This window comes from Streptomyces macrolidinus (assembly GCF_023887685.1).
In the GTDB taxonomy this organism is placed as follows: domain Bacteria; phylum Actinomycetota; class Actinomycetes; order Streptomycetales; family Streptomycetaceae; genus Streptomyces; species Streptomyces macrolidinus.
Genome location: NZ_JAMWMR010000027.1, coordinates 1 through 57012 on the forward strand (window position 1 = coordinate 1; position 57012 = coordinate 57012).

The 57012-nt window shown below is 71.8% G+C and carries 51 protein-coding genes (1 of these 51 only partly in view); 23 read left to right on the forward strand and 28 right to left on the reverse strand.

Annotated features, from left to right (window positions below):
• Positions 1-6: 6 nt before the first annotated feature.
• Positions 7-423, forward strand: a complete 417-nt coding sequence (gene tnpA, locus NGF19_RS24550) for an IS200/IS605 family transposase (protein WP_252427579.1) — start codon at positions 7-9, stop codon at positions 421-423.
• Positions 424-452: 29 nt separating this feature from the next.
• On the opposite strand, the gene NGF19_RS31175 is transcribed toward tnpA, so the two are convergent.
• The 3 genes from NGF19_RS31175 to NGF19_RS24565 form a co-directional block, all read right to left on the reverse strand.
• Positions 453-716 carry an RNA-binding protein gene (locus NGF19_RS31175; RefSeq protein ID WP_372505790.1) on the reverse strand — a complete coding sequence of 88 codons (264 nt, stop codon included), beginning with the start codon at positions 714-716 and terminating at the stop codon, positions 453-455.
• A 198-nt stretch (positions 717-914) separates the two neighbouring features.
• Positions 915-1532, reverse strand: coding sequence for a TetR/AcrR family transcriptional regulator (locus tag NGF19_RS24560; RefSeq protein WP_252427482.1), 618 nt, complete (start codon positions 1530-1532; stop codon positions 915-917).
• On the reverse strand, positions 1532-2083 hold the full coding sequence (locus NGF19_RS24565) for a hypothetical protein (protein WP_252427484.1): 552 nt from the start codon (positions 2081-2083) through the stop codon (positions 1532-1534). The genes NGF19_RS24560 and NGF19_RS24565 overlap by 1 nt, the downstream gene beginning before the upstream one ends.
• A gap of 203 nt (positions 2084-2286) precedes the next feature.
• Here NGF19_RS24565 and hmgA point away from each other — a divergent pair, with 203 nt between their 5' ends.
• Genes hmgA through NGF19_RS24580 form a run of 3 tightly spaced genes read left to right on the forward strand, consistent with a single transcriptional unit; the run spans position 2287 to position 5557 of the window.
• A complete protein-coding gene (gene hmgA, locus NGF19_RS24570) occupies positions 2287-3603 on the forward strand; it encodes a homogentisate 1,2-dioxygenase (protein WP_252427486.1) in 1317 nt (438 codons plus the stop codon).
• A 27-nt stretch (positions 3604-3630) separates the two neighbouring features.
• Positions 3631-4380 (forward strand): GntR family transcriptional regulator, encoded by a 750-nt coding sequence (locus NGF19_RS24575; protein ID WP_252427487.1) that lies wholly within the window; start codon positions 3631-3633, stop codon positions 4378-4380.
• A gap of 7 nt (positions 4381-4387) precedes the next feature.
• Positions 4388-5557, forward strand: a complete 1170-nt coding sequence (locus tag NGF19_RS24580) for a type ISP restriction/modification enzyme (protein WP_252427489.1) — start codon at positions 4388-4390, stop codon at positions 5555-5557.
• A 228-nt stretch (positions 5558-5785) separates the two neighbouring features.
• On the opposite strand, the gene NGF19_RS24585 is transcribed toward NGF19_RS24580, so the two are convergent.
• Positions 5786-6055 carry a hypothetical protein gene (locus NGF19_RS24585; RefSeq protein WP_252427490.1) on the reverse strand — a complete coding sequence of 90 codons (270 nt, stop codon included), beginning with the start codon at positions 6053-6055 and terminating at the stop codon, positions 5786-5788.
• Between the two features lie 343 nt (positions 6056-6398).
• On the opposite strand from NGF19_RS24585, the gene NGF19_RS24590 reads away from it, so the two are divergent.
• The gene (locus NGF19_RS24590) at positions 6399-8018 is read left to right on the forward strand and encodes a serine/threonine-protein kinase (protein WP_252427492.1); all 1620 of its coding nucleotides are present in this window, start codon (positions 6399-6401) and stop codon (positions 8016-8018) included.
• Positions 8019-8055: 37 nt separating this feature from the next.
• Here NGF19_RS24590 and NGF19_RS24595 read toward each other — a convergent pair whose 3' ends face one another.
• Entirely contained in the window at positions 8056-8853 is a 798-nt protein-coding gene (locus NGF19_RS24595; RefSeq protein WP_252427493.1) for an SGNH/GDSL hydrolase family protein, read from the reverse strand.
• Positions 8854-9311: 458 nt separating this feature from the next.
• On the opposite strand from NGF19_RS24595, the gene NGF19_RS24600 reads away from it, so the two are divergent.
• The 6 genes from NGF19_RS24600 (at position 9312) to NGF19_RS24625 (ending at position 17324) form a co-directional block, all read left to right on the forward strand.
• Positions 9312-9647 carry a hypothetical protein gene (locus NGF19_RS24600; protein WP_308288530.1) on the forward strand — a complete coding sequence of 112 codons (336 nt, stop codon included), beginning with the start codon at positions 9312-9314 and terminating at the stop codon, positions 9645-9647.
• Positions 9648-9651: 4 nt separating this feature from the next.
• The gene (locus tag NGF19_RS24605) at positions 9652-10746 is read left to right on the forward strand and encodes a GNAT family N-acetyltransferase (protein WP_252427496.1); all 1095 of its coding nucleotides are present in this window, start codon (positions 9652-9654) and stop codon (positions 10744-10746) included.
• 366 nt (positions 10747-11112) lie between these two features.
• On the forward strand, positions 11113-11931 hold the full coding sequence (locus NGF19_RS24610) for a glycosyltransferase family 2 protein (RefSeq protein WP_252427498.1): 819 nt from the start codon (positions 11113-11115) through the stop codon (positions 11929-11931).
• The gene (locus NGF19_RS24615) at positions 11928-12926 is read left to right on the forward strand and encodes a glycosyltransferase family 2 protein (RefSeq protein WP_252427499.1); all 999 of its coding nucleotides are present in this window, start codon (positions 11928-11930) and stop codon (positions 12924-12926) included. Before NGF19_RS24610 ends, NGF19_RS24615 begins: the two co-directional genes overlap by 4 nt.
• A complete protein-coding gene (locus NGF19_RS24620) occupies positions 12923-13723 on the forward strand; it encodes a polysaccharide deacetylase family protein (RefSeq protein WP_252427501.1) in 801 nt (266 codons plus the stop codon). The genes NGF19_RS24615 and NGF19_RS24620 overlap by 4 nt, the downstream gene beginning before the upstream one ends.
• Positions 13716-17324, forward strand: a complete 3609-nt coding sequence (locus tag NGF19_RS24625) for a lipopolysaccharide biosynthesis protein (protein ID WP_252427503.1) — start codon at positions 13716-13718, stop codon at positions 17322-17324. The genes NGF19_RS24620 and NGF19_RS24625 overlap by 8 nt, the downstream gene beginning before the upstream one ends.
• A gap of 75 nt (positions 17325-17399) precedes the next feature.
• Here the strand turns inward: NGF19_RS24625 and NGF19_RS24630 are convergent, their stop codons facing one another.
• Entirely contained in the window at positions 17400-18827 is a 1428-nt protein-coding gene (locus tag NGF19_RS24630; RefSeq protein ID WP_252427504.1) for a GH39 family glycosyl hydrolase, read from the reverse strand.
• Between the two features lie 171 nt (positions 18828-18998).
• Between NGF19_RS24630 and NGF19_RS24635 the strand changes: the two genes are divergently transcribed.
• Both NGF19_RS24635 and NGF19_RS24640 read left to right on the forward strand, forming a co-directional pair.
• Positions 18999-20093, forward strand: coding sequence for a DUF5925 domain-containing protein (locus NGF19_RS24635; RefSeq protein ID WP_252427505.1), 1095 nt, complete (start codon positions 18999-19001; stop codon positions 20091-20093).
• A gap of 23 nt (positions 20094-20116) precedes the next feature.
• A complete protein-coding gene (locus NGF19_RS24640) occupies positions 20117-20902 on the forward strand; it encodes a DUF72 domain-containing protein (RefSeq protein WP_252427506.1) in 786 nt (261 codons plus the stop codon).
• A gap of 70 nt (positions 20903-20972) precedes the next feature.
• Here the strand turns inward: NGF19_RS24640 and NGF19_RS24645 are convergent, their stop codons facing one another.
• On the reverse strand, positions 20973-21341 hold the full coding sequence (locus NGF19_RS24645) for a GntR family transcriptional regulator (RefSeq protein WP_252427507.1): 369 nt from the start codon (positions 21339-21341) through the stop codon (positions 20973-20975).
• Between the two features lie 72 nt (positions 21342-21413).
• Here NGF19_RS24645 and NGF19_RS24650 point away from each other — a divergent pair, with 72 nt between their 5' ends.
• The 3 genes from NGF19_RS24650 (at position 21414) to NGF19_RS30805 (ending at position 23070) form a co-directional block, all read left to right on the forward strand.
• Complete coding sequence (locus NGF19_RS24650) at positions 21414-22343, forward strand: GNAT family N-acetyltransferase (RefSeq protein WP_252427509.1); 930 nt, start codon at positions 21414-21416, stop codon at positions 22341-22343.
• A complete protein-coding gene (locus tag NGF19_RS24655) occupies positions 22324-22824 on the forward strand; it encodes a ribonuclease FAU-1 family protein (RefSeq protein ID WP_252427511.1) in 501 nt (166 codons plus the stop codon). The genes NGF19_RS24650 and NGF19_RS24655 overlap by 20 nt, the downstream gene beginning before the upstream one ends.
• 111 nt (positions 22825-22935) lie before the next feature.
• Complete coding sequence (locus tag NGF19_RS30805; RefSeq protein WP_289737138.1) at positions 22936-23070, forward strand: hypothetical protein; 135 nt, start codon at positions 22936-22938, stop codon at positions 23068-23070.
• Between the two features lie 28 nt (positions 23071-23098).
• Here the strand turns inward: NGF19_RS30805 and NGF19_RS24660 are convergent, their stop codons facing one another.
• Positions 23099-23968, reverse strand: a complete 870-nt coding sequence (locus tag NGF19_RS24660; RefSeq protein WP_252427512.1) for an esterase/lipase family protein — start codon at positions 23966-23968, stop codon at positions 23099-23101.
• 237 nt (positions 23969-24205) lie between these two features.
• Here NGF19_RS24660 and NGF19_RS24665 point away from each other — a divergent pair, with 237 nt between their 5' ends.
• On the forward strand, positions 24206-27658 hold the full coding sequence (locus NGF19_RS24665; RefSeq protein WP_252427514.1) for a DNA polymerase III subunit alpha: 3453 nt from the start codon (positions 24206-24208) through the stop codon (positions 27656-27658).
• A gap of 4 nt (positions 27659-27662) precedes the next feature.
• Here NGF19_RS24665 and NGF19_RS24670 read toward each other — a convergent pair whose 3' ends face one another.
• Positions 27663-28475: a DUF4328 domain-containing protein gene (locus NGF19_RS24670; RefSeq protein WP_252427516.1), complete on the reverse strand. Its 813-nt coding sequence runs from the start codon at positions 28473-28475 to the stop codon at positions 27663-27665.
• A 230-nt stretch (positions 28476-28705) separates the two neighbouring features.
• On the opposite strand from NGF19_RS24670, the gene NGF19_RS24675 reads away from it, so the two are divergent.
• Complete coding sequence (locus NGF19_RS24675) at positions 28706-29716, forward strand: DNA polymerase Y family protein (RefSeq protein ID WP_252427518.1); 1011 nt, start codon at positions 28706-28708, stop codon at positions 29714-29716.
• A 71-nt stretch (positions 29717-29787) separates the two neighbouring features.
• Here the strand turns inward: NGF19_RS24675 and NGF19_RS24680 are convergent, their stop codons facing one another.
• The 3 genes from NGF19_RS24680 to NGF19_RS24690 all read right to left on the reverse strand — a co-directional run bounded on the left by NGF19_RS24680 (position 29788) and on the right by NGF19_RS24690 (position 33727).
• Positions 29788-30867 carry a S1 family peptidase gene (locus NGF19_RS24680; protein ID WP_252427520.1) on the reverse strand — a complete coding sequence of 360 codons (1080 nt, stop codon included), beginning with the start codon at positions 30865-30867 and terminating at the stop codon, positions 29788-29790.
• 464 nt (positions 30868-31331) lie between these two features.
• On the reverse strand, positions 31332-32231 hold the full coding sequence (locus tag NGF19_RS24685; protein WP_252427522.1) for a S1 family peptidase: 900 nt from the start codon (positions 32229-32231) through the stop codon (positions 31332-31334).
• Positions 32232-32461: 230 nt separating this feature from the next.
• Positions 32462-33727 (reverse strand): DUF5685 family protein, encoded by a 1266-nt coding sequence (locus tag NGF19_RS24690; RefSeq protein ID WP_252427523.1) that lies wholly within the window; start codon positions 33725-33727, stop codon positions 32462-32464.
• Positions 33728-34017: 290 nt separating this feature from the next.
• Here NGF19_RS24690 and NGF19_RS24695 point away from each other — a divergent pair, with 290 nt between their 5' ends.
• Positions 34018-34455 (forward strand): cell division protein SepF, encoded by a 438-nt coding sequence (locus tag NGF19_RS24695; RefSeq protein WP_252427524.1) that lies wholly within the window; start codon positions 34018-34020, stop codon positions 34453-34455.
• Between the two features lie 95 nt (positions 34456-34550).
• On the opposite strand, the gene NGF19_RS24700 is transcribed toward NGF19_RS24695, so the two are convergent.
• The gene (locus NGF19_RS24700; protein WP_252427526.1) at positions 34551-35741 is read right to left on the reverse strand and encodes an acyl-CoA dehydrogenase family protein; all 1191 of its coding nucleotides are present in this window, start codon (positions 35739-35741) and stop codon (positions 34551-34553) included.
• 109 nt (positions 35742-35850) lie between these two features.
• The gene (locus NGF19_RS24705; RefSeq protein ID WP_252427528.1) at positions 35851-37506 is read right to left on the reverse strand and encodes an MFS transporter; all 1656 of its coding nucleotides are present in this window, start codon (positions 37504-37506) and stop codon (positions 35851-35853) included.
• A 268-nt stretch (positions 37507-37774) separates the two neighbouring features.
• Here NGF19_RS24705 and NGF19_RS24710 point away from each other — a divergent pair, with 268 nt between their 5' ends.
• Together NGF19_RS24710 and NGF19_RS24715 are read left to right on the forward strand one after the other, a co-directional pair.
• Positions 37775-38938, forward strand: a complete 1164-nt coding sequence (locus NGF19_RS24710) for a glycosyltransferase family 39 protein (protein WP_252427529.1) — start codon at positions 37775-37777, stop codon at positions 38936-38938.
• 261 nt (positions 38939-39199) lie between these two features.
• Complete coding sequence (locus NGF19_RS24715; RefSeq protein ID WP_252427531.1) at positions 39200-40225, forward strand: phosphatase PAP2 family protein; 1026 nt, start codon at positions 39200-39202, stop codon at positions 40223-40225.
• A gap of 95 nt (positions 40226-40320) precedes the next feature.
• On the opposite strand, the gene NGF19_RS24720 is transcribed toward NGF19_RS24715, so the two are convergent.
• The gene (locus NGF19_RS24720) at positions 40321-40536 is read right to left on the reverse strand and encodes an I78 family peptidase inhibitor (protein ID WP_252427532.1); all 216 of its coding nucleotides are present in this window, start codon (positions 40534-40536) and stop codon (positions 40321-40323) included.
• Between the two features lie 781 nt (positions 40537-41317).
• Here NGF19_RS24720 and NGF19_RS24725 point away from each other — a divergent pair.
• Together NGF19_RS24725 and NGF19_RS24730 are read left to right on the forward strand one after the other, a co-directional pair.
• Positions 41318-42094 (forward strand): DUF8842 C-terminal domain-containing protein, encoded by a 777-nt coding sequence (locus NGF19_RS24725; RefSeq protein ID WP_252427533.1) that lies wholly within the window; start codon positions 41318-41320, stop codon positions 42092-42094.
• A 104-nt stretch (positions 42095-42198) separates the two neighbouring features.
• Complete coding sequence (locus NGF19_RS24730; RefSeq protein ID WP_252427535.1) at positions 42199-42582, forward strand: hypothetical protein; 384 nt, start codon at positions 42199-42201, stop codon at positions 42580-42582.
• Between the two features lie 115 nt (positions 42583-42697).
• Here NGF19_RS24730 and der read toward each other — a convergent pair whose 3' ends face one another.
• The 13 genes from der to pyrG all read right to left on the reverse strand — a co-directional run.
• Positions 42698-44176 carry a ribosome biogenesis GTPase Der gene (gene der / locus NGF19_RS24735; protein WP_252427537.1) on the reverse strand — a complete coding sequence of 493 codons (1479 nt, stop codon included), beginning with the start codon at positions 44174-44176 and terminating at the stop codon, positions 42698-42700.
• A 75-nt stretch (positions 44177-44251) separates the two neighbouring features.
• Positions 44252-44899 carry a lysophospholipid acyltransferase family protein gene (locus NGF19_RS24740; RefSeq protein ID WP_252427538.1) on the reverse strand — a complete coding sequence of 216 codons (648 nt, stop codon included), beginning with the start codon at positions 44897-44899 and terminating at the stop codon, positions 44252-44254.
• Positions 44896-45591 carry a (d)CMP kinase gene (cmk, locus tag NGF19_RS24745; RefSeq protein WP_252427539.1) on the reverse strand — a complete coding sequence of 232 codons (696 nt, stop codon included), beginning with the start codon at positions 45589-45591 and terminating at the stop codon, positions 44896-44898. Before cmk ends, NGF19_RS24740 begins: the two co-directional genes overlap by 4 nt.
• Positions 45592-45767: 176 nt before the next feature.
• Entirely contained in the window at positions 45768-46862 is a 1095-nt protein-coding gene (locus NGF19_RS24750; protein ID WP_252427541.1) for a prephenate dehydrogenase, read from the reverse strand.
• 214 nt (positions 46863-47076) lie between these two features.
• A complete protein-coding gene (locus NGF19_RS24755) occupies positions 47077-48141 on the reverse strand; it encodes a pseudouridine synthase (RefSeq protein ID WP_252427542.1) in 1065 nt (354 codons plus the stop codon).
• Positions 48141-48830 carry an SMC-Scp complex subunit ScpB gene (gene scpB, locus NGF19_RS24760; RefSeq protein WP_252427544.1) on the reverse strand — a complete coding sequence of 230 codons (690 nt, stop codon included), beginning with the start codon at positions 48828-48830 and terminating at the stop codon, positions 48141-48143. Before scpB ends, NGF19_RS24755 begins: the two co-directional genes overlap by 1 nt.
• The gene (locus NGF19_RS24765; RefSeq protein WP_252427546.1) at positions 48827-49786 is read right to left on the reverse strand and encodes a segregation and condensation protein A; all 960 of its coding nucleotides are present in this window, start codon (positions 49784-49786) and stop codon (positions 48827-48829) included. Before NGF19_RS24765 ends, scpB begins: the two co-directional genes overlap by 4 nt.
• 20 nt (positions 49787-49806) lie before the next feature.
• Positions 49807-50364 carry a hypothetical protein gene (locus tag NGF19_RS24770; protein ID WP_252427547.1) on the reverse strand — a complete coding sequence of 186 codons (558 nt, stop codon included), beginning with the start codon at positions 50362-50364 and terminating at the stop codon, positions 49807-49809.
• Entirely contained in the window at positions 50349-51482 is a 1134-nt protein-coding gene (locus NGF19_RS24775; RefSeq protein WP_252427548.1) for a ParA family protein, read from the reverse strand. The genes NGF19_RS24770 and NGF19_RS24775 overlap by 16 nt, the downstream gene beginning before the upstream one ends.
• Positions 51483-51892: 410 nt before the next feature.
• Positions 51893-53017, reverse strand: coding sequence for an alanine dehydrogenase (gene ald, locus NGF19_RS24780; protein WP_252427550.1), 1125 nt, complete (start codon positions 53015-53017; stop codon positions 51893-51895).
• Positions 53018-53185: 168 nt separating this feature from the next.
• Positions 53186-55255, reverse strand: coding sequence for a tetratricopeptide repeat protein (locus NGF19_RS24785; RefSeq protein ID WP_252427551.1), 2070 nt, complete (start codon positions 55253-55255; stop codon positions 53186-53188).
• A 156-nt stretch (positions 55256-55411) separates the two neighbouring features.
• Positions 55412-56038, reverse strand: coding sequence for an NUDIX domain-containing protein (locus NGF19_RS24790; protein ID WP_252427553.1), 627 nt, complete (start codon positions 56036-56038; stop codon positions 55412-55414).
• Positions 56039-56125: 87 nt separating this feature from the next.
• Positions 56126-57012, reverse strand: the 3' portion of a protein-coding gene (gene pyrG, locus NGF19_RS24795; RefSeq protein WP_252427555.1) for a CTP synthase. The gene runs 763 nt beyond the window's last position; the window shows 887 of its 1650 coding nt (coding positions 764-1650); its start codon lies off the right edge, out of view; it ends in the stop codon at positions 56126-56128.

The following is a 57012-nucleotide window of genomic DNA, read 5'->3' on the forward strand; positions in this document are numbered from 1 at the left end:
TGGGTCATGAGCGAGATGCAGGAGATCAGAACTGGTCGGCACTGCGCTTTCGTGATGCATGTGCACTTGGTCTTCGTGACCAGGTTCCGGCGCAAGGTGTCCACCGATGCCCACTTGAGGCGGATGGAGGAGATCATGCGGTCGGTGTGTACGGACTTCGAGTGCGACCTGGTGGAGTTCAACGGCGAGGGCAACCACGTCCACCTGCTGGTGAACTTCCCGCCCAAGGTCGCCGTGACCAAGCTGGTCAGCTCCCTCAAGGGCGTCTCCTCCCGCCGCCTCCGACAGGAGTTTCCCGACCTGGTGCGCCACTACTGGCGGGCCAACAAGCTCTGGTCCGGGTCCTACTTCGCCAAAACCATCGGCGGCGCCCCGCTCTCCGTGGTCAGGCAGTACATCGAACAGCAGAACCGGCCGGCGTGAGCAGCACCCGGCTCCGCCGCGAGAAGCCCTCACGGCGCTCCGCGCCGCAGGCGAAGAACCGCGGTGTCCGGCACCGCCGGACCTGAGTCTGCGACGCTCCACGTCGCCACTGTCAGATTCGCTTCACCACCGGCCTGAAGGCCGATGCACTGCGAATGAACTCCGGTAGCAGGCTGGGAGCCGGGTTCGGCGGCGGCGTCGGCGGCGAGCCCGGTGTAGAGGTAGTGGTCGAAGAGGCGGCGCAGGCCCTCGGGGTCGGCCTCCGGGGCGAGATGACGCACGTAGAGGCGCACCAGGTCGTGTGGTGTCCAGCGGCCCGGTACGGCCTCGGTGAGCAGATGCGCGGCGGCCAGCCGGTCCAGGTCGGCGGTGGCCTGCGCGGGCGGCAGACGGTGCAGCGGAATGGCGGCGACTCCGCTGTCACCAGTGGTGACAGCACGACCGGACCACGATACAGCGCGGAGCCCTGGCCGCCGTTCGAGATGGCTGCCCTACGTCAACACCCTGCCCAGATAGCCGTGCAGCAGCGTGCGGGTCTCCTCGATGACCTTCGGGTCGCCCTCGGGGTCCATTCGGAAGGCCAGATGGACCAGGGTGTCGGCGGTCTCCACCGCGATCAGGAACATGCGGCGCAGGTCGTCGTCGGGTGTGCCGTCGAGGTAGGCGGAGAGGAGGTCCGTCAGCCGGTCGGTGACGCGGCGGTTGGGTTCGGCGCGGGCGCCGACCGGGATCTGGTTGCCGAAGTCGACCAGACCGAAGCCGGGTGCCGTGCGTCTCATGTCCACGTACTCGTCCAGGACCGCGTCCATGGCGGCGCGCCAGCCGCCCTCGCCGTCCGTCCGGGCCAGGCGGCGGGTGACGCGCTCGGTGTAGCGCTCCAGGTTGCGTTCGGCGAGGGCGTCGACCATCGCCCGCTTGTTGTCGAAGAAGCGGTACACGGAGCCGATCGGCACTCCGGCGCGCAGGGCCACGGCACGGGTGCTCAAGGTGTCATAGCCGCCTTCGTCGAGGAGGTCGGCGCAGGCGTCGAGGATCCTGGACAGCCGTTCGGCGCTTCGGCGTTGGACGGGTGGGCGGCGCAGCGAGCTCGCTTGGGGCACGAGCCTCATCATGCCGTTCCGCGGGGGAGCGGTGAACCTCGCCCCCGTGTTCGCGCGCCGGGCGGGGACGCCGTGATGTCGGCCGTGCTCTCGATCGCCGTGCCACGTACCGCCCAGACGGTCAGGTCGTCCGCGTAGAGCCGGGCCGTGAGCTGGTGGGTGCCGCGGGGGACCAGCCGGCCGGAGAGGTGGTGGTCGCCGGTGCGCAGTCGGGCGAGGCAGTGGCCGTCCAGGTAGAGCAGGGCGACGCCGTGCCCGGCGGTGGCCAGCGGGCGCGTCTTCGGGGGCGAGAAGCGGAAGTTGCGGACGGTCAGGCGCACGTCCCAGCCGTCGCCCTCGTCCGGCTGGACCTCGACGGTCACCTCGGGCGCGCCGTCCTTGCCTATGTCCCGGTAGTGCCGCCCCTGCTCGTCGGTGTGGTCGAGCACCTTGCCCACCGGCGAGACCGTCACCTCGCCCTCCCGCTCCCGCTCGGGCCCGTCGCCCGAGCCGCAGCCCGCCGCGCCACCGAGCAGGGCGGCCATCGCAAGCACGGCGAGCGGTCCACGCGTCCACGACATACCGGGGAGGGTAGGGCACCCATCGCGCAGGCGGATCCCCCTGCGGGCGGGGTTCTCGCGCGCGAGGGCGCATTCGGCCGTACGGGGTGGTCCGGCGCATCCGGGCGGATCTGACGGGCTCTCATCCGCTCCTTCGCGCCTCTTGCGCGCCGGACCCTCGAATCCTACGGTGTGGCATAGGAATCAGCGACGAGGGAGTGGCGATGAACGGGGACGCGAGGAAGATCGCGGAGGGGCTGTCCTATCTCTCCGGGTTCGGCAACGAGCACAGTTCCGAGGCGGTGCCGGGCGCCCTGCCCGAGGGGCGCAACGCCCCGCAGCGCGCGCCGCTCGGGCTGTACGCGGAGCAGTTGAGCGGCTCGGCGTTCACGGAACCCCGGGCGCACAACCGCCGTTCGTGGCTGTACCGCATCCGCCCCTCGGCAGCGCACCCGACGTTCACGCGCACGGACAACGGCGCGCTGCGCTCGGGGCCGTTCACGGAGACCGTGCCGGATCCGAACCGGCTGCGCTGGAACCCGCTGCCGGAGCCCGCGGCGGGCACGGACTTCCTGGCGGGCCTGTGGACCCTCGGCGGCAACGGCGACGTCACACAGCGCGCGGGCATGGCCGTGCATCTGTACCACGCGAACGCGTCCATGGACCGGGTGTTCAGCGACGCCGACGGTGAGCTGCTGATCGTCCCGGAGCGCGGCGGGCTGCTGCTGCGCACGGAGTTCGGGTTGCTGCGCGCGGAGCCCGGCCATGTGGCGCTGATCCCGCGCGGGGTGCGCTTCCGGGTGGAGCTGCTGGACGACGACGCCCGCGGGTATGTGTGCGAGAACTACGGCGCGCCGTTCCGGCTGCCCGACCTCGGCCCGATCGGCGCCAACGGCCTGGCCAACGCACGGGACTTCCGCGCCCCGGTGGCCGCGTACGAGGACGTCGAGGGCCCGGTCGAGGTGGTGAACAAGTTCTGCGGCAACCTCTGGACGGCCCGCTACGACCACTCGCCGCTCGACGTCGTCGCCTGGCACGGCAATCACGTGCCGTACGTGTACGACCTGCACCGGTTCAACGTGATCGGCAGCATCAGCTACGACCACCCGGACCCGTCGATCTTCACGGTGCTGACCTCGCCGAGCGACACCCCGGGCCTCGCGGGCGTCGACTTCGTCGTCTTCGCGCCGCGCTGGCTGGTCGGCGAGGACACGTTCCGGCCGCCGTACTTCCACCGGAACGTGATGAGCGAGTACATGGGCCTGATCGAGGGCGCGTACGACGCCAAGGCGGAGGGCTTCGTGCCGGGCGGTGGCTCGCTGCACAACATGATGTCGGCGCACGGCCCGGACCGGGAGACGTTCGAGAAGGCCAGCGCCGCCGAGCTGAAGCCGCAGAAGGTCGACGACGGGCTGGCGTTCATGTTCGAGACCCGCTGGCCGCTGACCCTGACCCCGCACGCGGCAGCGGCGGAGCATCTGCAACCCGCGTACGACGACGTGTGGCAGGGCCTCGAACGCCACTTCCGCCCGTTGCGCTGAGCGCCGCCGACCGGTACGCATAGCTCCGTGTCCTCCTTCGCCCCCGACTCGATCGTCCTGAACCGCAAGCTGCCGCTCTGGTACCAGGTGTCGCAGTCGCTCCGTGCCTCGATACTCGGCCGCTCGCCCGGTGACCCGCTGCGCCTGCCCACGGAGGAGCAGTTGGCGGGGCACTACGGGGTGAGCGTGCTGACCATGCGGCAGGCGCTGAAGGAGCTGGAGGGCGAGGGGCTGATCAGCCGCCATCGGCGGCGCGGCACGTTCATCGAGCCCAGTGCGCGGCGGGGCGCCCCGGTGCGGCTGCTGGGCTCGGTGGACGCGATCGTGGCCCAGCAGTCCGGGATGACGAGCGAACTGCTGGAGCACGGCCGGGTGCCGGTGCCGGTCGGTCTCGTCGAGTACTTCCCGGATCTCACGGAGGTGGCCGCGTACCACCGGCTGCGCAGCGACGAGAAGACCGGCGAGCCGACCAACCACGCCCGCAACTACGTCCGTCCCGAACTGGCCCCGTACATCGACCGCGAGGATCTCGCGCGGTGGCCGATGACCAAGGTGCTGCGGGACGTCGTGGGCGCGGAGATCAGCCGGATCACGGACACCGTGGAGGCCCGGCTGGCCGACCCGGAGACGGCGCGGCTGCTCCAAGTGCCGCTGCTCAGCCCGATCCTGCACTACACGGGCATCACGTACGACGCCGACGGCAGGCCGCTCGACGTGGCGGTGATCCACTATCGCGGGGACCGTTTCTCGTTCACGGTCACCCTCGAGGCCACCTGACCGTACGATGCCGGGCGTGCCGTACGACGACGCTCCGCTGCTCGCGGATCTCCTGCCGTGGTCCGTCGCATCCGTGCGGCCGGGCCGTGCCTGGCCGTGCGCACCCGACGCGGAGGCGCTCAGCGCCCGTTGGGACGCTCTGCTGCGGGCCGAGGGGCCCGCGCGGGAGGCGCTGTTCGAGCCCACGCGTGCGCGCACGCTGCGTACGTCGGTCGGCCAGTTGCCGGGACGGACCGGGGGCACGGGGCGGCTGCTGCGCGCCTCGGGCCCCTGTGCGCGGCCCGTCCGGGTGCTGCACGGGCCGTTCGACGAGCAGTGGTTGATCCCGGACGCCCGGCTGATCGACGCCGCGCGCCCGGAGCTGTGGCGGGTGGCGGACGCGCACCAGATCTTCGCCGTGGAGACGGCAGCCGGTGCTCCGGGCCCGTGCCTGCTGGTGACGTCGCTGCTGCCGACACTCAGGAGCGGCCGGGTCCGCCCGCTGTACCGGCGCCCCGTCGGCGCGGAACCGAACCTGGCGCCGGGCCTGTTGACGTATCTGGCGGCCCGGCTCGGGCAGCGTCCCGAGCCGGTGGACGTCCTCGCCTGGAGCGTGGCGACCGTACGATCCGGACCCGGTGGCCTCGTCGTCCCGCTCACCGCCGACGGTGAACTGTGGGCGCAGGGCGTCGAGTTGGGGCGTCGGATGCTGTGGCTGATGCGCCGGGACGGTGAGCGTCCCAAGCTGCCCGGCGGCCGTCGCCCCTACGTGCGCGCGCCGTTGCCCGCACGCCCCGTGACGCTCCACTACGACCGGGACGAGGAGGTGCTCCATCTCGACGGGGGCCGTATCTCCCCGGTGCCGCGGCGGGCCTGGGACTTCGAGGCGGGTGGGGTCCGGGTGCTGGAGGAGTGGCTCGCGGCCCGGACCGCCGAGCCGGAGCCCGGCACGCTGGCGGCGATCCGCCCTGCCGCCTGGCCGCAGACCTGGACGTCCGAACTGCTGGAACTGATCACGGTCCTGGCACTGCTGGCGGAACTCGCGCCACAGCAAGTCGAGTTGGAGTCGACAGCCCTCGTCACGGCCGAGGAGCTGCGCACGGCGGGTGTGCTCCCGGTACCGGAGTGGTCGCGCCGCCCGGCCTCGGTGCTGGACCACCACGAGGAGGGACCCGAGGGGCAGTTCGCGTTGCTCTAGTGCCGTGTCAGGCGCTGGCGCCTCGGCAGGCACCAGCAGAGCGCGGGGTATCGCTGCTGAAGGGGCGGGAGTTGTGCCCGCGCCCGGGACTCACACCGAGGCGCTGCGGCGTGCCGTGGGGATGACGGACGACGAGATCGCAGCGCGGTGCCGGGACGGTGTGACGGCCTGGGCGCGGGCCCTTGCGGGATGCCGCCTCGCGGGCGGCGGGAGGAACGCCGGTGTCGCTCAGCGTCCGCCGAACAGCGAACGCCGCAGGCGGCGCAGCGGCGCGAAGAGCGAGACGCCTCTCACGCGCGCACCCCTGCCGGAGTGGTCGTACGCGGTGCTCCGCGCGGTCAGTTCACGCATCAGCAAGGTCGCCTCGGCCGTCTCGCGCTGCGGGAGCGCGGGGCCCGCCAGCACCGAGAGATGGCGGTCCAGGCGCGAGCTGGTCGCACTGCTCCCGCAGACGATGGCAGGGACCCTTGCCCTGCTGCGCACTGTTATCTGTTCCATGTCACTCCCCACCCGCTACGACTCCGCCCGGCCCCGGGCAGAGTAACCCTATCGCCCCCTGGCGGCACTCGTGTATCGCGGGCCCATGATTCACCTTCTCCGTAAGGGGATTGACGGCCACTGTGCGAATACGGCTCGGTGCAGGGCGAGTTGACGGGCCAATCGGCTGGTGGCGGCGGGCGGGAGCGGCGGAGCGGACCGCCGCCTGATCGTCGTCGTGGTCCTTGCGCACCGACCGGCACCGGACTGGTGTTCAAGGGGGCGGCAATCGCACTGCCTTGAGCTACTTTGGGGGAGAAATCACGCGGAGTGGATACATCGCGCGGATGCGAAGGGGACGCCCGTGTCCGAAGAGTCCGGTCGAGAGCGTGTGATCGCGGAGCGCTACCGCCTGTTGTCCCGCCTCGGCGAGGGCGGTATGGGCACGGTGTGGCGGGCCCGTGACGAGGTCCTGCACCGGGAGGTGGCGGTCAAGGAGGTCCGGGCCCCGGCCGGGTTCGGGGCGGCGGAGGTCGAGCGGCTGTACGCGCGGCTGGAGCGCGAGGCCTGGGCCGCGGCCCGGGTGGCGAACCGGAACGTGGTGACGGTCTATGACGTGGCCCATGAGGACGGCCGCCCCTGGATCGTGATGGAGCTGGTCCGCGGCATCTCCTTGGCGGATCTGCTGGACGCGGAGGGTCCGCTCACTCCGCCGCGGGCCGCCGCCATCGGCGCCGAGGTGCTCTCCGCCCTGCGTGCGGCGCATGCGGCCGGAGTGCTGCACCGCGACGTCAAGCCGAGCAACGTCCTGCTGGCGAGCGACGGCCGGGTGGTGCTCACGGACTTCGGCATCGCCCGGGTCGAGGGCAGCGCCGCGCTGACGATGACCGGCGAGGTCGTCGGCTCGCCGGAGTTCCTCGCGCCCGAGCTGGCGCTGGGGCACGCGCCGGGGCCCGAGGCCGATCTGTGGTCGCTCGGTGTGCTGCTGTACGCGGCGGTCGAGGGCTGGTCGCCCTTCCGGCAGGACACTCCGCTCGGCACGCTGCGGGCGGTCGTGGACGAGGAGTTGCCGCCGCCCCTGCGGGCGGGCCCGTTGGCCGGGGTGATCCAGGGGCTGCTGCGCAAGAACCCGGCCGAGCGCGTCCCGGCCGCGCAGGCCGAGCGGGACCTGCGGATCATCGGCGCGGGCGGTGCGCCGCACACGGGCGGCGGGACCGCGTACGCACCGACGGTGCGGGTCTCCCCGGACGGGCCCATGGGTCCTCACCGGCCCGTCCCCGGGCCCGACGCCGCGCCGGGGCCCGCCGCTCGGACGCCGCCCGAGCCCGAGCCGCGCAACGGCCGTGCCGTCGCCGTCCTGGTGGCGAGCCTGGCCGTGCTCGTGCTGGCCGTGGCGGGACTGACGTACGCGCTGGTGAACCGCGACAGCGGCGGCGACGGGCGGACAGGCGACGGGGGCACGCACAGCACCGGCGCGGGCGGCGACGGTGCGTCGGGGAGCACCACCCGGAGCAGCACGCCGGAGACGAAGGATGCGAGCCCCTCCCCCACGCGCACCCCCTCCTCTCCCCGTACGAGCGACAGCCCTCGGACCACCAGTCCACCCACCCCCTCGGTGTCGGTGCGGGTCACGGGGTCGCACACCGGCTACTCGGGCGTCTGCTGGTCACCGGACGCGAAGGCACCGACGTTCACGGCGACGTTCACCGTGGGCGGTGTCCCGGCCGAGGTGTCCTATCGCTGGGTCACGAGCGCGGGGCAGATCTCGGCCCCGGGGTGGACGACGCTGTCGTTCCCCGAGGGCGGCGGGAGGACGGCGCAGCGGCAGATCGCGGTCACCACCGACGACACGGGCGGGACCGTGCGCGGTGAGGTCCGGGTGGAGGTGCGCGGGCCGGTGAAGGCCACCTCCGGTTCGGTGCCGTTCTCCATCACGTGCGAAGCGGAGACCCCTACGGGCGGGGCCTCCGCTTCCGATGAGTGACCGGTGAACGACCGTCGGGTGACGGTCGGTTCGGCCGTCAGGCCAGGCTGTTGAGCACCGGCAGGTAGCCGCCGGACTGGCCGGCCGCGGTCGGGTGGTACGACTCGCCGATGTTCAGCCAGTCGACGCTGTGCAGCCAGGAGTCGCTGGAGCAGATCTCGTGGCCGCTGAAGGTGGAGCGGACGTCACCGAAGACGAAGCCGTGATTGGCGGCGCGCTTGGAGATGGCGGCGTCGATGTAGTCGACGGCACCGTTGATGGCCGCGCGCTTCGTCTCGGACAGCCCGAGGCACAGGGTCGTGTTGAGCTTGTAGAAGCGGGGGTAGCCCATGACGACGACGCGGGCCGAGGGGGCCTTGGCCCGGATCTGGTTGTAGACGGCGTCGAGGCGGCCGGGCAGCGTCGAGTCGACGTACGCCTTGGCCGTCGCGATCTTCGACAGACAGCCGCTGTCGGAGCTGATCACACAGTTCGTCATGACGTCGGCGAAGCCGGCGTCGTTGCCGCCGATGCTGATGGAGACGAGGCTCGTGGACGAGTTGAGGGCACCGAGCTGGTTGTTGATGACATCGGTGGTGACGGCGCCCGAGCAGGCCATGAAGCTGTACGAGGACGGGGCGTGGGACGACTGCCACAGGTACGAGTAGGCCTTGGTGCTGCGCTTGCAGTCGCCGCTGGAGCTGATGTAGCTGCCGGATCCGACACCGGATGAGTAGGAGTCACCGAGGGCCACATAGGCGCCGGTCGAGGCCTGGGCCGAGGCCGCCCCGGTGAGGGCGATGCCGATGGCGAGGAAGAGCGAAGTCACGTACGCCACAAGGCGGGGACGTCTCACGGGAATCTCCTTTTGGCAGGAACGGTGCGCAACTGATGTACCAGCTACGCGCGTTGACCGGAAGTGTCCATGCCAAAGATTTCGGCGCCCCGCCCGATCTGTTACTCCCGCGTCCACCACTCGTTCGATTCAGCCGCAGAGGTGTGCTCCAACCCCTTGAATTCCTGGTCAGGTTGGATCACTCTTCTTCTCAGCCCTGAGCGGAAGACCGCGCTCCGGGCCTCTTGGCATTGACCCTCGACACACTCCCGGGAGCCCATGGCAAGACCAAGCCAAGAACACGTAAGTGCGACATCTGTGTCTTGACGGACCCCTGTCGCCTGCGCGACATTGAAGCCCGGCATCCGGCGCTTCGGGGGGCAAAGTCGCCCATGCAGACCTTACGGATCAAGCCATCTTCACCAGGTGAGGACGGGCGGCCGGGACAGGGTTCGGGGAGGGACCTGTTACCGCTGCTCATGGGCGCGGCCGTGGCGGTCGCGGCGGTCGGCGCGCTCCTCGCGCTCGGCGACCGACACACGCCGCTGCGGGGCCCGTTCACCTTGTTCTTCCTGCTCGCCGCGCCGGCGACGGCGATCGGAGCCGCGCTGCGGGGCCTGGATCCCCTCGCCCGCGCGGTGGTGTCCGTCGCGGGGGCGCTCGCGGTCGATCTGCTCGTCGCCCAGGGGATGTTGGCCGTGCACCGCTGGTCGGTGCGGGGCGGCGTCGTCGCGGTGACCGTGCTCAGCTCCCTCGTTCTCCTGCTGGTACTGGTACGGCACCGGCGCGGCCGTACGGCGAGAAGACGGGCCTGACAACGTGGACATCAGGGTGTTCCGTCCCGGCGACCTCAGCTTTGCCGACCGGGCGGCGTGGACGGCCTTGCAGGCGAAGGCCCACCTTCATGGTTCGCCCGAACTGGCGAACCCCTTCCTGGCCCCCGAGTTCACGCTCGCCGTGGGCCGGGCCAGACGCGGGACCCGGATCGCGGTCGTCCACGAGGGCGGTGAGCCCGCCGCGTTCTTCCCGTTCCAGAGAACCGCCACCGGGGTCGGCCGGGCCGTCGGCCTCGGGGTCTCCGACTGCCAAGGCCTCGTGCACCGCCCCGGCTTCACCTGGGACGCCCAGGAACTGCTGCGCGCCTGCGGCCTCGCCGTCTGGGAGTTCGACCATCTCGCGGAAGGCCAGCGGCCGTTCGAGGCGTCGGCCTCCGGCACCTTCCCGTCCCCGGTCATGGACGTCGACCAGGGCTACGACACCTATCTGCGTCACCTCCGCGAACGCTCCCCGAAGTTCACCCGCACCACCCTCGCCAAGGAGCGGAAATTAGGGCGGGACATCGGCGAAGTCCGCTACGTCCACGACGAGCGCGACCAGACCGCCCTGCACACGCTGATGGCCTGGAAGTCCGCGCAGTACCGCAGGACCGGGCGCAGCGACCGCTTCGCGCACCCCTGGATCAACGAGCTGACGCACCAGCTCTTCCACACCCGCTCCGAGCCGTTCGCGGGCATCCTCTCGGTGCTCTACGCGGGCGACCGGCCGATCGCCGCGCACTTCGGACTGCGCACCGAGCGGGTGCTCGCCTGCTGGTTCCCCGCGTACGACACGGAGTTCGCGAAGTACTCCCCCGGCCTTGTCCTGCATCTGCGCATGGCCGAGGCGGCTGCCGCCGACGGCATCGCGTATCTGGACCTCGGACGGGGCCAGAAGGAATACAAGGACTCCCTGAAGACACGGGAGATCACCGTGTCCGAGGGATGGGTGACCCGCCGTCACCCGGTGGCGTACGGCCACCGGGCGCGGCGCGCCCCGGTCCGGGCGCTGCGCAACGCGGTGCTGGCGCGACCGGAGCTGTTCGAACCGGCCGATCGGCTGCTCAAACGGATGGGGCGAATCCGCTCCAGGGGTTGAGTTACGGCCAAATCCACGAAACCGAGGGAGACGTCTCAGGGCTTGCCATAAAGACTCAACCGTCAATACCGTCATACTTCTACTCGCATCGGTCCACCCTCGTGCGGCTCCAGGGGAGGGCTCAGGGACCGCGGTGATCCGGTGCGGAGCGCGGTAGGGGGGTGCCGTGCTCGGTGGACGACTTCTGTCCTGCCGGGCCGTGCCGCGCGACCGGCTGCCGAACTCCTGGCGGACGGACAGCGATTCCAGCTCATCCGGCATGCCCGCAGACCACGGCAGGCCCGGATGAGAACCCCCCTTTCGAACCGGACACACAGCCGGACCGCCCAGGGGCGGGCGGTCCACCGGACGAGAGGGACCAGACTCATGAGTTCTGCTCTGCACTCGGCTGTATCCGCACACGATCCGCTCATACCGGGGAAGTACCGGCCCGTCTCCTCGCACCTGGCCATCGCACCGCCGGTGAGCGTGGTGATCCCCGCCATGAACGAGGCGGAGAACCTTCCCTACGTCTTCAAGACGCTGCCCGACTGGATCCACGAAGTGGTGCTGGTCGACGGCAACTCCACCGACGACACCGTCGAGGTCGCCCGCGGGCTGTGGCCGGGGGTGAAGGTCGTCGAGCAGCGCGGCAGGGGCAAGGGCGACGCCCTGATCACCGGCTTCGAGGCCTGCACCGGGGACATCATCGTGATGGTCGACGCGGACGGCTCGGCGGACGGCCAGGAGATCGTCAGCTATGTCTCCGCGCTGGTGTCGGGCGCCGACTTCGCGAAGGGCTCACGGTTCGCGAACGGCGGCGGCACCTCCGACATGACACCGATCCGCAAGCTCGGCAACCGTGTGCTGTGCGGACTGGTCAACGCCAAGTTCGGCGCCCGCTACACCGATCTGTGCTACGGCTACAACGCGTTCTGGCGGAAGTGCCTGGACGAGATCGACCTCGACTGCACGGGCTTCGAGGTCGAGACGCTCATGAACATCCGGGTGGTCAAGGCCGGGCTCAAGGTGCAGGAGATACCGAGCCACGAGTATCTGCGCATCCACGGCACGAGCAATCTGCGCGCGGTGCACGACGGGTTCAGGGTGCTCAAGGTGATCCTCCAGGAGCGCTCCAACCGGCGTGCGCTGCGCCGCCGTCCGCACACGGTGGCGCTCGACTCCGCGCGAGGAGAGGCGTCTTGAGCATCCCGGACATCTCCGTGGTGATCTGCGTGTACACCGAGGACCGCTGGGAGGACATCCTCGCGGCGGTCGCCTCGGTACGGGCGCAGTCCCGCCCGGCGCTGGAGACGCTGCTGGTCGTGGACCACAACGAGGCCCTGCTGGAACGGCTGAGCGCACAGTACAAGGAGGCGGCCGACCAGGTCCGGGTGCTCGCCAACGCGGGCCCCCGCGGCCTGTCGGCGGGCCGCAACACCGGGATCGCCGCCTCGTACGGGGAGATCATCGCGTTCCTCGACGACGACGCCGTGGCCGAGCGGGACTGGCTGCAGCACTTCGCGGCCGGGTACGCGGACCCCCGGGTGATGGCCGTCGGCGGCCGTACGGAGCCGGTCTGGGCGTCGGGCCGCCGCCCGGCCTGGTTCCCGGAGGAGTTCGACTGGGTGGTGGGCTGCACCTACAAGGGGCTGCCGCCCGGCCGGGTCCGGGTGCGCAACGTCCTCGGCGGCAACGCCTCCTTCCGCCGCGACGCCTTCGAGGCGGCGGGCGGCTTCGCCACCGGCATCGGACGCGACGGCGACAAGCGCCCGCTGGGCGGCGAGGAGACGGAGCTGTGCATCCGCCTCACCCGGGCCCGGCCCGACGCGATCCTGCTCATCGACGACCGCGCGGTGATCCACCACCGGGTGCCGGCGCCGCGCGAGCACTTCGCGTACTTCCGTACCCGCACCTATGCCGAGGGGCTCTCCAAGGCCCGCGTGGCCCGGAGCGTCGGCTCCGGCAAGGGGCTCGAGTCGGAGCGCCGCTACACCACCCGGGTCCTGCCGGCCGGGGTCGCCCGCGGGCTGCGCGACGCCCTGCTGGCCCGCCCCGGCGGAGCGGGCCGGGCGGGCGCGATCGTCGCCGGGGTGCTCTCGGCGGCGGGCGGCTACCTGGCCGGAAGCCTCCGCACCCGCCCACGCGGTGCCTCGTTCACGGTGGTGGAGATCCCGGACCGCGAGGAGGGCGCCGTATGAACGACCCGGCGGTGCCCATCCTCATGTACCACTCGGTGGCGACGGACCCCACCCCGGCGACCCGCGCCCTGTCGGTGACACCCGAGGCCTTCGCGGCGCAGGTGGCGCTGCTCGCGGTCCTGGGGTGCACGCCCGTCACCACCGCGACACTGGCGCGTAGTTGGCGGGAGGGTGCCGCGCTGCCCGAGCGGCCCGTCCTCATCACCTTCGACGACGGCTACGAGGGCGTGCACCGCCACGCCCTGCCCGCGCTCGCCCGGCACTCCTTCGCCGCCACCCTGTTCGTGTCCACGGGATGGATCAGGGGCGACCACGACACCGGTGGCGGCCTGGACACCATGCTCGACTGGGACCAGATCCGCGAACTGGCCGCGTCCGGCGTCGAGATCGGCGGACACAGCCACACCCATCCGCAGCTCGACCAACTCACCGACGACGCGCTCGCGGACGAGCTGCGCCACTGCACGGAGATCATCACCGACGAACTGGGCACCCGCCCGGTCTCGTTCGCCTACCCCTACGGCTACTCCAACCGCCGGGTGCGACAGTCGGTGCGCCAGGCGGGCTACCACCAGTCGCTCGCCGTCGGCAACGCGCTCGCGCACCGCCGCCAGGGCCCCTACGCGCTGCGCCGGGTCACCGTGCGCCGCACCACCGGGCTCGCGGAGTTCGAACGGCTCGTCCAGGGCCGGGCGATCGCCCGCGCCTTCGCCAGGGACCGCGTCCTGACCAAGGGGTACGCCATGGTCCGAAGAGCACGACAGGTTCGCCGGAAGGCCATCGCTTCCCGTGTCTGACACGACCACAGCCCAGGCCGCGTCCTCCACGACCGCGGCACCCGAGCGGCCCGGCCGCCGGTTGCGCCTGCCCGGCCTGGGCGGGAGCGGCGGCGGCAGCCCGCTCTTCCGCAACGCCTACGCGCTGATGCTCAACACCGGCGTCTCGGCGGTGCTCGGCCTCGGCTACTGGCTGGTCGCGGCCCGCTACTACTCCGCCGACGCGGTGGGCCAGGGCTCGGCGGCGATCGCCGCGATGAAGTTCCTCGCCGGACTCACCGCGGTGACACTGACCGGGGCCCTGGCCCGCTTCATCCCGGTCTCGGGGCGCGCCACCGGACGCCTCATCTCCCGTACGTACGCGGTCAGTTCGCTGGTCGTGGCGGTCGGCGCGGGCGTCTTCCTGGTGACGCTGGACCACTGGGGGCCGTCGTACCGGTTCCTGCACGGCACGGTCAACGGGCTCGGCTTCGTCGTGGCCGTCATCGCCTGGAACCTGCTCACGCTCCAGGACGGGGTGCTGACCGGGCTGCGCAGCGCGCTGTGGGTCCCGGTCGGCAACACCGTCTTCTCCGGGGTGAAGCTGGCGCTGCTCGTCGGGCTCGCTGTGGCCATCCCGACGACCGGTGTCTTCGTCTCCTGGGTCGCGGCCATCGCGACGTCCGTCCTGCCGCTCGGCTGGCTGGTGTTCCGGCGGCTGGTCCCCCGGCACGTCAAGGCGACCGAGCGGCACGCGAGGCCGCCGTCGCTGAAGGAGATCGGCCGGTTCCTGGCCGGTGACTGCACCGGCTCGCTGTTCTCGCTCGCCGTGGTCTACCTGGTCCCGGTGATCGTGGCCGCGCAGGTCAGCGCCGCGGACAACGCCTACTTCTACATCGCCACCACCATCGGCGGCACGGTCGACCTGCTGGCCATCAACATGGGCGCCTCGCTCACCGTCGAGGGCGCGCACGACCCGACACAACTGGCCGCCAACACACGGGCCGCGCTCAAGCGCATGGCCCGGATCATGCTCCCGGTGTGCGCGGTGCTGTTCCTCGGCGCACCGTTCATCCTGCATGTCTTCGGCGCGGGTTACGCGCACGCGGCGACCCCGCTGCTGCGCTGGTTCGCGGTCGGCGCGCTGCTGCGGGTCGTCATCGAGACGTACTTCGCGGTGCTGCGCGCCCAGAGCCGTACCTCCGGACTCGCCTGGCTGCAGGGCCTGTTGTGCGTCCTGGTGCTCGGGCTGACCCTGCTGCTGCTCCCCCGCATAGGACTGACCGGCGCGGGCGTCGCGGAGGTCGCGAGCCTCGCGGTGATCGCGTCGATCGCCGCGCCGAGGCTGTTCAGGGTCGTACGCGGCGCCCCACCGCGCGCGCTGCCCGAGAACATGGCACCGGACGGAGACCTGGCCGACCTGGGGACGCGCGAGGTCCCCGTACCGAGGCACGTCCCGTCCTGGGCCGAGGGCACGAGCGACGCGTACGGCAAGGGCGACACGGACAACGCGTACGGCAAGAGCGACACGGACGACGCAGAGGACACAGGCGACACGGGCGATACGGGCGATACGGGCGACACGGGTGACACGCGCGCCGAACCGGTGCGTCCCCCGCGCTCCTCCGGCCGTCGCGGTGTCGTGCTTCTCGCCTGTCTGCTCGTCACCGCCCTGCTCCTCTACTGGGTGCCCGCGCTCGCGCTGAACGACAGTTCCCTCGACCGGATGGGCGGCCTCGGGCTGATCTCGGTGCTGCCGCCGCCGACCCTCGTCGGGGCCGCGCTGCTGATCGTGGTCTTCGCGGCGCTGCTGTGGCGCGTCCACGAGCACAAGGGGCTGCTGCTGGTCACCCTGCTCGCCACCGTCGTGTCGCTGCACGCGCTGCCCGCGGTGATCGAGACCGAGCCGCGGTTCGCGACGGCCTGGCAGCACCTGGGCTTCCTCGACTACATCGACCGCACCGGGGCGGCCGTACCGGACCTGGACGCCCGCTGGAGCTGGCCGGGCTTCTTCGCGGCGGCGGCGTTCGTCGCGAAGGCCTGCGGGGTGAGCGACCTCACCGAGGTCATCCGCTGGTGGCCGCTGACCATGCAACTGCTCTATCTGGCACCGATGTTCCTGCTGCTGCGCTCGCTGCGGGCGGGCTGGCGGGCCAAGTGGACCGGCCTGTGGCTCTTCGTGCTCAGCGGCTGGGTCGGCCAGGACTACTTCTCCCCGCAGGGGTTCACGTATCTGTTCTATCTGGTCTTCGTGGCGATCCTGCTGGTGTGGTTCCGTGCCCCGCACCTGATCTGGACGAAGGCCCGCCCCGGCGAGGCGGAACCGGAGCAGGCCGGAAGCGGTCAACGGGCCGTCCTGCTGGCGCTGTTGATCGCCCTGTACGCGGCGAGCGTGCCGGCCCACCAGCTCACCCCGTTCGTGATGCTGGGCGTGCTCGCGGCGCTCGTGCTGATCCGCCGCTGCGAACTGCGCGGCCTGCCCGTCCTGTTCGCGGTGCTGGTCGCGTTCTGGCTCGGCTTCATGGCCGAGCCGTACTGGTCAGGGCACTTCGACGAACTCTTCGGCGGCGTCGGCGGGGTGGGCAGCAATGTGTCGACCTCGGTCTCCGGGCGCATCCAGGGCGGCGACTCCACCCACAAGCTCGTGCTCTACGCGCGGGTGCTGCTCGCCGGGACGGTCATGGCGCTCGCCTGCTGGGGCTGGTGGCGGCGGCGCGACCACCGGTACCGCGAACGCTCGCTGCTCGTGCTCACCTTCGTGCCGTTCCTGGGCTTCGGGATGCAGTCGTACGGCGGCGAAATGGCCCTGCGGGTCTTCATGTTCGCGCTGCCGGGCGCGGCCCTGCTCGCCGCGCTCGCCCTCTTCCCGCGGACCGGCGTCACGGCGAAGGAGCGGGACAAGGACCGGGTGAGCCTCGCCCCGGTCGCGGCCCTCCTGGCGGGCCTGGTGCTGATGGGCGGCTTCCTGGTGGTCCGCTGGGGCAACGAGCCGTTCGAACGGATCCGTCCGGGCGAGGTCACGGCCATGGACTACGTGTACGCGCACGACGATCCGACCGTGCGGCTGCTGTGGCTGAGCAACGACCCGGCCACCAATGTGACGCCGGCGATGCCCTGGGGCGCGAAGGACATGGAGAAGGTGCAGTACGTACCGACCCTCGCGCCCCCCGATCCGGTCCTGGTGTCGGACCTGGTCGCCTCGCTCGAGGACGCGGGCCCCCACTCCTACCTCATGGTCAACCGCAGCCAGGTGACGTATCTCCAGATGGACGTCGGCTACTCGGCGACCTGGCGGACCCGTCTCCTGCGGAACCTGGACGCCCGTCCGGAGCTGAAGAAGGTCTTCGCCAACGACGACGCGACCCTGTACACGCTGCGCGAGCCGCCGAGCGGCGCGGTCCCGCAGCCGCGTCCGGGTCCGATCGGACCGCGGGTGACCTGGACGCCGTGGTCGGTCGCCGGGGGGCTCGCTGCCGTGGCGCTGGTCCTGATCCTCACCACGCGCGAGATCGTACGGGTCGCGGTGCGCCCGAGCGCGCGGCATCTGCGGTGGCTGCGGGGGAGCTTCTGGTTCTCGCTGCCGCTGCTGGCGGTGCTGCTGGCCTCGCTGGTGCAGCGGTTCCTGACGATGGGCAAGGGCTGACCCGCGCACGACGGGCGCGACGGGCGTACGGATATACGAATGCCGGGGCGTACGGGCGTACGGGCGTGAAGTGGCTCAGCGCGTCAGCCACTTCACCTCGTACGCCTTCATGGCGAACCGCTTGCCGTCGATCCGCGCGCTGATCGGCCGGTCGAGGGTGTTCACCACGAGGACCGTCCTGTCGGTGGCGAGGACCCGTACGTTGGGGACGTCGTCCTCGGCGACGGACACGGTCCGGTACGTGCTGCCGGGCGGGAACTCCTTGCCGAAGCGGGAGATCAGGTCGTACAGGGGCAGCGCCCGGCCGCCGTCGGCGCTGTCGGTCGAGGTCCACAGACAGCCGGGGCAGTCGGGGCCCTCGCGTTCCTCCGGGTTCCAGTAGAAGCCGGAGGAGGCGCCGCCCTCGACCATGGCGATCATCCCGGTGGCCTGCACGGCGACGCGGTGGTTCTCGCTCCAGCCCTTGCGGTCGTCGTTGTCGTCGGCGGGCTCGACGTAGTACTCGGCCCACCACAGCGGCAGGTCACCGATCCGCTTCCGTACCCACGCGCCGACGTCGGTGAGCTTGTCGGTGGCCGTGAACTCGTCGGGCAGCAGCTCGTCGTCCTTGGTGTAGCTGGAGCCGTCCACGACCACGAAGTCGGCACCCGCCTTGTGCCGGTTCCAGTAGTCGAAGGCGTCGAGGACCCGCTGGTCCATGGCGCCCCAGGGACCGCGCGGGCGCGCCGCGGCGTTCTGCTCCCCCGGGCCGACGCTGTCCATGACGAGGTACGGCCCGCCGACCATGATCTTGTCGTCGACCTGTTTCAGCGCCTTGTACACAAGGTTGTACAACCGGGTGTACCCCTCGTAGTCCCAGCGGCCCTCGGCGTTGTTCCAGAAGCCCTTGAACTCGTTCCAGACGACGAAGTGGCGTACGTCCGGATAGCGCCTGGCCACCGTCGCGGCGAGGGCGGCGTAGTCCTTGTAGTGGTCGGGGGTGGGGGCGGTCTCCAGGGCGGACTGGCTCCAGTCGGTGTTCGCGTCGCCCGGCGTGCCGCCCTTCATCCAGTCGGGGGCGCAGCACAAGGTCACGACGGGGGTGCCGCCGGACGCCCGGACGAAGTCGATCCGGCGGTCCATCTCCTCGAAGTCGTAACGGCCCTTGACCGGTTCGGGGTTGCCCGCGCCCCAGCCCATGATGTGCTGGTTCTGCGGCAGCCCCGCCCGCGAGAGCAGCCCTTCCACCCGTGCGACGGCCTTCGAGCTGCCCTGGTCGGCGCTGTACTGGGTGTGGGTGAAGCCCCAGCCGACATCCGGGGTCGGTGCCCCGCGCGGGGTGGCGGGCGTGCCGTGCACCCGGCCGCCGTCGCGGGTGGTGCCCGCGTCACCGGAGCCGCTGTCCGGCAGGGTGTTCATCAAGGTCGCGAGCAGGGCCAGTACGGCCGCGGTCGCACCGAGCAGTGCGGTGAGAGGCCACCGCCGTGCCCGCCGCGCCTCTGAATTCCCCCCATGACGTCGCATCAAGGACAACAGTATCGGCCGGAATCCGCCCGCGACAGATTCCGTCACCCGCCGACCGGACCACACGCGAGGCGCTTCCGGACGCAGCCCCACCCGTACGCCGTGCGCGGGATCGGGGACAGGCCGTGGAAATCCGGTGCGCGGGACGCCTGAGTGACAGATCATGGCGGCATGTCCGCGAACCCACACGACGCTCTGCCGATCCGGCTCACCGTCGACGACAGCGACTCGCCGTCCGACGTCGTCGACGCGCTGTTCCTCGGCCGCTTCGCGAAGGGAGAGCAGCCGTACTCGCACGCTGCGAACATCGACCGCGTACGCCCCGGGGCCACGCTCCTGCCGCCCGACGCCCGGCTGCTGCGCTGCGCCCGCGACGACGACCGCAGCGCGACCCTCGCCGAGGGGGACGGCTGGACGCTGCTGGTCTCCCGCTGGAACCGCGGCGCGGACGTCACGGTCACGGCGACCAGTGCCGACCTGGCCGAACAGGTGCTGAAGCAGGCCACGGACGGCGCGGCGGACGAACCGGAGCCGCAGCCGGAGAACGTGACGATGGGGTTCTGGTACGTGTCCCCGAGGCGCGGCCCGCACCGCACGACGCGGCAGATCTCGGCGGGCACGTGGGAGGAGATCCGCCCGAACTACACGGCGCCGGTCGCGGACGCCATGGACCGGCTGATGAAGACGACCCCGCAGGACATCGCGGGCCGTCTGCTGCTGTTGCACGGCCCGCCGGGCACGGGCAAGACGTCGGCGCTGCGCACGCTCGCCCGCTCGTGGCGGGACTGGTGCCAGGTGGACTGCGTCCTGGACCCCGAGCGGCTGTTCTCGGACGTCGGCTATCTCATGGACATCGCGATCGGCGAGGAGGACGCGGCGGGCAAGGGCCGCTGGCGGCTGCTCCTGCTGGAGGACTGCGACGAACTGATCCGCGGCGAGGCCAAGCACACCGCGGGCCAGGCCCTGTCGCGGCTGCTGAACCTGACGGACGGCCTGCTCGGCCAGGGCAGGAACGTTCTGGTGGGCGTGACGACCAACGAGGACCTGGAGCGTCTCCACCCGGCCGTCGTCCGCCCCGGCCGCTGTCTGGCCCGGATCGAGGTCGGTCCGCTGACCCGCCCGGAGGCGGTGGGCTGGCTGGGCCGCGAGGAGGGCGTGGGCCGCGACGGCGCGACCCTGGCCGAGCTGTACGCGCTGCGCCGGGGGACGACACCCGCCTCGGTGCCGGACCAGCGGCCGGGGGCGGACGCGGGGCTGTATCTGTAAGCACCTGGGTGTTTGATGGACGTATGACCCTGTTGGTCGGCACCTCGGGGTGGCAGTACCGGGACTGGCGGGACGTCCTGTACCCGGCCGGTGTGCCCATGCGGCTGTGGCTGGAGGAGTACGCGACCCGGTTCGCCACGGTCGAGATCAACAACGCGTTCTACCGGCTGCCGTCGCGGGAGACCTTCGAGAGCTGGCGGGAGCGGGTGCCGCGGGACTTCGTGGTCGCGGTGAAGGCGAGCCGGTATCTGACGCACATCAAGCGCCTGCGGGATCCCGCGGAGCCGGTGCGCCGCCTGATGACCCATGCCGCGGGCCTCGATGACCGGTTGGGTCCGGTCCTGCTGCAACTGCCGCCGACGCTCCGCGCGGACCCGGTCCTTCTCGACGAGAGTCTCGCCTGCTTCCCCTCCGGCACGCGGGTCGCGGTCGAACCGCGCCATGACTCGTGGTGGACGCCTCGGGTGCGCGGGGTGCTGGAGGCCCGGGGCGCGGCGCTGTGCTGGGCGGACGTGCTGTCCCGCCCGGTCACCCCGCTGTGGCGGACCGCCGGGTGGGGGTACGTCCGCTTCCACGCGGGCCGCGCCCGACCGTGGCCGCGCTACGGCCGCCGGTCCCTGACGACCTGGGTCCAGCGCGTCGCCGAGGCGTGGCCCGAGGGCTCGGACGTCTACGCCTACTTCAACAACGACCTGCACGCGGCGGCGGTCCTGGACGCGACGGCGTTCGCCCACGCGGCCACGACGGCGGGCCTGCCGGTGACCCGCACACCGTCTCACCTGCCGATCCCGGCGGACACGACACGATGACGGCGGTTGTGACGCGATGACGACTCTTGTCCAGTCCGCGCATGTTCAGTCCGCGCCTGCTCAGTCCTGTTCAGTCCGCGTACGCCGCCCGCAGGGCATCCCGTACCGCGGCCAACGCACCGGCCTCGTCCAGCCCGAGGCGCCTGGCTCGCTCCGCATAGGCCTGCGCGGCGGCTGCCGCCTCCCGCTGCGCGGCCGGACCCGCGGCGGCGACGAACGTGCCGTTGCGCCCCCGCGTCTCGATCACCCCGTCCGCCTCCAGCGCCTTGTACGCCTTGGCGACCGTGTTGGCCGCGAGGCCGAGGGACTCGGCGAGCCCGCGCACGGTCGGCAGCCGGTATCCCACCGGCAGCACCCCCGACCGGGCCTGGTCGGAGATCTGCATCCGCACCTGCTCGTAGGGCGGCGCGCTCCCGTCGATGTGGATCTTCAAAGTCACGGGGCGATTGTCGCGCACTCCGCGGGAAAATGAGGGGCGGTCGGGGCCTTGTTCCGCGTAGCGTGCGCGCCCATGACTGTGATCGTGCGCGACCTCACGCCCGAAGTGCCCGCCGACGTCGAGGACTTCGCCCGCGTCCGCCATCTCGCTCTGCCGTACATGCTGTGGACCCCGGACGCCGTCCGCCACCATCTCGCGCACAGCCACCCGGACGCCCATCGCCGCTACCTCCTCGCGGAGGAGGACGGCGAGGTGATCGGCACGGCCCAGGTCGGCCTCCTCCACGAGAGCCCGGAGCCGGGCCAGGCCCACCTCAACGCCTATGTCCACCCCGGCCGGACCCGGCGCGGCGCAGGCGACCTCCTCGTGCGCGCGGCGGAGGAGTATCTGGCCTCCCTGGGCGCGACCAGGCTGTTCGCCTGGGTCCTGGACGAGCCGGGGAACCGTGCCTTCGCCGAGCGGCACGGCTACCGGGGCAGCCGCCCCGCCCACTTCCTGCGCCTGGACCTGGCGCAGACCGCGCTTCCGCCGCTCGGCACCCCTCCCCCGGGTGTCGAACTGCGTACCGGCGCCGACTTCGCGGACGATCCGCGCCCGCTGTTCGAACTGGACGCGGAGACGGCGCAGGACGAACCGGGCGACATCGTCACCGAGTTCACGGACTACGAGGCCTGGGTCGAGGAGCACTGGAAGCATCCGCTCCTGAACCTCGAACTGACCTCGGTCGCGGTGGTGGACGGCCGTCCCGCCTCCTTCAGCGTGGCCTACACGGACGACACGGGCCGCTACGCCACCGCGATGACCGGCACCGCGCGCGCCCACCGCGGCCGGGGCCTCGCCAAGCTCGCCAAGAACGACTCGCTGCACCGGGCCCGCGCCGCCGGATCCACCGAGGCGTTCACGGGCAACGACGTGGGCAACGGCCCGATGATCGCCATCAACAAGTGGTTCGGGTACGAGATCTGCGCGACGGAGGTTCGGTATGTCCGTGAACTCGGCTGATACTGCTGCCCAGTTGGAAGTCGTGCTCGTCAAGGCGGGCCGTACGAAGATCCGTTATACGGCCGAGCTGCTCCATGACGACGGCACCCGGATCACCGTACGCGCCCCCTGGGCGGGCGACGGTGTCCGCGACTTCGGCTTCGTACGGTTCGAGCCCGGTGACGTCTTCACGGAGTACTACTGGCGCGACCGGTGGTACGCGGTGAAGGAAGTCCGCGACGGGCAGGGCGTGTTGAAGGGCTGGTACTGCGACATCACCCGCCCGGCCGTCCTGCACGGCGGCGAACTCGTGGTCGAGGATCTCGACCTGGACCTGTGGCGCTCCGCCGACGGCGCGACCGTACTGCGCCTGGACGAGGACGAGTTCGAGGCGAGCGGCCTCGCGGCGACGGACCCGCGGGCGGCGGCAGCCGCCACGCAGGCCCTCGACACCCTCGAACTCCTCGCTCGTCAGGGAGGCTTCGAGACGCTGCTCACCTGACCACACTCGGGGCCACCGAGGTTTCGGCCCCCTTCTTCCTGGCCATGTACCTGGTCATGCCACCCCAGTGACAGCCGCCGCTGACAGTCAGGTCATGACAAGGAGGCAGCAATGCGCCGAGTGACCGTGCACAAGCCCCTGAAGAGGGCCGCCTCCCGCCGGGAGCGGGAGGAAGCCGACGAGCGGACCGCCGAACGCTCCGAGGTACGCAAGGACATCGCACGCGTCTGGTGGCCGGACGACTGAACCTCCTTGACGCGTACGGCACTTGGGATCAGTCGAACACCGAGGTGCAGGTGGTCGCGGTGGCGTGGGCCGGGTCCAGGGCGTTGGCCACCTCATGGAAGGCGATCCGGTCGGTCAGCCCTATCGCCAGGTGCTCGGAGAGGTCGACGGGGCACAGGTTCTGCACCAGGACGTTGCGGACGTCCGAGCCGCCGAGGAACTGCGAGCGGTACGGCGTGACGACCTCGTCGTACTGAGTGGCGATGACCGTGTAGTGGACACCGGGCACGGTGTCGCCGCCCGCGTTGAGCTTGGTCAGGAACGCCGAACCCGCCATCTGGTCGGCGACGCCGGGTACAGCCAGGGAGAGCAGGTCCTCGGCGCCGGGGAAGTACGGCAGCAGGTGGGTGAGCCCGTTCAGGGTGGTGCCGTGGTTGTCGGGCGCGATGCCGACGAGGGAGTTCACCTTGGCCGCGCCACCGAGGAACTTGAGGTAGTAGCGCGGCATCATGCCGCCCTGTGAATGGCCGACGAGATCGGCCTTGGCCGCGCCGGTCGCGGTGAGCACCCGGTCGACGAAGACCTGGAGTTGCCCGGCGGAGTCGGCGATGGGGGCCAGCCCGTGGAAGACGGGGACGCCGGGCAACTGGCCGTAGTCGAGCGAGAAGACGCAGTAGCCGCGGTTCACCAAGTAGGGCGCGAGAGCCAGCCAGTTGTCGACGGAGTTCCCGAACGTGCCGTGCACGAGGACGACGGGGCGGGGGTGGGCGGCGGACGGCTTGCAGGAGTAGTCGTTCCACCCCTGGTGCGACGCGGCGGGCTCGGCGGCGGCCTCGGCGGTGGCGACGGGGACGAGGCCGGCCGCGACGGTCAGCAGCAGCGCGGCCAGCGGTCTGAGCAGGCGTTTCCACGGCAGCATCGGGTGATCTCCTTGCGACTCACGGACGGGTGCGACGGTCGGTCGTCCTGTGATCCGGATCACGAGGATGCTGTTCTCTCGCCAAGTTACGAACGCGTAGCGCAGACGGGAAGTTACGCGTCGGTAAAACTTCCCCACTTCTCCGCCCTCCTCGATGGAGTTAAAGTAATCGAACGAACGTACGACAGATATGTCGGGCGAATGGTCGAAAATGGGGTGGAGTAGTGGAGGTGCGGCATGGCGGGCTTCGCTCATCTGCATGTCGCGTCCGGTTACTCCGCCCGGTACGGCGGCGCCCATCCCGAGCACCTCGTCCGGCGGGCGGCCGAGCGCGGCATGAGCGCGCTCGCGCTCACCGACCGGGACACCGTCACCGGCGTCGTACGGTTCGCCGAGGCCTGCGCCAGGGACGGGATCCGGCCGCTGTTCGGGGTCGACCTCGCGGTGGAGGCCCTCGCGCCCCCTCCCCCGGCCCCGCGCCGCCGCACCCCGGCGCGCGGTGGCGCGCATGTGGTCGAGCCACCGCTGCGGATCGTGCTGCTCGCCCAGGACCGGGCGGGCTGGGCCCGGCTCTGCCGCATCACCTCGGCCGCCCACGCCGATGCCCTGGACGGCAGGGCACCAGTGGTGCCCTGGCAGGCGCTGCGTGAGTACGGCGGCCCCGGCCTGATCGTCCTGCTCGGACCGCTCGCGGAGCCGGTACGGGCCCTGGCGGCGGGCCGGGAGGACGTCGCGGTGAAGCTGCTGGCGCCCTGGCGGGAGATCTTCGGGACCGGGGTCCGGCTGGAAGCCGTGGCCCATCACCAGTACGGCACCGGGCCCGGCTCGCTCCGGCTGGCCGCCCGCACCCTGGCGCTGGCCGACCGCACCGGCACCACCGCCGTGCTCTCCAACGCCGTGCGCTACGCCGACCCCGACCAGCACCGCCTCGCCGATGTCCTGGACGCCGCGCGGCTGTTGCGGCCCATCGACCGGCGCCGCCTGGACAGCGGGCAGCGCTGGCTCAAGGACGAGGCCCGGATGGCGGACCTCGCGCGGCTGATCGCGGACTGCGCCGGAGCGGACGCCCGGCGGGCGAGCCGCCTGCTCGCGGACACCGCCGCCACGGCCGCCGCGTGCACGCTCGACCCCGTGGCGGACCTCGGCCTCGGCACCTCGCATCTGCCGGAGCCGGAGGTGTTCGGCGCCGACCCCGGTGCGGGCGGCGCGGCGCGGCTGCTGCGGCAGCGGTGCGCGGAGGGTCTGGCCCGGCGCGGCCTGGACCGGGACCGGGCCGCGCTCGACCGGCTGACCGAGGAACTCGCCGTGATCTCCCGGCTGGGCTACGACGCGTACTTCCTCGCCGTCGGCCAGGTCGTCGCCGACATCCGCGCGAAGGGCATCCGGGTCGCGGCCCGCGGCTCGGGCGCCGGGTCGATGGTGTGCCACGCGCTGGGCATCGCCACCGCCAACCCGCTCGACCACCGGCTGCTGTTCGAACGCTTCCTGAGTGTGCGCCGGGCCTCACTGCCCGACATCGACATCGACGTGGAGTCCGCCCGGCGGCTCGAGTGCTACGACGCGATCTTCGAGCGGTTCGGGAAGGAACGGGTGGCGGTCACCGCGATGCCCGAGACCTACCGGGCCCGCCGCGCCCTGCGGGACACCGGTCTCGCCCTCGGGATCGCGCCCGCGGAGGTCGACCGGATCGCCAAGAGCTTCCCGCATCTACGGGCCGCGGACATCACCGGCGCGCTCGCCGAACTGCCCGAACTGCGGCAACTCGCGGCCGAGGCGGACCGGTTCGGGCCGCTGTGGGAGCTGGCCGAAGGGCTCGACTCCCTGATCCACGGCATGGCCATGCACCCCTGCGGAGTGGTCATCAGCGACGCGACGCTCCTGGACCGGCTGCCGGTGCAGCCGACCCCCCAGGGCCGGTACCCGATGGCGATGGCGGCGAAGGAGGAGACCGAGGCGCTGGGCAACATCAAGCTGGACGTCCTGGGCGTACGGATGCAGTCCGCGATGGCCCATGCCGTCGCGGAGATCGAGCGGACGACCGGCAACCGGATCGACCTGGACGACCCGCGGCAGGTGCCGCTCGACGACGTCTTCGCGTTCAAGCTCATCCAGGACAGCCAGACCCTCGGCCTGTTCCAGTTGGAGTCCCCCGGCCAGCAGGACCTGCTCTCCCGGCTGCAGCCCCGCGATCCGCAGGACGTCATCGCCGACATCAGCCTGTTCCGTCCCGGACCGGTCGCCGGGGGCATGCCCGAGCGGTACATCGCCGCACGCCACGGCGACGCGCCCGCCTACGCCCACCCGGACCTGGAGCCGGTGCTCGCCGACACCTACGGCGTGACCATCTGGCACGAGCAGATCATCGAGACGCTGTCGGTGCTGACGGGCTGCGACCTCGCCCTGGCCGAGGTCGCCCGGCGGGCGCTCGGCGACAAGGCGCGGCTGCCCGGGGTCAGGGACTGGTTCCATCGCGAGGCGCGCGCCCGCGGGTACGCCCCTGAGGTCCTGGACGAGGTCTGGAAGACCGTCGAGGCCTTCGGCTCCTACGGCTTCTGCCGGGCGCACGCGGTCGCCTTCGCCGTACCGGCCCTGCAGAGCGCCTGGCTCAAGGCGCACTACCCGGCGTTCCTGCTGGCCGGTCTCCTCGAACACGACCCCGGTATGTGGCCGAAGCGCGTCCTCGTCGCGGACGCCCGTCGCCGCGGTGTGCCGGTCCTGCCCGTCGACATCAACCGCTCCGGGGCGCGGCACAGCGTGGAGCGGACCGACGAGGGGCGGTGGGGTGTGCGGCTCGCGCTGTCCGCGGTGCGCGGCATCAGCGACGCCGAGTGCGCGCGGATCGAGGAGGGTCGGCCGTACGGATCGCTGTCGGACTTCTGGCAGCGGGCCCACCCGAGCAGGCCCGTCGCCGAACGCCTCGCGGAGATAGGCGCGTTGACCCCCCTGCACGACGGGCGTCTGACGCGGCGCGATCTGCTGCTGCAGATCTCCGAGGTGCACCGGCAGTCCCGTACCCGGGCCGCGGGGACGGGCCAACTGCCCCTGGACGCGGGCGCGGTCGGTGGTTCGGAGCCGAGCGGTCTGCCGGAGCTGACCGGACGCGAGACCCTGAGCGCGGAGCTGAGCAGCCTCGGTATCGATGTCTCCCGGCATCTGATGGAGCATCACCACCGGCTGCTGCGGGAGATCGGCGCGACCGACGCGGCGCATCTGGCCGGGGTGCGCCCGGGGCGGCAGGTCCTCGTCGCCGGGGTGCGGGCGGCGACCCAGACCCCGCCGATCCCCAGCGGCAGGCGGATCATCTTCGTCACCCTGGAGGACGGCTCCGGCCTGGTCGATCTGGCGTTCTTCGAGGACTCGCACCCGGCCTGCGCGCACACCGTCTTCCACAGCGGACTGCTGCTGGTACGCGGCACGGTCCAGGTGCGCGGCACGCGCCGTACGGTCGTCGGCACCATGGCCTGGGACCTGGAGCAGATCGCCGCCGCCCGCCGCGACCACGGCCCCGAGGCCGCCCTCGCCCTGCTCGGCGCCGACCGCCCGCACCCGACCCCCGCCCAGCCGCAGCGCACCCTGGCCAACGGCACGACGGGCGCCCGCCTGCACCCGTACGCCGACCTGCTCCCGGCCGGCGACCGCTCGGCCGACCTGCGGAAGCTCGGCTACACGAGCCCCGGTGCGGCGGGCTGACGTGTCACGCGGGCGGCGGTCCCGCCAGCGCCTTCTCGTGCTGCATCCGCGTCAGCCCCAGCACGACGGCGATGGCGAGCACCGCGGCCACGCTGTCGACGACATCGGCGAACAGTGCCATGACGGACGCATCGTTCAGTTCCGAAGCGGTCTCGGCGCGGAGGGACGACTTGAAGGCGACCTGGTCGGCGAGGAGCGAGAAGAGCCACAGCGCCCACCAGGTGTTGATCAGCCCGTGCGAGCGGCGCGCACCCCAGGGGGTACTGGCGTCCCAGATGTCGGCAGCGATCCGGCGCGGGAACCAGAGGCCCACGACGGGGGTGAACCAGCCGCCGATCGCCCAGCCCCGCGCCTTGCTGTGCGCGGACCGGTCGAACACCTCGGCGTTGACCCGGACCCGGTAGAACCAGCAGAGATACAGGACGACGCTGATCGCCATCGTGGTGAGCTGGACGAAGCCCGACACGGCGGACATGCGGTCGGCGTGGGCGGCGCGCCGGGTCACGTCGTCGCCGTGGCCGCCGTCCGCGATGACGCCCGTGATGTCGATCTCCAGGAAGTCCGCCCAGACGGCGAACAGGTCCGCGGCGATGACGAGTCCGAGCGCGATGGCGGCGGCCCGGCCGAGTCCGACCGGTGACCGCAGCCAGGGACCGGGGGCACCTGTGTACACCGGGGCGGGGGCACCCCCGTACGCCTGGCCGGGGACACCCGCGGGCGTCGGACCGGGTGGCGGCGGCGCGACGATCGCGGCGCACTGGGCGCACAAGGTGCCGCCGGACACGGCGGCGACGTGGCGGCAATGGGCACAGAGCATGGAGGTCCCCCCAGGAAGGCGCATGAGACAAGCGCAGACGTGGACATGCCGTGCACGGCTCTCCCCGAGGCGCACACAGCATCCGGAAGATACGTTTCCGCTACCCTCCGTGTCCACCTCGATTCACATCCAGGTGGTCAAGTCGCACAAATATTCGAACAAGGGCTACGGTGGAGGCGAGGAAGCGCCCGTGACCCATGGGGCGCCCGAGGGACCCCGGGAGGTGCGGAATGGCCACGCGGCAGCGGCACATCGCCCACCTCCATCTGCACGCCGCGCTGACGGAGGACGTGTACGAGGACATTCTCGAACTGATGTCCGGCCTCACGCCGCATGTCCAGGCCGTCCCGCCGCACGCCGTTCAGCTCGATCTGACCTCGGCGCTCCGGTACTTCCAGCAGTCCCCCTACGACATGGTCCAGATGGCGATGCTCCGGCTGAAGGCCCTCTACGGCATCGAGTCCAGCGCCGGGCTCGCGGGCAACCGCATGCTGGCCGTCATGGCGGCCGACGCGTCGGCACCGGGAGACACCACCTGGGTCCCCGCCGAGCACGCCGCCGCATGGCTGCGCCCCCGCCCGCTCATCGCGCTGCCGGGGATCGGCCGCGTCACCGCGACCACCCTCCACCGGTACGGTCTGCACACCATCGGCCAGATCGCCGACCTGCCCCCAGCGACCCTGCAACGCCTCCTCGGTGTCCGCCAGGCCCGGCTGCTGTCCGAGCGCGCCCGCGGCCATGACCCCCGCCCGGTCGCCCCGCTGGACCCGGCGGCGCATCTGACCGCCGATCTCGTCTTCGACCGGGACTGTCTCGACCCCGCGGAGCACCACCGGGCCGTCCTCGGCCTCGCCGAGCAGATCGGCACCCGCCTGCGCGGCGAGGGCCAGGTCACGGCCCGTATCACCCTCACCGTGCGCTACGCCGACCGCAGTTCGACCACCCGGACGCGCAAGCCGGCCGAAGCCACCGACCACTCGCCCGCCCTCGCCACCGCCGCCCTCGGCCTGTTGGCCGGTCTGGGACTGCAGCGGGCGCGGGTACGTGCCGTCGCGCTCCGCGCCGACGATCTGCTGCCGGCCGGTGCCGCGCACCACCAGCTCTCCCTGGACCCCGGTGACGACCGCGCCCGCGCCGCCGAAGCCGCCGCGGACAAGGCCCGCCGCCGCTTCGGCTCGGGGGCCGTGCACCCCGCCACGCTGGCCGACGGCCGTCGGGGGCCTGCGTCGGCCATGCGATAGACGGCGGGCGGACAGGCGAAGGTCCCGCCCCCGAAGTACGCGGGGCGGGACCTCACTTGGTGCGGGAAGGGTCAGCCGATCTCGGCGCCGACGGCCGACAGCGCCGTGGTGACGGGCTGGAAGAAGGTCTCGCCGCCCGAGGTGCAGTCGCCGCTGCCGCCGGAGGTGAGGCCGATCGCGCTCTCACCGTCGAAGAGCGCGCCCCCGCTGTCACCGGGCTCGGCGCAGACATCGGTCTGGATGAGGCCGTTGACCGTGCCCTCCGCGTAGTTCACGGTCGCGTCCAGGCCCGTGACGGTGCCGGAGTGCACCTGGGTCGTGGAGCCGCTGCGGCTCACCTTCTCGCCGACCGTCGCCTCGGCCGCCTTGGTGATGGTCTGCGTGGAGCCGTTGTAGAGGTCGACCGCGCTCGGGTGGTCCACGTCCGCCGTGTACTTGACCAGCCCGTAGTCGGTGCCCGGGAAGCTGGACTCCGCGTTCTCGCCGATCTCGGTGCCGTCGGAGTCCGACCAGGTGGAGATCGCCTCGGTGCAGTGCCCGGCGGTGAGGAAGTACGGCTCGCCGTCCTTGACCACGTTGAAGCCGAGCGAGCAGCGCCCGCCGGACCCGGTGATCGCGTCACCGCCCGCGATGAACGCCTTGTACTCGGCCTTGGTCCTGCGCAGTTCGGCCCGTCCGCCCAGAGCGTCGACGACCTTGCCGAGCTTCGCCCACTCGGCCTTCGAGACGGTCTTGTCGGCCGTGACGACGACCTTGTTGCTGCGGGGGTCGGTCGCCCATGAGGTGCCGGGGATGGTGGCGTCCTTGGTGAGCTTGGTGCGCGCGCTCGCCAGGTCGGTCAGGGAGTTCTCGACGATTCTGGCCTGGGCCCCGGCCGCCCGGACGGTCTGCGCGGCCTTCGCGTCGACCACGTTGACGACGAGGTGCTTCGTCTTCGCGTCGTAATACGTTCCGGCCGCGTCGGCGCCCAGGTCCTTCCCGAGCGTCGAGGCGAGCTTTCCGGCCGCGCCGGCCGAGAGAGTGTGGGGCACCTCGGTCTTCGGGGCCTCGCTCGCGTTCGCGTTCTGGAAGGTGACAGCCGCGACGATCAGTGCGGTGACACCCGCGCCGGCCAGCGCCGCGCGCCGCTTGGGTATGTGTCGGTGCTTCAACTCACGTCCTCCTGTGGGGGGTCCGGCCGCGCGGGGAATGTGGGGACCGTCGCGACCGGAAGGCGTACGGGAACGGAGGCGGCGCAACTGCTGGGGCCACGTCCGAACCCGCCGTGCGGCGCCCACTATTCCGAGGCCGACAGGGCGCACACAAGGTCGACTTCAGGACGTGTGTACGTCAACGAACCTACGGTTCCGAAGGGTTGAGCCTCGCCTGGTCGTCGCCGCGCTGTTCCCATTGCAAACACTGACGGTCGACCGTCCGTGCGCGGCCTGCGAGGTCTAGTCCTGTCCGGATCTCATCGTCTCGGGGCCCGGGGCCACGCGGGTAATGGGGTGCGGGAGTTGCTTCTGCATCGATTGCTCGGCGGCACCCGAAGGGGTGCGGACACGTACGAGCCCCCGTGCGTCGTCGACGCACGGGGGCTCGGGTGCCGCCGACTGCGGAACGGCGGCCGGGCGGGTCAGCCGATGCTCACGCCGAAGTGGCTGAGGGCCGCGGTGACCGGCTGGAAGAAGGTCGTGCCGCCGGAGGTGCAGTTGCCACTGCCGCCGGAGGTCAGGCCGTAGGCCACCGAACCACCGTAGAGGGGACCGCCGCTGTCGCCACCCTCGGCGCAGACCGAGGTCTGGATCATGCCGTAGACGATGCCGTCACTGCCGTAGTTGACGGTGGCGTTCAGCGCGGTGACCTTGCCGCTGTGCGTGCCCGTGGTGGAGCCGCGCCGGTAGACGGTCGTACCGACGCTCGGGGTGGCGGCGCTGGAGATGGTCTGGCTGCCGACCGTACTCGGGTGCGAGATCGAGGAGTTGGTGTACTTCACCAACGCGTAGTCGCTGCCCGGGAAGGTGTAACCGGAGTTCGTGCCGAGCACCGTGCCGTGACCGGAGTCGGAGTACCACGTGGAGGCGACCGCCCCGCAGTGTCCGGCGGTCAGGAAGTAGTACGTGCTTCCGCTGTGCACGTTGAAGCCGAGCGAGCAGCGGTAGTTGCCGCCGTAGATGGCGTCACCACCGGAGATCAGCTTGCTGAACCTGCCCGGCGTGTGCTTGATGGTGAGGGCGCCGGCGTTGCTGCCCGCCGCCTCCTTGATCTTCGCGATGTCGGCGTCGGAGACCCTGCTGTCGACGGTGACGACGACGCGGTGCGTCGCGGGGTCGACGGCCCAGGCGGTGCCCGCGACATCGGACTTGAGCACCGAGTCGCTCACACTGCTGAGCTGCTGCGCACTGAAGGTCGGTGCGTCACTCGCGTTCGCGGTGGGGACGGCGAACGCCGCCGCGGCCAGGAATCCGGAGGCCACGGCGATCAGCCGGGTCCATCTGGTGGCGGTGCGTGTGGGGGTGGTGCGCTTGATCCTCACTTGTCGTTCCCTCCAAGGGAATTCGGGGGCCCGCGCTGTGGGGTGGGGGCCCGTGAGGCGCAGCCAGGAGCGGTATGCCCGGATTGCGAACATGCCGTGCCCCTGACAAGCACTACGGGGAGTATTCGGGCGTACGGCCGAACGACGCAAGGGTGCCTTTCGGCCGTAGCTCCCTCGACTCCCCGTGGGGCGCGGCGCGTTACCGTCCAGCGACCCCACGGGACGGTGGCTCAGCAGTCGCAGCCGCAGTCGCACCCGTCACAACTGCAGCAGTTGTTGCAACAGTTGCAGCAGTCACAGGCATCGCCGCAGCCGTCACAGCAGTCGCAGCAGTCACCGCAGTCACGGCACCAGCCCTCGCGCCGCCGCCGCGACCAGGCCCCCTCGTACTGATCGGCGCAGCACACCTTGCACGAGCAGCACAGCCCGACGGCGACCGCGCACCCGGCCAGGAAGCCACGGCCGGGGCGCGGCGGCTCACCGCCGGGGTGGCCGCCGCCCGGCGGACCGTCCGGGTCGTACGGGTGCCGGGGCGGCGCGTAGGGGCCCTGCGGGGCCTGCGGGCCACCCGGCGGCGGACCGAACGCGCCCTCGGCGCCGTGCGAGCAGGACTCGGTGCCGAAGGCCCGGTCCACCGAGCGCCGCAGTTCGTGCACGAGCAGCACATGCGCGAGCCGCCGGCCGGTGTCCTCGCCCTCCGCGCACCCCCCGGACCCCCACTCCACCTCGCGCAGCGCGAGCCGGATCCCGTACAGGGCGTCATTGGCCAGGCGGCGGGCCTCCGTCAGCGAGGTCCCGGTGTGGGTGAGCGGATTCCAGGCACCCGACGCCGCGTCGGCCTCCTGGTCCTCCACGGCGTCCAGCAGATGCGCGAGCCGTCCGAAGAGCCGCCCGGCCTCGGCCAGCGGCGCGGCGTTGCCGGGGCGCCCGGCCAGCACCGCCGTGTGCGCGAAGGCGGCGGCGGTGGCGGTCTCGGTCGGCTCGGTGACGGTCAGGAGGGAGGTGCCGGGCCCGGCGAGCGCCTCGATGCCGACCTGGCGGTCCACGGCGTCCACGAGCACGGCGGTGTCGAAGCCGACGGCCGAGCCGCCCCGCGCCCCGGCCCTGCCCCAGCTCGCGGCGACCCGGCGCGCGGCGACCGCCACCGGCTTGCGCGCCAACAGCCCGTCCCCGTCGGCCGCGTGGTCGCGCACCTTGGCGGAGGCGAGCACCAGCGAGACGGCGGCGGCGAGCCGCGCCCCCTCACCCCGCGCGACGGAGGCGGTGCGCATCCCGCGCAGCGGACAGGGGCCCGCGGTGCGCCGACCGCCGTCGGCCCACTCCACCTGAGCCTCCGTCAGCACGGAGATGAGCAGCCCGTCGTAGTTCGTCACCACCCGGGCCAACTGTCCGTGGTCCTCGCGCAGTGCGAGACACAGCCCGCACAGATGCGCCATCCACTGGGCACTGAGGCCCTCCCCCAGCCGGTGACGGCAGGGCCGCACGATGCCGAACACGACACTCCCCCATGGTCCGTACGACGTTGAGCGGCGGCATCGTATCTGCCCCCTCGTTCACCCGTACGCACCGACCGTCACCCATCCGCCGCCGTAGATCATATTTCACTCACAGTCAGCAGCCGTACGCCCCAAGCCCCTTGCGGGAAGCGGGCCCTCGACGGACGCGTTGTGCACCAGTACCGTCACGAAACCCCCGCGCGGCGCCTATCCCCTTGGCGCCGCATCCGCATCATGAACGACCATGGGATGGCGCAGGGCGTGAAAGACCGCTGTGAGAGGAGGCGTCCATGGGATCGGTGCGCAAGGCGAGTGCCTGGCTTGGCCTCGTCGACGACAACGATGACGAGCGTTACTACGAAGACGACTACGCCGAGGGCCAGGAGCAGGGCGAGGCCTGGGTGACCGACCCCCGTGTGCAGGTCGCGTCCGACACGGCGGCGGACAAGGGCCGGCGGATCGGCACGGTGACCCCGGACAGCTTCCGGGACGCCCGGATCATCGGCGAGATGTTCCGGGACGGCGTCCCGGTCATCATGAACCTCACGAGCATGGAGGGCGCCGACGCCAAGCGCGTCGTGGACTTCGCGGCGGGCCTGATCTTCGGCCTGCACGGCTCGATCGAGCGTGTCTCCACCCGGGTCTTCCTGCTGACCCCCGCGCACACGGAGATCGTCAGCGGCGAGGCCGGGAGCCGGCGGGACAAGGGCTTCTTCAACCAGAGCTGAGGCAGGGCCGCTCACCGGCCCTGCCCGCTCGGGGATCCGTACTCCGGGATCCGTACTGCGGGATCCGTACTGCGGGATCCGTACTGCGGGATCCGTCAGCGGAAGGCGTCGAGCCCGGTGAGTGCCTTGCCCAGCACGAGCTGGTGCATCTCGACGGTGCCCTCATAGGTGAGCACCGACTCCAGATTGGTGGCGTGCCGCATCACGGGGTACTCCAGCGAGATCCCGTTGGCGCCGAGGACGGTGCGCGCGGTGCGGCAGATCTCGATGGCCTCGCGGACGTTGTTGAGCTTGCCGAAGCTGACCTGTTCGGGGCGCAGCCGTCCCGCGTCCATGCGCCGCCCCAGATGGTGGGCGAGCAGGATCCCCTTGTGCAGTTCGACCGCCATGTCGGCGAGCTTGGCCTGGGTGAGCTGGAAGCCGCCGATGGGCCTGCCGAACTGCTCCCTGGTCTTCGCGTACTCGACGGCGGTCTCGAAGCAGGTGCGGGCGGCGCCCATGGCCCCCCACACGATCCCGTACCGGGCGTGGGAGAGACAGCCGAGCGGCCCCTTGAGTCCGACGACGCCGGGCAGGACGGCGTCGGCGGGCAGCCGTACCTCGTCGAGGACCAGCTCGCTGGTGACGGACGCCCGCAGGGACCACTTGTGCTTGATCTCGGGGGCGGCGAAGCCGGGACGGTCGGTGGGGACGACGAACCCGCGGATCCCGTCGTCGGTACGCGCCCAGACGACGGCGACTCCCGCGACGGACCCGTTGGTGATCCACATCTTGCGGCCGCTGAGCACCCAGTCGGACCCGTCGCGCTTGGCGTAGGTGCGCAGGGCGCCCGGGTCGGAGCCGTAATCGGGCTCGGTGAGCCCGAAGCAGCCGATGACCTCACCAGCGGCCATCCGGGGCAGCCACTCCCGCTTCTGCTCCTCGCTGCCGAACCGGTGGATCGCGTACATCGCGAGCGATCCCTGCACGGACACCAGGGAGCGGATCCCGGAGTCGGCGGCCTCCAGCTCCAGGCAGGCGAGCCCGTACTGCACGGCACCGGCCCCGGCGCAGCCGTACCCGGTCAGGGACATCCCGAGGGCGCCGATGCGGCCCAGCTCACGGGCCAGTTCCCGGATCTCGGGCAGTTCGCCGCGCTCGTACCAGTCGGCGATGTGCGGCAGCACGCGCTCGGCCGCCCAGCTCCGCACGGTGTCCCGGATGGCGAGATCCTCGGCGTCCAGCAGGTCGTCGAGCCCGAGCGGATCGGTGGGGTCGAAGGACGGCATCGTCGGGGACGCGGACATGGGCAGCCTCCGTGACACTGAAAACTAGCAGCGCTAACACGGTGACGTTACGGGGCGGTCGCGCGGTGCGTCCACTCCCGGGGCCCGGTGACGGTGCGGCGCGCCGCGGTCACGCGGAGATGCGGGTGTTCCTGGCGTCGTGGCGGGCCTTGCGGGGGGCCGGGACCGCGCTCGCCGGGGTGTCCGGGGCGGGCGGCGGCGTCGGGGTGTCCTCCGGGGCGGGCGGGTCGCAGGTCATGACCCGCGGCAGCCGCAGGGCCATGACCGCGCCGAGCAGCAGCAGGCCCACGCTGACGAACAGCGTCACATGCAGGCCGTGCACGAAGGACTCCCGGGCGGCGTGGCGCAGGGCCGCGCCGCGCGTGCCGCCGAGGCGGTCGGCGACCTCGTACGCCTCGCCCAGCGAGTGCGCGGCGGACGTGGAGGCGGACGCGGGAACGCCGGGCACCGAGGACAGGCCGGGCGCGTAGGCCGCGTTCATCACACTGCCCAGCAGCGCGATCCCGATGCCCGCGCCGAGCTGGTACGACGTCTCGCCGACCGCCGCCGCCCCGCCCGCCTGGGTCTGCGGTGCCTCGCTCAGCATGGACTCGTACGCCCCGAAGAGCGTCGTCTCCAGGCCGAAGCCGAGCAGGACGAAGCCGGACAGCAGCAGAGTCGAGTCGTCCTTCGTGCCCATCGCGGTCAGCAGGGTCACCGCCGCGGCCGTGACGCAGAAGCCGGAGACGACCATGCGGCGCGGGCCGAAGCGCTGGAGCACGCTGCGGCCGGCCAGGCCCGCCGCCATCGCCGCGAAGGTCAGCGGCAGCAACCGCAGCCCGGTCTGGAGCGGGGAGAGGTGCAGCACCAGTTGCAGATACTGCGCGGCGATCAGTTCGAGACCGACCAGCGCGAGCATCGCCAGCACGATGCACCCCACCGAGGTACTGAAGGCGGGCCGGGCGAAGGTCCGCAGATCGATCAGCGGGTGGGTACGGCGGCGCTGACGGCGCACGAACGCGGTCAGCAGGCCCCCGCCGGCCAGCAGGAACAACAGGGTCCACAGGCCGAACGGCGCCTCGCCGCCGAGCCGCTTCACGCCGAGGACGAGGAGGAAGAGACCGGCCGCCGCCATCAACGCGCCGACCACGTCCCAGGGACCGTCCCGGTCGCCCTTCGACTCCGGCAGCAGCATCCGTCCGACGGGCAGGCTGACCAGCATCAGCGGGATGTTGATGAGGAAGACCGACCCCCACCAGAAGTGCTCCAGCAGGAAGCCGCCGAGCAGCGGCCCGATCGCCGCGCCCACCGCGGCCACCGCGCTCCAGATGCCGATCGCCAGCGCCCGCTCCCGGCGGTCGGGGAAGACATGCCGCAGGATGGACAGGGTCGCGGGCATGATCATCGCGCCGCCCACGCCGAGCAGCGCCCGTGCCGCGATCAGTACTTGGGCGTCATGGGCGAGGGCCGCCACACCGGAGGCGACGCCGAAGAGGGCGTATCCGGCGAGCAGGACCCGTCTGCGTCCGACCCGGTCGCCCAGCGTGCCGAAGAGGATCAGCAGGGAGGCGCACACCAGCGGATAGGCGTCGACGATCCAGAGCAGCTCCATCGCGCCCGGCTTGAGGTCCTCGCTGACGGCGGGCACCGCGACATGCAGCACGGTGGCGTCGACGGCGACGAGCAGCAGGCTGACGCAGAGCACGACGAGGACGACCCAGCGGCGCGCACCGTCCCCGGTCTCCCGACGGCGCGATGCGGCGGCGGCCGTGGTCGTCCCGGACATGTACGTACCTCCCAGATGATCCCTCGCTTCGGCGGATCCACGGGAGGGGGACGACCCCGCGGCTGCGGCCGGGAGGAGCGGTACTCCCTGTACTCCACGGCCCACGCAACGATGCGAGTGAGTCGCCAGACTACGCGAGTTCCGACAGCCGTCGCGTGGCGGACCTCTCATGTTCCACGGGAAGCGGGTGTGGCATGCACCACGCCTCCCCGGAACCGCCACATCCGCGGGGCGTCTCCGGGCCCCCGCGACCTCGATAATCGAGCGCGTGACCGATCTTGAAACGCGCCCGGCGCCGCCGCCCCGCGTCGGTGCCGTGCGCCGGGCCGCCCCCGCCCTGGCGGGGTACGCGGCGGTCCGTGCCGTGGGCCTCGTCGTGCTCGCGCTGTGGAGTGCGGCGCGGGGCACGAGCGCGCACACGCTGCTGACCGCGCGCTGGGACGCGCTCTGGTACACCCGGGTCGCCGAACTCGGCTACGGCTACGAGGTCCGCCTCCCGAACGGCGACGTGCACGCCGACCTCGCGTTCTTCCCGCTGCTGCCCTGGCTGGAGCGGGCGGGCGCGGCGCTGACCCCGCTGTCGTACGCCGACGCGGGGCTCCTCGTCACCACGCTCGCCTCCCTGGCCGCGGCCTGGGGGATCTTCGCCGTTGCCGAACATGTGTACGACCGCCGGGTGGGCGTCTGCGCGGTACTGGTGTGGGCGGCGCTGCCCGTCGGGGTCGTGCAGTCGATGGCGTACAGCGAGTCCTTGTTCACGGCGCTGGCCGCCTGGGCGCTGTACGCGGTGCTGACCGGCCGCCTGGTCACGGCGGGGCTGCTCGCCGCGCCGGCGGGGCTGACCCGGCCGGTGGGGGCCGCGGTGGTCGCGGCCGTGTGGGCCGCCGCGCTCACCTCGTACGTCCGAGACCGGCGCACGCGCGGGGGCGCGCTGTCCATACGCCCCGCCGTCGGCATGCTTCTCGCGCCCCTCGGCGCCGCCGGGTACGTCCTGTGGGTCGGCAGGCGCACCGGCCAGGGTCTCCTCGGCTATCTGGACGTCCAGGCGGGCTGGCGCAACGGCTTCGACGGCGGCTACGCCTTCGCGCGCTTCATCGCGGGCAAGTTCACCTCCTTCCCCGCCGCACTGGCCGGTGTCGGGCTGATCGCCGGGGTCGTCCTGGTCCTCTGGCTGTACGGGGTGGGCGTACGGCAGCGTCAGCCGCTGCCGCTGCTGGTGTACACGGGGGTGGTCACCGCGCTCGCACTGTGCGCGTCCAGCTACTTCGGCTCGAAACCCCGCCTTCTGCTGCCCGCCTTCCCTCTGTTGCTGCCCCTGGCCCGAGCCCTCGCCCGGATACGTCTTCCCAGGTCGGCCGCGATCCTCGGCACCGCCACGGCCGTCTCGGCCCTCTACGGCGCGTTCTGGCTGAACGGATCGGGGCCGCCATGATCCATTTCGCCGGAACGGGCGGAACGGGCGAGCGGTGAGCGAATTCCCGCTCCCGCTATTCGACGAACGAATAGGTACGGAGCCTGAACGGGAGTTGTCATGGAAGTTGCCGCGGCGAAGGAAATGGAGGACCTGTGCCGCCCTCCATTGCCGAATTCACGGAAATCGACTTGCTCTTGAGAGCAATCCCACATCACATCGTCATTACAAATCCGGTGAATCGACCGGGCGGGCTGCTCACGCGCTGTAACGTCGATTGACGTGCGTACCGAAACCAAGCTGAGCCGTCTGGACCGGGTCTTCGCCCGGTTGGACCGTGAGCCGGAACGACCGGCCCACATCGACGTGCCCAGGATGAGCCGGCACCGGGTGGTCCTCTTCTCGGCCACCCTGGCCTTCTACGCGGCGATCGTGTGGGCGGTGGTCATCTCCTCCTGGCTCGTCCGGCTCGACTGGCAGGTCATGTTCTTCCGGCCGTACCAGCAGTGGCCGCAGGTCCACGCGTTCCTCGACTACTACGTGGTGCTGGGCCAGCGCGGCCCGACCGCCGTGATGGTCGCGGCCTGGCTGGGCTGGCGCTCCTGGCGGCAGCACACCCTGCGCCCGCTGCTCTCGCTGGGCACGGCGCTGCTGCTGCTGAACGCCACGGTGGGCGCCGCCAAGTACGGCATGGGCCGCCTCGGGCCGCACTACGCGACGGTCATCGGCTCGAACGAGATGTGGCAGGGCGGCGATATATTCCCTTCCGGCCACACCGCCAACGCCGTCGTGACCTGGGGCATCCTGGCCTATCTGGCGTCCACCCCGCGGGCCAGGCGCTGGCTGTCCGCGCTCTCCGCGGTGATCTCCCTCGGCGTCGGCCTGACCACCGTCTACCTCGGTACGCACTGGCTGAGCGATGTGCTCCTCGGCTGGGCCGCCGGGCTGCTCGTCCTGCTGGCGCTGCCCTGGTTCGAGCCGCTGACCGCCCGCGCCGAGATGGGCATCTTCTCGCTGCGGGACCGTCTGCGCAGCCGCCGTGCCGCCACGGCGCCGGTCGCGATCCCCGTCGGTGCACCCGCGACGGTGGTCCCGCCGCGCGTGGCGGGAGCCATGGACCAGGAGACACCGTCCCAGAAGCCGGCCGCCGCCGCCCGTACGTCCCGGTCCCACGGCTATCTGACCCCCGGGCCGCACACCCCTCGCCCGGAGCGCACTCCGCTGACACCGGTGGGCAGCCGCCGACCGCCGCACACGGAACGGGTCCCGCGCGGCGCCGCCTCCGCCCGGCCCGTGGCGGGCGGCTGAGCAGTCCCCCCGCGGGCTCCGGTACGCGCCCGCTCGTCGAAGGCCCCGGCTCGGGTGAGCCGGGGCCTTCTTCACGGTCCGTCACCGATGGCCGGTCAGCCCTTCCAGCATCGTTTGACCCGGCCGTTCTCGACCTCGAAGTTCAGCCGCCCGTAGCGGTATTCCAGGGTGATGATCGCGCCCGGCGGCAACGAGCGGACCGTGGTCCAGCCGCGCTCACGGGCGAGCCGCTCGGCGGCCGGGGCCGCCAGGCCGACATACGCCTCCGGCGGGTCCTCGGGGTCTGCGCCAGGGGTGGGAATGGGTGCCATGCGGCCACGTTAGGCCTCTGGCCCCGGCCACGGAAGTCGAGACCGGCCGTCCCGGCCGCACCTCCCCCTCCGGTCACGCTTCTGTCACAGAACCACGACACCCGTATCGCCTCAACGGCGTCACACGTACGAGGGGTTCCCGACGTGTCGCACACTTCCCCATACTCAATTCGGGGCCGGGTCGGGGAGCGGCGGGCGATGCGTCGCATTACCCGGCGGAAATACCCGCGCCGGGGCCGTGTCGGCCCTTTCCCTTCGGATTCCGGAATACCCGTCGCGCCGCCTGATTGCGTCCGCGAAACATGCGTCTTCGGTACGGGAATCCATGGAGGTCCGGACGGCTACGGGTGCGATGCGCGCGGGGGCGACGCCGGGCGGAGGCGTCCGGGACGGCCGAGCGGGACAACCGGCCGGGCTCGGGCGGCGACCGGCAACACCTCGTCCGTCCGCGTCAGTTCACGTCAGCCCACCGTCACCCACGAGTCGGCGTCTTCCAGCCACCCGTTCATTCGCTGATTTCCGGATATATCGATCAGCGACCCTGGTGACACGTGACCCTCGACATGGGTCAACTGCCCTTCCGTCAGGGGTAGTTGATGCCCGGGAACCCAACTCCCGCCCGACCTCCGCCTCCGCTCCGGATGCCGCGACTCCGATCTCTTTCGGGCGTGACTTGGGCCATAGATCGCCCGTTGTCATCTGCATGAGCCGGGGACCCCCCGGGCTCATGGGCCGGGAGCCGCCCGGCACTGTCACGCACCGCATCCCGAGGGAGCCACCCGTGCCGCGCATGCTCGACGTCAGCGACGCCGTACGCGCCGAGATCGGCGACGAAGAAGCCGACCGGCTGCTCGCCGGAGTCAACGCCCCGGGCAGTTACGACTGCACTTCCTGCCGCACCCCGGGCGACTCCGAGCAGGAGCGCACCAGCACCGTCCTGTTCGTCGGCGAGGAGACCGCCGTTCTCGCCTTCGCCCACTCCACCTGTCTGCCCTCCCAGGTCGTCCAGGTCACCGAGGAGCAACTCCAGGGCGCCGTACGCTCCATCACCGCCGACGAGGGGGTCGCCACCAGAGATGTCCCCGAGCAGGCGGTGCTGGGCGTCACGAGCGGACTCGTCCTGATCGCCGGGGAGTTGCACCCCGCGCTCGTCGTGGAGCCGACCGCGCCCATCGTGCGGCCGGGCACGGTCGGCGTCGGCGACGACTTCCTGCCCCTGCTCATCGAGCAGGGCTTCATGCCGCTGACCACGATCGAGTCGATGCCGCCCGTCCTGCACGGCTGGTCCGTCCTGCTCGCGGTGGGCCAGTTGCACGCCGTGCTGCAGCCGAGCACCACCGGCGGCCAGCCGGTGGCCTGGTGGCAGGCGCACCAGCCGCTCCAGGTCACCGACGGCTGGCGCGCGGCGGCCAACAAGCACCAGCAGGTGCTGATGTTCGCGGCGCCGGTGGGCTCGATCGGCCGCCAGCCGCGCGAGGACCTGCTGCGCGGGGCGCTGGACCAGGCGGCGGTGAACGGTCAACTGGTCGCCGCCGCCCTGCCGCTGGCGGGCACCTGAGCCCGTACCGGGGCCGGTGCGAGGGCGGCGCGGGGGCGCGGGTCTGATCAGCGCATCTCAGTGATCGACCGCATCCCTTGGGCGGCGGGGTCGTTGGCACCTACGTGCACGCATATGACGTCCCCGCCCGCCAGTCCTACGCGCCGCTCCCCTCCGGGCGAGCGGCCCAGGACAGCGCACAGGCCACGCCGATCTACGACGCGCTCTACGCCGAGTACGTCGCTTCGTTCCGGGCGTTCCCGGGCGACCGCAGCGACGAGGAGGAGCTGGGCTTCACCGCCTTCTCCCGCTCGCCGCACGACAGAGCCTCGTACGGAGCCCGGACGTACGGGAGCGGTCACAGCGTCCCCCAGCACGCGACCGGTCCCCTGGCCTCCCCGCACGGTCAACCGGGCCCGGCGTCCTCCGTCTGGCAGCAAGTGGCCCGGCATGCCCGGGGGATGCACCACGTCCCGGCGCTGCCGCCCGCACCGCGCCAGGGACTGTGAGCGGCACGCACGACCGTGAGCGGCGCACTACAAGGGGCGGCTCCCACCGGGAGACCGCCTCTCGCCCATGACTCCGTAGCGCGCTGGTTCTTCTCGCCGCTACTTCGGCTTGCCGCTACTTCTTCTTGCCGCGCTTCTCGCGCACGCGCACCGAGATATGGATCGGCGCCCCTTCGAAGCCGAACTCCTCACGCAGCCGTCGCTCGATGAAGCGGCGGTAGCCCGCCTCGATGAAGCCGGAGGCGAAGAGCACGAACCGCGGGGGCTTGGTGCCCGCCTGCGTACCGAAGAGGATGCGGGGCTGCTTGCCGCCGCGGACCGGGTGCGGGTGGGCGGCGACCAGCTCGCCGAGGAAGGCGTTGAGCCGGCCCGTCGGCACGCGCGTCTCCCAGCCCGCCAGGGCCGCCTCGATCGCCGGGACCAGCTTCTCCATGTGCCGCCCCGTGCGCGCCGAGACGTTGACCCGCGGCGCCCAGGCGACCTGGCCCAGCTCGGTCTCGATCTCCCGCTCCAGGTAGTAGCGGCGCTCCTCGTCCAGGGTGTCCCACTTGTTGATGGCGAGGACGAGCGCGCGACCCGCCTCCACGGCCATGGTGACGATCCGCTGGTCCTGGACCGAGATGGTCTCCGAGCCGTCGATCAGGACGACGGCGACCTCCGCCTTCTCGACGGCCGCCGCGGTGCGCAGCGAGGCGTAGTAGTCGGCGCCCTGCTGGAGGTGGACCCGCTTGCGGATACCGGCCGTGTCGACGAACTTCCAGGTCTTGCCGCCGAGTTCGATCAGCTCGTCGACCGGGTCGCGGGTGGTTCCGGCGAGTTCGTTGACGACGACGCGCTCCTCGCCCGCGACCTTGTTCAGCAGCGAGGACTTGCCGACGTTCGGGCGGCCGATCAGGGCGATGCGGCGCGGTCCGCCGAGGGCGGCGGCGAAGGTCTGGGCGGGCGCCTCGGGCAGCGCCTCCAGGACGGCGTCCAGCATGTCGCCGGTGCCGCGGCCGTGGAGGGCGGAGACCGGGTGGGGCTCGCCGAGGCCGAGGTTCCACAGGTAGGCCGCGTCGGCCTCGCCGCTCGGGCCGTCGACCTTGTTGGCGCACAGCACGACGGGCTTGCCCGCCTTGCGCAGCAGTCGTACGACGGCCTCGTCGGTGTCGGTGGCGCCGACCTTGGCGTCCACGACGAAGACGACCGCGTCGGCCGCCTCGATCGCGTACTCGGCCTGCGCGGCCACCGAGGCGTCGATGCCGAGGACGTCCTGCTCCCAGCCGCCGGTGTCCACGACCTTGAAGCGGCGGCCCGCCCACTCCGCCTCGTAGGTCACGCGGTCGCGGGTGACGCCGGGCTTGTCCTCCACGACCGCCTCGCGGCGGCCGATGATCCGGTTCACCAGGGTCGACTTGCCGACGTTCGGGCGGCCGACGACGGCGAGGACGGGCAGCGGGCCGTGGCCCGCCTCCTCGATGGCGCCCTCGACGTCCTCGAGGTCGAAGCCCTCTTCCGCGGCGAGCTCCATGAACTCCGCGTACTCGGCGTCGCCGAGCGCCCCGTGCTCGTACGCGTGCTCGGCCGAGCCGTCGGGCTGGATCTGGTCGTTCATGAAGTCCGTACCTCGTTCATCGTGGTGATCGGTGGCGCACCGCTCCTGCACGGTGATCCACTACTCAAGTGTCGCCTAGCGCCCGGTGGAGCGCCTGGCGTTTTCCAGGTGCGTGGCGAGCTGCTGCTGGATGCGCACGGTCGCCTCGTCCAGCGCCTTGCGCGTCCGCCGCCCGCTGCCGTCGCCCGCCTGGAACGGGTCGCCGAAGACGACGTCGACGCGGCTGCGCAGCGGCGGCAGCCCACGTATCAACCGTCCTTGCCTCTCGGTGCTTCCCAGCACCGCGACGGGCACGATCGGCGCCCCGCTGCGCACCGCGAAGTACGCGAGCCCGGCGCGCAGTGCGGCGAAGTCGCCCTCGCCGCGGGTGCCCTCGGGGAAGATCCCGAGGACGCCGCCGTTCTCGAGCACGCCGAGCGCCCGGGTCACGGCCTGGCGGTCGACGCTCGCCCGGTCCACCTCGATCTGCCCGATACCGCGCAGGAAGGGGTCGAGCGGGCCGACGAACGCCTCCTTCTTGATCAGGAAGTGCGTCGGCCTCGGCGCCACGCCCATGACCATCGGACCGTCGACGATATGGGAGTGGTTGACCGCGAGGATGGCCGGGCCGGTCGCGGGGACCTTCCAGGCACCGAGCACTCGCGGCTTGAACAGCCCGTACATCAGGGGAACGCCGATGCGCCGCCCGACCTCGGCGCTCCGTATCGAGGGAGCCTCGGTCACTTCGCGGCCCGCTTCTCCTCGACCAGGGTCACGACGCACTCGATGACCTGCTGGAGGGTGAGGTCGGTGGTGTCCACCTCGACCGCGTCGTCCGCCTTCGCGAGCGGGGACGTCTTGCGGGTGGAGTCGGCCGCGTCCCGCTTGATCAGCGCCTCGCGGGTGGCGTGGATGTCCACGCCCTTCAGCTCGCCGCTGCGGCGGGCGGCACGCGCCTCCGGGGAGGCGGTGAGGAAGATCTTGAGGTCGGCGTCCGGCAGGACCGTCGTACCGATGTCACGGCCCTCCACGACGATGCCGCGCTGCGCGGAGGCGGCCAGGGAGCGCTGCAGCTCGGTGATCCGCGTGCGCACCTCGGGCACCGCGCTGACCGCGCTGACCTTGGAGGTGACCTCCTGGGTGCGGATCGGGCCGGAGACGTCCGTGCCGTCCACGGTGATGGTGGGCGCGGCCGGGTCCGTACCGGAGACGATCTCCGGCTTGCCCGCGACCGCCGCGACCGCCCAGGGGTCCGCTATGTCGATGCCGTTGGTCACCATCCACCAGGTGATCGCCCGGTACTGGGCGCCGGTGTCCAGGTAGCTCAGCCCGAGCTGTGCGGCCACGGCCTTGGAGGTGCTGGACTTGCCCGTGCCGGAGGGGCCGTCGATGGCGACAATCACTGCCGGGGCGGTCCGGGCGGCGCCGTTTTCCACGGTGGGAACACCTTCCTGGTGCGGGAGTGGCGGATGCGTGCGGGACGCGAGGGCGCCCCGCACAAGGTTACTGGCTCGCCGGACCCGGTATGACTGGCGGAGTCCCGGACCGCCCGACGTCGTACGAGCCCGACCGCCCGCGGCCCTCGCCCGGCCCGGACCGGGTGCCGGTCCGCTTACTGCCGGATCGCCCAGCCCCGCTCCCGCAGTGCCGTCGTCAGTACGGGCGCCGCCTGCGGCTCCACGGTGAGCTGGACCAGGCCCGCCTGCTGCCCGGTCGCGTGCTCGATGCGGACGTCCTCGATGTTGACGCCCGCCGTGCCCGCGTCCGCGAAGATACGGGCGAGCTGGCCGGGCTGGTCGTTGATCAGCACCGTCACGGTCTCGTAGACCTGCGGGGCGCTGCCGTGCTTGCCGGGCACCCGGATCTGCCCGGCGTTGCCGCGGCGCAGCATCGTGCCGACCCCGTCGGTGCCCGCGCGTCGCTCGGCGTCGTCGGAGGACTGGAGGGCGCGCAGCGCCCGCACCGTCTCGTCGAGGTCGGCGGCGACCTCGGAGAGCAGGTCGGCGACCGGGCCCGGGTTCGCGGAGAGGATGTCGATCCACATCCGCGGGTCGGACGCCGCGATCCGCGTCACGTCCCGGATGCCCTGCCCGCACAGCCGTACGGCCGCTTCCTCCGCGTGCTCCAGACGCGCGGCGACCAGGCTGGAGACCAGGTGGGGCATGTGGGAGACCAGGGCGACGGCCCGGTCATGGGCGTCGGCGTCCATGACGACGGGCACGGCACGGCAGAACGACACCAGCTCCAGCGCGAGGTTCAGCACCTCGGTGTCCGTCTCCCGCGTCGGGGTTAGCACCCAGGGGCGCCCCTCGAAGAGGTCGCCGCTGGCCGCCAGCGGTCCGGACTTCTCGCGGCCTGCCATGGGGTGCGTGCCGATGTAGCGCGCCAGGAGGGCCGCGTCGAGGCCGAGCGCCTCCAGTTCGCGGCGGGGGCCGCCCTTGACGCTGGCCACGTCGAGATAGCCGCGTCCGAGGCCGCGCCGCATGGCGTCGGCGAGCGCGGCGGCCACGTACGCGGGCGGGGCCGCGACGACCACCAGGTCGACGGGTCCCTCGGGCTCCTTGTCGATGCCGGCGCCGAGCGCGGCGGCCGTGCGGGCCTGCTCGGGGTCATGGTCGGCGAGATGCACGGCGACCCCGCGCGCGGCGAGCGCCAGGGCCGCCGAGGTGCCGATCAGCCCCGTACCGATGACGAGTGCGGTCCTCACTGGGCGACGATGCTCCTCGCTGGTCTGCGGAATCCTCTTGGGTCTGCGGATCCCTCGTGTCCCTCTTGATCGCACCAGCCTAGTCAGCCCCGGAGGTCGGGCGACACGGCGCCCGGCAGGCGAGACGCGGGCGCGGTCCGGTCCTTCGACGCCGAACGGCCGGTTCCGCCGCAGCGGGAACCGGCCGTCGCCGTGGAGCGCCGTCCTAGCCGTCCTAGAGATCGACTTCCTGCATCAGCATCCCGACCTCGGTGTTCGACAGGCGGCGCAGCCAGCCCGACTTCTGGTCGCCGAGGGTGATCGGGCCGAAGGCGGTGCGCACCAGCTTGTCGACCGGGAAGCCGGCCTCGGCGAGCATGCGGCGCACGATGTGCTTGCGGCCCTCGTGCAGCGTCACCTCGACGAGGTAGTTCTTGCCGGTCTGCTCGACCACCCGGAAGTGGTCCGCGCGCGCGTACCCGTCCTCGAGCTGGATGCCGTCCTTGAGGCGCTTGCCCAGGTCGCGCGGGATCGGGCCCACGATGTGCGCGAGGTACGTCTTGCGGACGCCGTACTTGGGGTGGGTCAGGCGGTGGGCCAGCTCACCGTGGTTGGTGAGCAGGATGACGCCCTCGGTCTCCGTGTCGAGCCGGCCGACGTGGAAGAGCCGGGTCTCGCGGTTGGTGACGTAGTCGCCGAGGCACTGGCGTCCCTCCGGGTCCTCCATGGTGGAGACGACACCGGCGGGCTTGTTCAGCGAGAAGAACTGGTACGACTGCGTGGCCACGGTCAGCCCGTCGACCTTGATCTCGGCCTTCTCGGGGTCGACCCGCAGCCCCTGCTCGGTGACGATCTCGCCGTCGACCTCGACCCTGGCCTGGTCGATCAGCTCCTCACAGGCCCGCCGGGAGCCGTAGCCCGCCCGCGCGAGCACCTTCTGGAGCCGTTCGCCCTCCTGCTCGGCGCCCGGGAAGGTCTTGGGCAGCTTGACGTCCTTCTTGCCCGCGTACCGCGCGCGGTTGCGCTCCTCGGCGCGCGCCTCGTACTCGCGCGAGCGTGCGGGCGCCGTACGGCCGCCGCGCTGCTCGGACTGGCGGGGTCCGCCCTTGGCGCCGCCGCGCGCGCTCGCGCCGCGCCCGGACTTCGGACCGCCCTGGGAGGCGCCGGGGCCCACGTCGTAGCGGCGCTCCTCGGGGCGGGGCTTGCGGGGGCGGCCCTGCCCCTGCTTCTGGTCCCTGTCGTTGCCGGCACCGCGGTAGTTACCGCGCCCGCCGCTCTTGCCGCTGCCGCTGCTTCGCATCAAAGTTCCGTCGTCGAGTTCGTCGTGTGATCGTCGTCTGCGTCCGGCGCATCGGGAGCGTCCGGGTCGAACGACAGTACGCCCTCCTGGGTCTCGGCCTCGATCGCCTCCGCCTCCGGGAGGAAGGGCGCGAGCTCCGGGAGTTCGTCCAGGCCGCGCAGGCCCATCCGCTCCAGGAAGTAGTTCGTCGTCCTGTACAGGATCGCACCTGTTTCGGGTTCCGTGCCCGCCTCCTCGACCAGACCGCGCTGGAGCAGGGTGCGCATGACCCCGTCGCAGTTGACTCCGCGGACCGCCGAGACGCGGCTGCGGCTGACCGGCTGGCGGTAGGCGACCACCGCGAGGGTCTCCAGGGCGGCCTGGGTGAGCCGGGCCTGCTGCCCGTCGAGGACGAAGCGCTCGACGGCGGAGGCGTACGCGGCGCGGGTGGAGAAGCGCCAGCCGCCCGCGACGAACCGCAGCTCGAACCCGCGTCGCTGCACGGTGTACTCGTCGGCGAGTTCGCGCAGGGCGTCGGCGATCCGGCGCGGGGGCCGCTCCAGGATCTTCGCGAGGTGCTCCTCGGTGACGGGCTGGTCCACGACCATGAGGACGGCCTCCAGGGCGGGCTTGAGGTCGAGGCCCGCCACGGTGCTCGGGGGGGCCTTTGGAACCTCGGTCGCCGGAACCTCGGTGGTCTCCTCGCTCACGCCTTCTCCTGTGCTGTCGTGTCGTTCTCGGCGGGTTCGGGCGGCCGGTCGAACTCGTCCGTGACCGTCGGCGCCCCCTCGCCGACCCCGCCGGTCCAGCGCACCACCAGTTCACCGAGGGCGGCCTCCTGCTCCAGCGCCACGACCTTCTCGCGGTACAGCTCCAGCAGCGCGAGGAAGCGCGCGACGACCGTGAGGGTGTCGTCGGTGTCCTGGACGAGGACGCGGAAGCTGGTCTCGCCCAGCTCCCGCAGCCGGTCGACCACGATCCCCGCCTGCTCCCGCACGGACACCAGCGGGGCGTGGATGTGCTCGACGTACATCTGCGGTTCGGGCCGGGGCCGCATCGCCTTGGCGGCGAGCCGGGCGAACCCCTCCGGGCCGATACTGATGACGACCTCGGGCAGCAGCTCGGCGTGGTGGGGTTCGAGGCCGACGGTACGGGGGTGGCGCCGGGCCTCGTCCTCGCTGCGCCGGTGGAAGATCTCCGCGATCTGCTTGTATGCCCGGTACTGCAGCAGCCGCGCGAACAGCAGGTCGCGGGCCTCCAGCAGCGCGAGGTCGGCCTCGTCCTCGACCTCGGCGGCGGGTAGCAGCCGCGCCGCCTTGAGGTCGAGCAGGGTCGCGGCGACGACGAGGAACTCGGTCGTCCGGTCGAGGTCGCCGTCCGGCCCCAGGGCCCGGATGTACGCCATGAACTCGTCGGTGACCTTGGACAGGGCGACCTCGGTGACATCGAGCTTGTGCTTCGAGATCAGTTGGAGGAGCAGGTCGAAGGGCCCCTCGAAGTTGGCGAGCCGGACCGTGAAGACTCCGTCATCGGGCCCGGCCTCGGGTCGCGGGTCCTCGGCGGGCGGGACCGGAGCAGGCTCGGGCGCGCCCCCGGGCCCGCGCCCGAGCGCACGCCGACGGCCGGCGGGGCCGGTGGCGGGGACGGAGCCGTCGTACGAGGTCATGGCCGTCGCAGGCTATCCGCCTACCGTCCCCGGAGCCGACGTACGAGGATGCTCGCGTCCCCTCGGGACTCCAGGTCCGCCAGCACCACGGCGACCGCCTCGCGCACGATGCGCCCGCGGTCGACCGCGAGCCCGTGCTCACCGCGGAGCACGAGACGGGCGTGCTCCAGGTCCATCAGCTCTTCCGCGGACACATACACGGTGATCTTCTCGTCGTGCCGTTCCCGCCCGCTGGGCCGCCGCCCGGCCGCGCGGCCCCGCTTGCGCTGCGCGGGCGCCACGGCGGTGCCGTCCGGCGTCGTCTGACGCCGCGTGGGCCGCTCCGCGGCGGCCCGCATCCGGGACTCGCCCGCCTGAGCGGCGTCGGCCGCGACATGCTCGTCGCCCTCGCCGTCGCCGCCCTGCACGGGCACCGCCGGGGGCGCGTCCTCCGCGGCCGTCGCCTCGCTCTCACCCGCCGGAGCCGGCACCCGGGGCTCGCCGCCCGCCTGGCGCCTGGGGGTGGACGCCTGGAGCGCCGTTCCCCCGGTGGTACGGAACAGTTCGTCGGCCCCCGGCAGACTCACTCGGCGTGACACCGGGCGAGCACCTCCCTGGCGAGCTGGCGGTATGCGGCGGCACCGACGGAGTTGGAGGCGTACGTGGTGATCGGCTCACCGGCGACCGTGGTCTCCGGGAAGCGCACGGTCCGGCCGATCACCGTGTGGTAGACGTGGTCGTCGAACGCCTCGACGACGCGCGCGAGGACCTCACGGCTGTGCACGGTCCGGGAGTCGTACATCGTGGCGAGGATGCCGTCCAGCTCCAGCTCGGGGTTGAGCCGCTCCTGGACCTTCTCGATGGTCTCGGTGAGCAGCGCGACCCCGCGCAGCGCGAAGAACTCGCACTCCAGCGGCACGATCACCTTGTGCGCCGCGGTGAGCGCGTTCACGGTGAGCAGGCCGAGCGAGGGCTGACAGTCGATCACGATGTAGTCGTAGTCGGGCAGCAGCGGCTTGAGGGCCCGCTGGAGCGTCGACTCGCGCGCGACCTCCGAGACGAGCTGGACCTCGGCCGCCGACAGGTCGATGTTGCTCGGCAGCAGGTCCATGTTCGGGACCGCGGTCTTCAGCAGGACCTCGTCCGCGGACATGCCCCGCTCCATGAGCAGGTTGTAGACGGTGAGGTCCAGCTCCATGGGGTTGACGCCGAGGCCCACCGACAGTGCGCCCTGCGGGTCGAAGTCGACGAGCAGCACCCGGCGCCCGTACTCGGCGAGCGCGGCGCCCAGGTTGATGGTCGACGTCGTCTTGCCGACGCCGCCCTTCTGGTTGCACATCGCGATGATCTTCGCGGGGCCGTGGTCGGTCAGCGGTCCCGGGATGGGGAAGTACGGCAGCGGGCGGCCGGTCGGGCCGATGCGCTCACGGCGCTGGCGTGCCGCGTCGGGTGCGAGCGTGGCCGCGTACTCGGGATCGGGCTCGTATTCGGCGTCGGGGTCGTAGAAGTGCCCGTCGGGCAGCTCGTCGTAGTCGGCGAAGTTGTTGTGGACCCCGCCTCTCCCGTTGCCGGCCATGGCGTTCACGTGTGGGCCATCCATGATCTGGTGTGCTGTCGGAGCCAGGTGGGGGTGCTGGCTCTGGTGGGCTGCGAAGGTACGGACAGCGACGGAGCCGACAGCCTCGAGCCCCGTGGGGCCCGTGGCCCGCGCAGGCATTCCTGGTTGACCACCCCCGGGAGCAAATGTCGACTCATTCACAAGTCGTCTTACCTCCTTGGTGACCAGGAAACTTCTAGACAGGTCAGCGTGGCACCATGCCGACGGTTGGCGACTCTATGGCGTGTCGGCGGTCCGCAGCAACACAATCCGCCGGACCCGGCACGATGTGTCGGCAATGAAACATGCCGCTGTCAAGGGTGTCCGGACGTCGTTCGCCAGGTTTCACCAGTGTGCGAAACGGTGAAAGGGTTGCGTTCGAGGCGAGTTGAACGAGTGTCGCAAAGTGACCATACACACACTCGGCCGGACCTTGTCGGGCAAGGTCCGGCCGGGCAGGTCGTGTTGACGACGTGAGTTGACCAGTCGCCTTGTGGCGCGGGGCTGTTCGAACCCGCGCCGATGTGCTATCAGCCGAGCAGGGAGTCCAGCTCCACGTGCTCCATGCCGAGCGCCTCGGCGACGCCCTGGTAAACCACCTTGCCGTCATGGACGTTGAGGCCCTTGGCCAGCGCGGGGTCACGGCGCAGCGCCTCGACCCAGCCGCGGTTGGCCAGTTCCACGATGTAGGGCAGCGTGGCGTTGGTCAGCGCGTAGGTGGAGGTGTTGGGGACGGCGCCGGGCATGTTGGCGACGCAGTAGAACACCGAGTTGTGGACCTTGAAGGTCGGCTCGGCGTGCGTGGTCGGACGGGAGTCCTCGAAGCAGCCGCCCTGGTCGATCGCGATGTCGACAAGGACACTTCCCGCCTTCATCCGGGAGACCAGCTCGTTGGTGACCAGCTTCGGGGCCTTGGCGCCCGGGATCAGCACGGCACCGACGACGAGGTCGGCCTCGAGGCAGGCCTTCTCCAGCTCGAAGGCGTTGGAGACCACGGTCTGGATCTTCGTGCCGAAGACCTTGTCCGCTTCCTTGAGCTTGTTGATGTCCTTGTCGAGCAGGGTGACGTGGTAGCCCAGACCGATGGCGATGGTCGCGGCGTTCCAGCCGGAGACACCGGCGCCGATGACCACGGCCTTGGCGGCGAGCACACCCGGGACACCGCCGGGCAGCACGCCACGGCCGCCGGCCGCGCGCATCAGGTGGTAGGAGCCGACCTGCGGGGCCAGGCGGCCCGCGACCTCGGACATCGGGGCGAGCAGCGGGAGCGCGCGGTTCGGCAGCTCGACCGTCTCGTAGGCGATGGCGGTGGTGCCGGACTCCAGCAGCGCGTCCGTGCACTCCTTGGAGGCGGCCAGGTGCAGGTAGGTGAAGAGGATCTGGTCCTTGCGAAGGCGGTGGTACTCCTCCGCGATGGGCTCCTTGACCTTGAGCAGCAGGTCGGCGGCGGCCCAGACCTCGTCCGCGGTCTCCAGGATCTCGGCCCCGGCGGCCACGTACTCCGCGTCCGGGATCGAGGAGCCGACGCCGGCGTTCCGCTCGACGACGACCTGGTGTCCGTTGCGCACCAGCTCGTGCACGCCGGCGGGGGTGATAGCCACCCGGAACTCGTTGTTCTTGACCTCGCGGGGGATGCCGACCTTCACGTCGATCACGGTCCTTGACTCAGAGGGGGTTCTAGGGCTGTGCATGCCGGGGCAGTGCAAGCCCGGTCAATGCTTGTCATACCCGGGCAGTAGTGAACGTACCGGGAGACACCGCAGGAGAACCGGCGGCAACGCCAGTCTAATGAAGGATTTCGAGCTGTCTAGCCTTTCATTGCTTTAATCCTTATCGGCTGCACTGCGGATTTCGTAGGCGTTGGCGCCTTCGTCCCCCGCACCCGCGCTGTCCTGGGACTCTTCCTCCAGCAGATGCCCGGCCGCCTCCCGGTGGGACAGGGCGCCCGCCGGGTCACCGAGGTGCTCCAGGGCGTCGGCGGCCCGCAGCCGCAGCGCGGCCTGAAGCCGTACGTCCTCCGCGCGGCGCGCCCACTCGATCGCCTCCTGGCAGGTACGCAACGACTCCGTGGGGCGGCCCAGGAGGTCCTGGACGCGGGCCAGTTCACCCAACGCCCTTGCGTGGGCGGCCACATCGCCCGTTCTGCGGTGTCCCGCCGCCGCCGCGCGCCAGTTGCGCAGGGCCTCCTCGTGGTGCCCCGCGTGCGTGAGGGCGGCGGCGATACGGCCGTAGAGCCGGGCGGCGTCCGCGCGCTCGTCGCGGGCCAGGCGCTGGGCCAGGGCCCTGCCGTACCAGTCGGCGGCCCGGTCGTAGTCCCCCAGCTCCTGGTGGGCGCCGCCTACGGATTCCATCGCGCGGCCCGTCGCATACGGATCGTCGGCCTCCCGCCCGGCGTCCAGCGCGGCCCGGTAGCGGGCCAGTGCCGTCGCGGTCCGGCCGCTGCGCGCGTCCAGGTCGGCGAGGTTCAGCAGGGCCGCCGCCTTCTCGCGAGGCAGGTCGGCGCGGTCGGCGACGTCGAGGACGAGCCGGTGGATGCCGTACAGCTCGGGCGCTGCCGCGCGGGTGCCGAAGTGGGCGACCAGGGCCCGCACCAGCGCGGCCATCAGGCGGCGGGCCAGGGTGTCCAACGTGCCGTCGGCGACGGCGAGTCGGGCCGCGGCCAGCAGCGCGGGCTGTCGGGTGCGCAGCCAGTCCTCGGCGGCCCTCGGGTCCGGGAAGCGCAGGGCCGAGGGCAGGCCGTGGAGCTTCTCGCGGGCCTGCGGGCTGTCGGTCTCGGTGATCGCGCGGCAGGAGTGCAGCAGCCGCACGGTCCGCTCCAGCATGCGCGCGCGGGCGAGTTGCAGCTCGGCCGGGCGGTCCTCGTCCTCGGCCGCGGCGCGCAGCAGGGGCAGCACACAGCCGGGGATCTCGTAGTGCGCGCGGTCGGTGTCCACGCGCCGCAGGAAGCCGAGGGCCGTGAAGTCCTCGAGGGCGCCACGGGCGTCGGCGGGCGAGCAGCCCGCCAGCGCGGAGGCGGTGTGCGGGTCGAGCAGTCCGGCGGGGGCCAGGGAGAACAGCCGCAGGGTGCGGCGGGCCGTGGGCGCCAGCCCCTCGTACGCGAGCCGGGAGACCCGGACCGGGGGCGGTCCCTCGTCGGCCCCGGCCCGCAACTGCTGGGCGAGGTCGGCGACGGCGGCCTCGGGTCGGGCGGCCAGCCAGCCGCCCGCGAGGACCAGCGAGGCGGGGTGACCGGCGCACTCCTCCACGAGCCGCTCGGCGGCGCGCGGGTCGACGGTGATGCGGACGGAGCCGGTGCGCCGGGTGAGCAGGGCCAGCGCGGACCGGGTGTCCAACCCGCCCAGGGTGCAGGGCCGTACGTCCGTGATGCCGGTCAACGGGCCCGTGGAGACGGCGACGACCAGACAGCCGGGGGTCTCGGGCAGCACCGCGTCGACCTGGTCGGCGGTGACCGCGTCGTCGAGCAGGAGCACCATGCGCCGGGTCACGAGGGCGGCGCGCACCGCCTCGCTCAGCTCGTCCTCGGCGGCTCCGGGCTGGGCGGGCAGGCCGAGGGCGGTGAGCAGTTCGCGGGCGGTGCGTTCGGTGGGTACGGGGGTGCCGTCGGGCTCGCTGAGGCGGGCGCGCAGCACGCCGTCCGCGTACCGGTCCGCGACCTGGCGGACCAGTTCCTCGGCGAGTGCGGTGCGGCCGGAGCCGGGGCGGCCCGCGATGAGCAGGACCCGGGCGCGGGGGGCCTTGCGACCGGTGAGGGTGTCCAGGCCCGCGCGCTCGATGTCGGCCTGAAGCTCCTTCAACTCCCTTGCGCGGCCGAGGAATCGAGGAGTCGTGGCGGCGGGACGCCGGTCGCTTCGAGAGAGCCGGCCGTCGGCTGCCGCCACCGCCTGATCCGTCACGGGCCACGCTCCCGTCCCACTGCGCACACCGGCCCGCCGGGCCTTGAGCGGGTCGTCTGCAGAGCCTAGTTCACGCTCTGCGACAGACCAGCAGGAGCACCGCTCACTCATCCCTCGATCGGATCAAGCGATCGTACGACCGGCGGGGGCAGGTCCTCAGGCCTCGAAGGGGCGCGCGGGCCAGGGCGCCTCGGCCGGGCGCAGCGCGTCCAGGCCGTCGCCGTCGCGGGCGGCGATCAGGGAGAGGACGCCGACGACGAGGCAGTTGTTGTGCAGCTCACCGGCCAGCACCCCGCGGACGAGGTCCTCGACGGGGACGCGGGCCAGCTCCATGTCGGCCTCCTCGTCCTCGACCTCGAAGCGCTGCCCGTCCGCCTCGGACAGGTCGCGGGCGAGGAAGATGCGCACGGCCTCGTCGCAGCCGCCGGGCGTGGTGTACACGTCCGTCAGCACGCGCCAGTCCTCGGCCTTGACGTACGCCTCCTCGTACAGCTCGCGCTGGGCGGCGTGCAGGGGGTTCTCGCCGGGGACGTCGAGGAGACCGGCCGGGATCTCCCAGAGCTTGTGGCGCACGGGGTGGCGGTACTGCCGTATGACCAGGACCCGGCCCTGGTCGTCGAGGGCGAGGACGGCGACGGAGCCGGGGTGCACCTGGTAGTCGCGGCGGGCGACCGCGCCGCCGGGCATGACCACGTCGTCCGTGCGGACGGAGGTCTTGTTGCCGACGAACGGGGTGTCGCTCGCCCTGACCTCCCACTCCTCGGGGGTGTCCTTGATCGCCATCTGGTTCTGTTCCTCCCACACGCACTACGACAACCGGGGTACGTGTCCACGCGGGACACGCACCCCGGCCACCGTACAACTCTTGTGTTACTTGCCCGTCTTGCGTTCCACCGCGGCCTTCACCAGACCCGCGAAGAGCGGGTGCGGGCGGGTCGGGCGGGAGCGCAGCTCCGGGTGCGCCTGCGTGGCGACCAGGTAGGGGTGGACGTCACGGGGGTACTCGACGTACTCCACGAGCTTGCCGTCCGGGGACGTGCCGGAGAAGAGGATGCCCGCCTTCTTCTCCAGCTCGGCGCGGTAGGCGTTGTTCACCTCGTAGCGGTGGCGGTGGCGCTCCTCGACGTACTCCTTGCCGGCGTAGACCTCGCGCACGATCGAGCCCTCGGCCAGCTTGGCCGGGTACATGCCGAGGCGCATGGTGCCGCCCATGTCGCCCTCGCCCGCGACGATGTCGAGCTGCTCGGCCATGGTGGAGATCACGGGGTGGGCGGTGGCCGCGTCGAACTCGGTGGAGTTCGCGTCCTCGACACCGGCCAGGTTCCGCGCCGCCTCGATCACGATGCACTGCAGGCCCAGGCACAGGCCGAGCAGCGGGATCTTGTTCTCGCGGGCGTACTGGATGGCGCCGACCTTGCCGAGCACACCGCGGTCTCCGAAGCCGCCGGGGATGCAGATGCCGTCCACGTCGGAGAGCTGCTTCTTGGCGCCCGCCGGGGTCTTGCAGTCGTCGGAGGTGACCCACTTGATCTTCACGCGGGCCTTGTTGGCGAAGCCTCCGGCGCGCAGCGCCTCGGTCACCGACAGATAGGCGTCGGGCAGGTCGATGTACTTGCCCACCAGCGCGAGAGTGATCTCGTGGTCGGGGTTGTGGACGCGGTCGAGCAGGTCGTCCCAGGTCGTCCAGTCCACGTCGCGGAAGGGCAGGTCGAGCTTGCGCACGACGTAGGCGTCCAGGCCCTCGGTGTGCACGACCT

Excerpts from the sequence above, each read along its gene's own strand:
- NGF19_RS24775 (WP_252427548.1), bottom strand. The coding sequence starts at position 51,482 with ATGCCTGCGCGGGCCACGGGCCCCACGGGGCTCGAGGCTGTCGGCTCC.
- NGF19_RS24565 (WP_252427484.1), bottom strand. The coding sequence starts at position 2,083 with ATGTCGTGGACGCGTGGACCGCTCGCCGTGCTTGCGATGGCCGCCCTG.
- NGF19_RS24560 (WP_252427482.1), bottom strand. The coding sequence starts at position 1,532 with ATGAGGCTCGTGCCCCAAGCGAGCTCGCTGCGCCGCCCACCCGTCCAA.
- NGF19_RS24665 (WP_252427514.1), top strand. The coding sequence starts at position 24,206 with ATGGCGGGCTTCGCTCATCTGCATGTCGCGTCCGGTTACTCCGCCCGG.
- NGF19_RS24720 (WP_252427532.1), bottom strand. The coding sequence starts at position 40,536 with ATGGCACCCATTCCCACCCCTGGCGCAGACCCCGAGGACCCGCCGGAG.
- NGF19_RS24635 (WP_252427505.1), top strand. The coding sequence starts at position 18,999 with ATGTCCGCGAACCCACACGACGCTCTGCCGATCCGGCTCACCGTCGAC.
- hmgA (WP_252427486.1), top strand. The coding sequence starts at position 2,287 with ATGAACGGGGACGCGAGGAAGATCGCGGAGGGGCTGTCCTATCTCTCC.
- NGF19_RS24620 (WP_252427501.1), top strand. The coding sequence starts at position 12,923 with ATGAACGACCCGGCGGTGCCCATCCTCATGTACCACTCGGTGGCGACG.
- NGF19_RS24695 (WP_252427524.1), top strand. The coding sequence starts at position 34,018 with ATGGGATCGGTGCGCAAGGCGAGTGCCTGGCTTGGCCTCGTCGACGAC.
- NGF19_RS24765 (WP_252427546.1), bottom strand. The coding sequence starts at position 49,786 with ATGACCTCGTACGACGGCTCCGTCCCCGCCACCGGCCCCGCCGGCCGT.
- NGF19_RS24675 (WP_252427518.1), top strand. The coding sequence starts at position 28,706 with ATGGCCACGCGGCAGCGGCACATCGCCCACCTCCATCTGCACGCCGCG.
- tnpA (WP_252427579.1), top strand. The coding sequence starts at position 7 with ATGAGCGAGATGCAGGAGATCAGAACTGGTCGGCACTGCGCTTTCGTG.
- der (WP_252427537.1), bottom strand. The coding sequence starts at position 44,176 with ATGAACGACCAGATCCAGCCCGACGGCTCGGCCGAGCACGCGTACGAG.
- NGF19_RS24700 (WP_252427526.1), bottom strand. The coding sequence starts at position 35,741 with ATGTCCGCGTCCCCGACGATGCCGTCCTTCGACCCCACCGATCCGCTC.
- NGF19_RS24630 (WP_252427504.1), bottom strand. The coding sequence starts at position 18,827 with ATGCGACGTCATGGGGGGAATTCAGAGGCGCGGCGGGCACGGCGGTGG.
- NGF19_RS24610 (WP_252427498.1), top strand. The coding sequence starts at position 11,113 with ATGAGTTCTGCTCTGCACTCGGCTGTATCCGCACACGATCCGCTCATA.
- NGF19_RS24650 (WP_252427509.1), top strand. The coding sequence starts at position 21,414 with ATGACTGTGATCGTGCGCGACCTCACGCCCGAAGTGCCCGCCGACGTC.
- NGF19_RS24640 (WP_252427506.1), top strand. The coding sequence starts at position 20,117 with ATGACCCTGTTGGTCGGCACCTCGGGGTGGCAGTACCGGGACTGGCGG.
- NGF19_RS24660 (WP_252427512.1), bottom strand. The coding sequence starts at position 23,968 with ATGCTGCCGTGGAAACGCCTGCTCAGACCGCTGGCCGCGCTGCTGCTG.
- NGF19_RS24705 (WP_252427528.1), bottom strand. The coding sequence starts at position 37,506 with ATGTCCGGGACGACCACGGCCGCCGCCGCATCGCGCCGTCGGGAGACC.
- NGF19_RS30805 (WP_289737138.1), top strand. The coding sequence starts at position 22,936 with ATGCGCCGAGTGACCGTGCACAAGCCCCTGAAGAGGGCCGCCTCCCGC.
- NGF19_RS24600 (WP_308288530.1), top strand. The coding sequence starts at position 9,312 with ATGGGCGCGGCCGTGGCGGTCGCGGCGGTCGGCGCGCTCCTCGCGCTC.
- NGF19_RS24790 (WP_252427553.1), bottom strand. The coding sequence starts at position 56,038 with ATGGCGATCAAGGACACCCCCGAGGAGTGGGAGGTCAGGGCGAGCGAC.
- NGF19_RS24585 (WP_252427490.1), bottom strand. The coding sequence starts at position 6,055 with ATGGAACAGATAACAGTGCGCAGCAGGGCAAGGGTCCCTGCCATCGTC.
- NGF19_RS24670 (WP_252427516.1), bottom strand. The coding sequence starts at position 28,475 with ATGCTCTGTGCCCATTGCCGCCACGTCGCCGCCGTGTCCGGCGGCACC.
- NGF19_RS24580 (WP_252427489.1), top strand. The coding sequence starts at position 4,388 with ATGCCGGGCGTGCCGTACGACGACGCTCCGCTGCTCGCGGATCTCCTG.
- NGF19_RS24655 (WP_252427511.1), top strand. The coding sequence starts at position 22,324 with ATGTCCGTGAACTCGGCTGATACTGCTGCCCAGTTGGAAGTCGTGCTC.
- NGF19_RS24755 (WP_252427542.1), bottom strand. The coding sequence starts at position 48,141 with ATGCGAAGCAGCGGCAGCGGCAAGAGCGGCGGGCGCGGTAACTACCGC.